A 53,759-nucleotide genomic window follows, 5' to 3' on the forward strand; every position below is an offset into this window, starting at 1 on the left:
GTAGGGGAGAGCTTGTCTGTATTCGGCGCCCGTAGGCGACGTCCGGTGGGTAGGAGTTGTTTCCAAGTGGAAACGCTGTCGTGGCCCGCGGCTGGGCCGCAGCCGCTTGTGACGCACGAACAGCAAGGGACCAGGCGTCTGGCAGCCCGGCTTCCTCAGGTGCGGACCGCGTGTCTGGCGTTCACGCTTGAGATCCTGGCCTCAGGCCGTGTGATGAGGGACAGTGCCGATCTGTCCGGCGACAATCTGCGCTCAGGCACGCCGCTGCTCCTTGCGCGGCAACTCGTCCATCCAGCGGTGCAGCTGACCGAGCAACTTGATGGCGGCTCCGCTCGCTTCTGGACTGAGGGGACGGCCGTGATTTCCGCGAGGGTGACGCGCCAGCGCCCCGGCCAGATCGGCAGCGGCGTACAATGCGTCATCAGCTCTTAAATGACGCGACTCGCGCTCTTGCAGAAGCTCGAGCCAGAGTGGATGGTTCTGGGCTTCGGGAGCGGCAGTCAGGGTGCAGGCCAGCACCACGGCATTGGCTACCCCACACTCCACTGGCGCAGGCCTGAACGTGCATCGGATGGCGTTCAGTGGGGGAGAGGTCGGCACCGGAAACGACGCCCATGAGACGGTAGGGCACACCTTAAGCATCAGCTGCGGCATGGCCTTCCTCCCTGAACCGAGGAACAGCTTACCCGGAGGCGGTCCGCCCACCCTGAACGCTACCCAAAGTTGGACGCCTGGCCCCCGGCGGCCCCCTAGACTCCGGCCATGTCCCTGCGCGCCTTACCGCTCCATCCCCCGCACGGTCCCATCGGCCGCTGGATTCCTCCCGAGAAGATGCCGTTGCGGGAAGCGGGCTTCACGGTGGAACTCCTCGGCGCGGGAAATGGCACGCTCTGAGCCTCCCCACTGCCCTCCAGGAGATGATGTCTCTCTTTCCAAAGACGGGAACTCTTGCGGCCGACGTGGACCGGGTTCTGGCTGCTTTTGGCCGGGAGGTCACCCGGCACCACGTACCGCGCGTGACCCAGAGGGCTGAGGAACTTGCCCTTCAGTTCGGTGTAGATGTGCACGCCGCCAGAACAGCGGCGCTGCTTCATGACCTCGGGGGCATCTTCCGGCGTGACGAAATGGTCGACCTGTGCACAGCGCTGGAGTTGCCTGTCGTGCCCGAGGAGCGGCGGGTTCCTCTGCTGCTCCACGCGAAGTTGAGCGTGGTCCTCGCGCGCGAGTGGCAGGGGGTCGACTCTCCTGAGATCTTGCAGGCCATCCGGTATCACACCACGCTGCACGCCAGCGCGACCGCCCTGGACCAGGTGGTGTTTCTGGCCGATAAGTTGGAATGGGATCAGGGTGGAGAGCCCCCTTATGCCCGCGCCCTATGTGCAGCGCTCGAAGGCGGGCTGGAAGCGGGAACACGCTGGATGCTGGGTTGGATGGCTCTTCCAGAGGCGAGGTTACTCATTCCACATCCAGACCTGCGTGAAGCCTGGCGCGCCTACGGCCTGACGGACCCATCGGCAGCAGCACGTGAATGGAGCGGCTGAGCCCACTGAGCAGGCAGGGAAATGTAGGCTCGGTCCCCTGACAACTTGCGCCATTCAACCCAACTGCTCCTCGAAGCAAGGAATGCTGCATGATGAGCCTCCTGCGAAGAATTCCTGTGCTGGTCGAGAGCCACTGGTCGCTGAGCAGGGGAGAGGCAGGCGCGGCCTTGTCGAGGCGTGGGCACTTTGGCCGATGCAGGAGGGGTGGCCCGGCGTCCAGAATCTGGAGTGCGAAAGTCTGACCGGAAAGGAGCTCAACCTCATGACCCATAACAACTGGCTCGAAACCATTTTTCCCGACAATGCGGAGCGTACCGTTCCCTGGCCGGAGACTGGCGAACGCGTGACGTTGTGGCGACCCGTGGGCCAACACGAACTGGCACGGATCGCTGCGTCAGATTTTCGCGCCTTTCCACCCCGCCTGCCCGATCAGCCCATTTTCTACCCGGTGCTGAACTTTGAGTATGCCGAGGAAATTGCCCAGGACTGGAATGCAAAGCGCAACACCCCACCCGTTGGCTTCGTGACCGAGTTCGAGGTGGATGCGCGCGTGGCACGGCAGTATCCCATCCAGGTGGTGGGAGCGAAGAAGAGGCATCAGGAATTGTGGGTTCCAGCGGAAGAACTGCCGGCATTCAATGGAGCCATTCAGGGACCGATTCGGGTCGTGGCCCATTATCCTGGCGTGGGCTACCCGGGTCAGATTGACCCAGCAACACACCTTCCCGAGAACCTCTGAACAAGCGGTGGTCCGGCGCGCCGTCAGTCTCGGGAGTACGTCGCGACGATCGGCGTATAGGCCTGGGCGCGGTCCACAATCTCCTCGGCAGTCTGTTCGCCATTAGATCCAAAAATGTAGTCCGTCACCTGCGGGTCCAGGAGATGGTCGCGGAGGAGATTGATCATCTCGTCGGCTTCGTCCTCAGTCTGGTAGTCACCGTCGAGTAAGCGCTGCACGAGGGCAACGAGCGCTGTGCGACCGAACGGTTGGATCATTTTCCCATTGTGCTTTGTCAGCGTGCGGGGAGTGCCAGGAGGCGGTGAAAGTCTTGGGCTGCTATGTCGCGACCCGGGTGCGCCACGGCGGGATGCGTCAGTTCACCACAGAGCATCAGGTGCAGCGCGCTGCGCCGGCGCGGCAACTTCACGACGTCTATGCGATTGGCCAGACCGCTGTCCCAGCGCGTGACGCCGGCATGGACTTCAGGGTCTGCGTCATCCAGAAGCTCCCAGTCGTACATGCCGTCGACCAGGTTATACAGGGCTCCGCCAGAGGCTGCGAACTGAAGGCTACGCAGCAGGTCAAGCGCCTGAGGCTGGGTGATCTCTCGTCCCACCCAGGCGGAGACGGTCGCCCCCAAAGGTTCTGACGGCAGGGGACCTTGCAAGTCAAGCGGAAGACGGTCACCAATCATGGGACTCCAGTTCAGTCTGTGGGCAAGATGGCGCTGGCCTGTAGGCCAGGGCTACGACTTAGGTCGTATGGGCCGCAGAATACTGCGCTTGAATTTGCCTGCGCGGTGCGCCCGGGTGCCTGGCGGCGCCTCGGGTGGCCGGAGATTAAGGGGCGCGTTACAGTTCGCATGCATGGTGAACTCCTTCCCCTGCGGCCTCAGCGTCCGGAAGCGGCGCTGCTGGTGCTCCTGCTCCTCAAAGGGAGAGTGCTGAGGCGCGAGCGGGTTCAAGATGCCCTGGACCTGCCGGGCAGCAACGAGAACACCCGGCGCAAGGCGCTCAGCCGCGTGGTCGGGGACCTGCGTGAAGTGTTGGGCTGGCCGGGTTCGGTCCTGACGGGCGACGGTCTCCTGCGCCTTTCCACTGAACTCAAGTGGGTGCTGCACACGCCGGGCCCAGAGCAGGCGGAGCGGTTCTGCGAAGGGCGCGTTGACCCCTGGGTAGAAGACTGGCGGCTTCAACACGCTCCGCTTTCCCCAATACGCTGATTGACTGCTCTCGGCAACCAGATCCCTGGAATGCCGTAGGTGCGCTGAGAAGCGCGCTACGCTGAACAAATGCAGTTGCGCGCCGTGGTTGAGCACGCTCTTGGGGATGAACAGCCGGGCCAGGCACTGCGCCGCCTGGTCCGCGAACTCCACACAGCGGGATGGCCCAAGCCTGAGCTGTACCGGGCCTTTCACGATCTGCTGAAGCCGCAGCAAGGATGGGAGCTCACGGGAGCTCAGGAGGACCTGCTGAGGGATGAGATCCTCGACGCTCTCACGGGTTGGTGTCTCCCTGAGAGGCGACTGCTTCCGGAGGAGCAAGATGTGGTGGGGTAACTCACGGGCCCTTTTTGTTCTCCTCCCCAACTCCCGATAACAGAGATTATCGGGAGTTGGGGAGATTTCATTCCGAGCAGGACAGGATTGCCTGGTCCAATTTCAAGCTCAAGCGTGTGCGAACTGCCGAGTAGATTGACTTGCGAAGCGATGCAGTGAATCTGAATCTGTAGCTTGATTCTCCCCTGCTTGTTGAGCAGATGATCGCGAGCTTCAATCCTTCATGACCACTAACCTGAGGCGTGGCTCTTCCCAGACGAATGCGTGGCGCCCGGCGCATTACCCACCATTCACGCGTGTACCGCTGGCGTTTTCGCCCGTCTGGAATAGAAAGTTCGCTCTCCATTGTGCGTGATGAGGGTGGCGCCTCACGCCTGGTCATTCGGATGCCAACGTTCTTGGACCCCTGGCTCCACTTTCCTGTGCTGGGCATGAACGTCCCTGAGGTGATGACGCCTGCATTTGTCGCCCGCGCACTTGGTGCAGCCGAAGCGCGAGGTTGGTGTCCGGACAGCCGCGATGGTGATTTCGTCCTCGTCTTTACAGGGAGTCATTTCCAGCTGCCAGTGGAATTCCAGGAGCTTGAAGCCCTGATGGTCTTCCTGAAACGTGAAGAAGGAGCACCGCAGTGCATTGACGTCATCCACCGACTGGACCTGATGAACATCGCGTGGAGACAAGCCAAAGCTGCTCTCGAGGACGGAAATCAAGTTCTGGCATTGTGGTGGGCTGAGAAGGGAATCAGGGTTGCCGAGAAGGATCCGGTGTGCATGGGGCCGGGGATGAACATGCGTGTGTGGTTCATTCGGGAATACGGCCATCAAGATGACCATCCGGTTCTCGATACCCGAGTGCTGGTGAATCGCTTCTTTGAAGATTTGCCTTGGTCACCAAAAGAGGCGGTGCAAGCCGCTCAATCTGCAAAGGAACGCCAGGAGCAGAACCTGCCCCCAGTGCAAGAAAGCAATGTGGTGCAGCGGCATATTTGGATGGCGCTTCGTCGACTGAAAAGAATTAAAGGACACCTGCCAAGCAACGAGTGGGACAAGTTACAACCCTGGTTCGACGTGTACCGTGATTTGAGCGCACCACTTTCCGCCTCTTGCAGCTCAGGACGTCAGTGATCCTGGCGGGCAATGGCATTCATGACGTCCTGAACCTATGGAGGATCATTGCCTCTGGTATAGGACTTTCTCAAGGAGAGTGGTGGCCGTGACGGGCTCCTACTGGCGCAGAGTCCAGCGGCTGGTTCCTGGCGGCGGCTGCGCCTGCAAGTCCAGAACCTCCCGTGTGGCCAGGAGCGGCTCTCCCATAACCGAGCAGCGAAAGGTGTACCGCCCTGGGGAGGCGTACGTATGGGTCACCGCGCACAGGGGCTCTGCCTCACGCTCTTCTTCTTCCCCATCGCCCTAGTCCAGGTGCAAGGCCGAGCCGGGTGAGGCGAAATCGAACAGGTGGAAGGTCATCGTCAGGGGCCGCGTGCCCTCACGGGTGAGGCGCAAGACGCGCCGGGGCCAGCGGTCTGCATTGGAGAGAAACCCCTCCCATGCAGCGTCGAGGAGCCGCTCCTCCCGCGAGGCTGGACGGGCGAGCAACGCTTCGAGTTCGCGGGCGTCCCGCAAGTTCATGCCGAACGCGTCCATGACCACCTGGTAGGCACGGAACTGGTCGAGCCCCTGCTCGCGCAGCAACCAGCGCGCCACACCCGTGCCGGAACGTCCACCCCTGGCCTGCTCGCGCACCCCCAAGATCCACTCGAAGTGCTGGGCGAACTCCATCTCGGGAAGTCTACGCTGCTGGTTTGTCCTTTTGCGGCCCACTAGGGCCCACCCATGGACCACGCCGAGGCCTGCGCGACAGAGGTGCTGTGCGCAGTGCTTGCCTGGCGCCCCTGAAAGACCTGATGTTCTGCGCACGTCCCTCCAGGGCAGCCGGCCCGTCTTCCGTACGTCTTTGCGTCCGGAGCCATCGTGCTCTCCCTGCTGCCGGGAGCCATGGATGACCAGGCGGAAGCGGCAGCTGTGGCTCTTCCTGAGTCATCCGGCGGAGGCGGGGATGCGCCACCCGCCGGATGTGCCGGGGGAGGGGAAAGGGCACCATAGGGACAACCGAGGGACGAGTGTGCCGACCGGTGAAAGGAACTCACCGTGAATCATTTCCTCTTCCAGAACCGTGCCCAGGAACTCCGCACAGAAGCCCAGCAACGCCGCGAAGCCAGAGCGGCCTGCATTCAGCAGCGACCCGCCCGCCTCACCGTCGCGTCCTTGCTGACCCTCTTCCGGCAGGCGCGGCTCGCGTGAGCATCGTCCATAACGTCCGCAGTGACTCACCCCCCTCCTGATCAGGAGGGGGGTTCGCTTTGGTCTATCGGTGGGGGCTCTGAACCAGGCCCTCAGCCCACAGCAGCCCCAGGTTCGCCCTGGCGGCCAGCAGCGCCCCACCACAAAGTCCAGTTGCGCGTGCAGGACGCCACGGCGTCTATCAGTCCCCACACCGCATACGGTTGAGGCCGCACCGCCGCGAAGACAGCGGCACCCACCAGTCCGGCAAGCGCGGTCCAGGGTGACGGACCCGACTACGTGAATTGCGGCCTTTGCGGATTTTGCGGTATTATAAGGCCAGAGGTGGAGGATGACTGCACAGCACGAACCGCGTGGCCTGCTGACCGTGCCCGAGGCGGCCCGGCTCCTGCACGTGAGCGACGACACCGTCCGGCGGCAGATCCGCGAGGGCGACCTGGGGGCGGTGAGAATCGGCACGACGCCGACTGGGCGTCCCCGCTACCGGATTCCCGCTGCGGTGGTCGAAGCGCGCCTGGGCCGCAGTACGCTGCAGGCACCCTCCGCGGCAGAGCGGCTGCAGGCCGCGTTCGCCGTGCTGACCGAAGACCAGCAGGAGGCGCTCCTGACGCAGGCGATTAACTGGGCCAGGGCACAGGCACCCGAGGTGGTTGTGGGCGAGCGGCAGCCCGAGCCCACGGCCGGCGACATCGCCGTGCGCTTTCCTGGGCTGGCACCGCGGCAGACGCGGACCGACTGAGTGCTGCCGGCTCCACGCCTGGTCCCCGACATCAATGTGCTGCTCAGCGGGCTGACCAGCCGGACTGGCCCTGCGCGCGAGCTGTTCCTCGCCGCCCAGCGGTTCGACGTTCTCTTCGTCCTGGCCGACGAGCATTTCGCGGAGTTGCAGCGGGTCCTCACCTACCCCCAGGTGCTGGCGCTGGGTGGCGGCATTTCCGCGGCGGAGGCCTTCGGTCTGGCCACGCACCTGTACCGCGTCGCGCAGGTGGTCAGTCCCTTGCAACGTCACGACTGGCCCTCGTGCCCGGACCCCAGGGACTGGTACCTGCTGGACCTGCTGATGACGTCTGGGGCGGACGCCATCGTGTCGAAGGATGCCCACTTGCTCCAGGTGAACAGGAAGCTGGGCGTGCCGGTCTACGAGCCGAAGGAACTGGTCCGGCTGGGCATCATCTGAACTTCCCTTTCCAGTCGGTCCTGTTCAGGACGAGACCGATGTTGCCCAATCGGTACTGGGATGCCGTCTGACTGGCAGACCGCGTCCACCAGCGGCTGATTTGAACCATAAGCTTCGTGACCGCTGGTTCATGCGGGGAGTGGTCTGCTCCCTCCCGTGTTCATTCCTGACGGCATGAGGGACCTGGAGGCACGCGGGCCAGATCGACGAGGTGTGAGTCGCGCAATGGAGGGCGGAGGCTGCCAGAGAGGTGTGGGCGAAGGTGCGCCGGTCCGGAGGGTGCGTGTGCGTCGCCGCGGGCGCGTTCCGCCGGGGTCGTCATGTCCGTGTGGCCCACTGCCGACCTGCTGAGTTACCGCGGAGCGCGCGCTTCTCTAGCCTGACCTACCGGATCCTCTCATTCTCCCGCCACAGCTCCAGCAGTCGCGCGCGCCCGGACGGAGCCACCCGCACCCGCGCCCGCAGTCCCGCCGCTCCCCGCCCTTCTTCGCTCCGGGCGGCTTCCTCGCTGAGATAAAAGCGCTCGATGCCGTAGTTCAGGGTGGCCTGACCAGCATTGATCCATTGCACGCGGCCCTGCAGAAAGACTCCACCTCCGGGACGGGTCGCCACGGCTCGCTCGCCGGTCCACACGCCCTTACTGCTTTTGCGCAGCGGCACGTAGGCCACCTGCCCGCCGTTCACGTCCGGCCCGGCCTGCACCCGGCTGACCCGGTACGCCAGCGTCAGGTACTGCCCGCGCAGCAGGTCGCGCGGGTCCACCGGGGCCGTCTCCAGCATGACCTCCTGGGCTCTGACGCTGTCCAGCAGGGCAGGGGAGAGGAGCCCGCCCACCAGCAGCAACTGTGCGGTCACGGCCAGTGCCAGGCGTTCCCGGGGGCCCACCGTCCGCCTCATTTCGCTCCCGGAGACAGGCGGCGCCGCGCCCGTTCCAGCCCCCAGCCCAGCGCCAGAAGCAGCAGGCCCGCACCCACCAGCGCGGCTCCCGTGGCGGCCAGGCTACCCAACACGCCGAAATACACCGTCAGCACGACCAGCCCCACGTTCAGCAGCCCCCAGTTGATCCAGGCCCGGCGGCCCTCGCGGTGTCCCAGCCAGGTGACACCCAGGGCCAGGGCCGTCAGCAGCAGCAACCACGCGCTCACGACCTCACCCCGCTGCAGATGCAGGGCGTAGACGCTCCCGAGCAGCAGGGGCGGTCCCCAGAACGCCCAGGGACTGGACAGGTCCCGCCTTCCCGGTTCGCGCCCATGCGCCTGGGCGGCGGCGAGCATGAGCAGGCCTGCGCTTCCCACAGTGGCCTCGGGATAGCCCAAGCTCCAGGCGGGCCACCCACCGTACACGCCGCTTAAAGGAATCACCGCGCCCAGCGGCAGCGCGAGGTGCAGGGCCGGGGGCAGGCGCACGGCGTAGGCGAGGACCAGCAGCCCGAGTCCCCAGAGGGCCAGCAGTGCGGTGACGCTCACGTCCAGTTGGAAGCCCTGCGAGACGAGGGCCAGCAAGGCCCCGTCCAACATGCCGCCCAGCAGGTACAGTGCCGCGCCTGCCCCGGGCAGTGAGGCGCCCTGCCGGTCACGCAGGTGGTACCCACCGGTGTATGCGCCGAGCATGGGCAGCAGCACAGAGAGCAGCTTGGCCCACCCGGGCAGGTCACGCCAGTTCGCTCCCACCAGCGCGATGATCCCAAGTCCGAGCACCAGGGCACCCAGGGCGGAGAGGGTGGCGGCCCAAGGGCTCATTGGACGGTCCGCAGGGTCAGCCAGCCCTTCGTGCGTCAGGATGGCCCGGACCTGGCGCCGGCTGAGCAGTCCCCCGGCCTGCCAGCGTTCCAGCACCTCAGGTAAGGTCTCCCGGAACCCTTCGCTTGGAGCATCTGCCATGGGGGCAGCGTATCCCTCCGGGCTGCTCCCGTCATGCCAGGTTGCGCCGTCCTCAAGGCCCTGGCGTGCTGCAAGGCGCTGAGCGCGTCAAAGGCTGCAAGGGAGCGTTCCACGATGCTGGGAGCGCTGGACGGCGCCCGAGGTCAGTCAGCAGCGCTCTGCTGGTGGTCCTGGAATGATCAGATCCCGGTACGTCCTTCCGTGACTGCTGGCCTGCGCGCCGTGTTCCGGCCCCATGCATGGGACCAAGGTACAGACCAGGGCTCCTGCCCCACGGCGCGGCTTCCCCTGCACCCGACCGCTTTTTTCTCGATCCGGCTCAAGTTCGGGACGTTCAGCGTGCCTCTCGGAGCACCTTGCCCAGAGCGGAGATCTCTTCAGACCCTCCACGTCCAGGCTGCGGTGAGGGCTGCCCCTTCGGGCGGCTCCTCCACGCCGCGCGCACGCTGCAGCGGCCAGCCCGCATCCTGACGGCAGGTCTGTGGCACATGCAGGGCGAGCAGTTCGCGCCGCCCGTGTCCTGCCCGCCAGAGGGCGAGCTCTCCAGGCGCGCCGCCCAGGGTGCCGGAGTGCCAGCGGTTCTCGTCCGCGCTGCGGCCTGCACTCAAGGCCTCAACGGCCGTTCGCCGCGCTTCAGATGCCGTTTCGGGCAACAGTCGGTCCAGCCAGCGTTCCAGGGCGTCCGGGGCAGGATGCACTGGACGCTGCTGGGCCACCGGGTGCGCGCTGCCTCAGGAGCTCACCGCGCCTCCAGGATGGCGCGGGCAGCTGCCACCCCTGTTGCCACATCCCGGAAGCCATCCGTACCGCGCCTACCACTCGCCGGTGATGGCCTCGACCTTCGTGCAGTCTTTTCCGATGCCCGGCACGCCTCCGCCCAAGGAGCTGAGCCCCCGCAGCCTCCAGGCCATGATCCGGCTGCTTACGCCCAGCCCTCAGCCCCTGACGCAGCTTGGCGCCCGGCTCGGCTGGCGCCTGGAGACCACCAGATCGGCAGCGCTCAACCTGGTCTGCCTGTGCCGGGCGTACCTGCACCTTCACCCCCGGCTGGGCATGGTCTTCTCTCTTCTGCCCTGGGCCGAGCGCTCCGCTCCAGCAAAGGCGCCCGCGTTCCCAGACCCAGAGGTGCAGTCCAGGCTCGCCGCCGAGAAAGCATATTGGGCGCTGCTGCGCGGTGTTCCCCTGATTCTGGCAGGCCGTGTGGGCGCCGGAATCAAGATGCTCGAAGGCTGGAACACCGCGGCGCGCAGGTGGGTGTGGTTCGACGTGCCTGTGGGGGCAGCGCAAGGCAGCCTGACCCAGGTGATGACCTTTGCCACCGGGACCCTGCACACCGCGGCGCAGGAAGATCCCCAAACCCTGGCGCTGCGTCAGCAGGTGCCCGTCAGCGCACTCGTGACAGCCGCCGCGATTGCTGTGGCCCTGCGGCGCGCGGTCGGCCCTGAAGTTCGCAACGCTCTGGGCGCCCTAGCGGCGCAGCCACCCGGTGTTCTGCAGGCCGTGCCGCGTTCAGTTTCCACAGCATCAGGACATCGGCGCGGTAAGAGGCGCCCCAGTGGAGTCGGCCGCTCCAGGCTCTGCAACATGCGTGGGCACCCATCGCATAAGGGGAATGAGCACCAGGCTGATGACCATCTTCAGCAGGATTTGGCCCAGCATGAGGTTGAGCAGGGGCGCGCCCGTGCCCGCGAAAGCCAGGGGACTTCATCAGGAGTCGAGGGCCATCCACGACAATTTCACCGCGGCATTGACAGGCTCGCCCCAGCCATGGACTTCGGAGGAACGACTCTCGAGGAACGGCTCAATGGGCGGCCTTGGGATGCCTTCCCCGTCCAGGACGCAAAGGGCAGCCCGCAGGTGTCGCCAGGGCGCCGGAGTGACGGCGCCGTAAAGGTCGGTGTAGCCGATCGACGTGACCTGATTCACCAGGTATAGGAACGTCGATAAGTTCGGCCACCCCACGACCTGCCAGAGCCGCTCCGGCAGGTCGTGGCCCATTCCGGCACGCACCAGCAGAGGCTGGTTTTGCTCCCACTCGCCAAGGTCCTGGCTGTCCGCCATGGCAAAACCGTGCTTCACGAACGCCTTCAGCTCCGGGTGCGATAGGCCGTGGTGCGCACAGTAGCGGCGAAAAGCCACCGTTCCCATGGCCTGGCAGGCCCGGATGGACAGCGCGTTCAGCCCCTGTTCCTCTTCAATGGGTTCAGAAGCCGATTCGACCCAGCAGCGCTCGGCATAACTCCACACCGGCAGTCCATCCGGCTCTAGCAAGTCACCGGTTGGTAGGCGGTACATCCCACTGTCTTCCACGACATGAACGTCACCCGGCTCCACACTCCACAGCGACACGTCGAACACATGGGTGGCTGAGATCCGGAGCCGGCACGTCAGGAACTCCAGGGCCTCGACCTCTCCGACCAGCGTGCTCTGGCCAAGATCGATGCGGACCGTCTGCTGACGCCGCTGCGAGCGCAGGAGGGAGGCAACAACCCGTCGACGGGCCAGAAGTCCAGCCAACCAGCCTGTCCGACTCAGGTCACAAACATCGTCCGGGAACTCCACATGCTCTGCGCCCCGTATGAACTCCACCCGTTCTACTCTGCAGCTCAGGAAGGCATTGATCTCCTCCAGAGAAGCCAGGCGGGTGCGTTCCAACCTCGTGACCATCAGCACGTTCAATGCCTCGAAGTCGGCTCCTTCTTCAGTCAGCCGCTGTACCTCCAGGTAGGAGTCGAACGTCACCTCCAGTTGCACACCCAGATAGGTCCAGCTTTGACCGGACAACGTTGGCACCAGTTCAGGAATGACAGCGATCCAACCCAACCGGTCACGCGCCGTAGCCTTGTCGTAGGCAGCGATGATGCCACTACAGAGGGTATTGATGAGCTGCTGAGGCAGCTGGAACCCTTCCTCCGTCACTCGTACCCCTTCCCTGCGAGCAGGAACCGTGCGAACGCTGGCCAGTCAGGCGTGGCTACTTCGTTCGCGTCGGAGCTCCACGCTGCCGCAGCTTCCAGAAAGCTCGACACGGTGAGGTTCGTCCATCCCAACGGGGGCTCTGAAAGTTCCTGGGGAAGCCTCTACGCCAGCCTGCAGTTCAGCCGCACGGCATTCCCTGGCCAGAACTGTCACAAAGTCGAGGAATGAAGCCTGATCACATACGCCCAAGAAGGCGTCCTGCAGCGCGTCTCCTGATGTCATGCAGAACGTACTGCGGTCGCCGCGCGCCGCAGGAGGAACACGCGGTCCTGGTGGGAGAGCACAACAAAGACGGTCGTGGAACTGAGGGAGCGCGGATGCGGCGGCACGGCGGATCTTACCGCGGTGAAGGTGAAGTGATGCGGACCTGAAATCTCGCTCCCTCGGGACGTCAAGATTCCTGACGAGCAATGGCGTTCATCACCGCCTGAACCTGCGAGTTCTCCCGCGGTTCTTCATCTGACATGTAGGACCAGCCCCGGAGCTTGATGGTGATGCTCCAGACGAGGTTCTCGAAGTCATGCTCTTCCAGGTTCACGCCGAGTGTTGGCGCACGGTCCAGCGCATGGTACAGGTGCCCGATCCAGACGTCGTCACTCCCCGGTCTGCGCTCTGACCAGTGGTCTTGCAGGCACCAGAGGTTTGCTGCAGCTGTGGCCCAGTTCTGGGCATATTCGTCGTGTCGCAGCACGTGCATCACAGCATCAAAGACCCCCTTCCATCCGTAGAGGTCGGCCATGTGGGTCAGGCCTGCCTCTTCCTCCTCCTGTTCCCCGTCAGGGAAAGCCGGGTCCTGCACGAGGAGAACGGCGTCGCCGGTCCCCTGGATGAACGGGATGGAACCCGGGTCCTGTTCCTGCCAGTGCCAGGACCGCTCCACGTCCTGTTCCAGCAGGACGGTGGCCGACTCATTTGGGTGGATCAGGCTTTCCCAGCGCGCGTACCACCCGCTGGGACCCTCGTCGTACAGCACAGTACGGTGCACCCCAGCAAAGCGCCATTCAAGCGCTTCCGCTTCTTCCTGGGTGCATTTCGGCCGGGTTTCGGGCAGCAGGGCAGCGGGAAAGTCAGGGGGAAGGTGGCGCTCACGAATCCAACTCCCGTCCAGGCCGAGCGCGCGCGTGGCCGCTGCCTTCAGCACCTGCATCCAGATGTTGGGATGGTCCCGAATGTCTGCGAGAATGACCGCTGGCCATGACACAGCCGTCTGAATGCAATCGATGAGTGCCTGCGCGACAGGAGCGGGGCCGTTGTTCTCAGCAGCGTCCGGCAGCACAGCGGCCAGAAAGGTGGCTTCTTCGTCTGAGAGGGGCCGCTCGATCTCGCCTATCAGCGTCAGCAGCGTGTGCACGTCCTGACCGGACGCCAGAGTCTGCTCAAGCCTCTGGACTTCCGGACGAAGACCGTCGAGAGATGGATCTGCCCTGCGTATCACTTTCTCCTGAACTGGCCCTGCCTCTGCAATCCAGACGCCATCAGCCTGACCATGCAGTTGGACGTCAACGGTCGCCCGGTAGAGGGTCCCTCGCCGTTCAAGCTCCTGGTAAGCCTCAAAGCGTGGCGAGTGCTGGTCCCAGGACCACACATGCCACGCCTGGTCAACGGACGTGACGTGGTGCGTGAGGGCTTCGCGCGCCTCGCTCACAGAAGCGTGAATGCCCAGGGATGAAGGCACAGGAAAAGAAAGAGTGGGTTCGCCGCTTCGCACGTTCAAGGAGCATAGGGATTCCGAGCGGGCGTTCCCATGCGGCTTCTGGCTTACGCCAGAGCGGGTCATCAGAACCGCAAAGGTCTGGGCCTGTGAGACGGCATCATGATTCCGATGACCGCTGCCCTTGACGCCGAACAACGCCTCCGGGCCGCCCTGCTGGAGAGCGAGTCTGCCGCTGAGGCCATCTGGCGCCTGCACGAGGCACGGGTCGGGCACATCTTGCTGAGCCGCGCGGTGGCGACCGTGTTCGGACTGACGCTGCTTGAAGCGAGGCAGGCGGTGGCCGGCGCGGTGGAGTGCCAGGGTATCCAGCACCCTGAACCCCAGGGCGAAGTGGGATTGTGCTGGCCGGACCGGGAAGCGGGCGTTCTGGACTACCTTGAGCGGAACAGTCCCCTGTGGCAACACCAGGCGGCGCAGCCAGCGGCATACCAAGCACATTTTCTGCCCAGTTGGGAAGCGCCGATGCTGCTGTCTGTGGAGTTGCAGCCCGTCCCCATCCTCAAGGTGCTGGTCGCCGAACCCTTTTCCGGCCCGGACTCGCAGGGACGTGTGCGTGTGCCTCGTTGGCCGGTCCCGATCTCCATGAACACGGCGTTGAAGTCGTGGTCGGCGCAGGCGCTGCTGACCGAGCGTGTCCTGCCGGCCTTGGAGCACCGGGCCATCGCAGCGGTCCAGGACGTAGACATACAGGCATCGGGCGTAGGAATCGACGGCATCACGATCTTGGCGAGCGTTCACCTGAAGGGGCAGGTCACACGCTTTCGCGTCTGGAGCCCCACCCCAGAACGGGACCCTGGGGCGCACGCCTTTCTGAGCCTGCTGCTGAACCTGACGCTAGACCACTTCCCTCAGGGCAAGATTCATGCGGCGGCGCGAGACGTTGCTGGGTACCTCTTTCCCAGGAGATAAGGTCTGGTGTCCTGATTTACCTCTCCAGGCCTGCTCGCGCCGCCTGTGTTGCAAGGCCCCAACCTGTGGTTGATCGACCTGCTCTCCCCTTGGCGCGCAGCCGGTCGTCGCTGAGGTACGTCTGTGCTGGACACAGGCGTGGCCGAGCGGGCAGATCTGCTGCTGCGTGCCCGCTGCGCTTTCCGGGTCGCTGAAGTCAGATCATTTGTACTCGGCGTTGACTGAGTTGGCGGATGTGTGCGGTCTGCGCTCTGGGTGGAGCCGGCGTGAACTTCTGAATCTGCCCAAGCGCTTCAGCGCCCAGCGGTGGTAGACCGTTCTCTGGAAGCACCCACAGGTCGCCTTCATGGCGGTACAGTTGCAGACCACCCGCCTGGCCCCGGCGCAGTGTCACGTCCATGGGGATCACGGTAAAGAACGCTCCCAGCAGCTTCACGGTATGTAGGACTTCATCGGCAGGCTCAGCGGGCGGCAGCCGCCACACGCCGCGCAACTGTTCCGGCACCCCCAACAAGGCCCAGACGTCCTCGTCGTTCCAGGCTGGCTCGAGCCTGTGAATCACGCCCAGGAGCTTGGCAACGTTACCGGAGCGACTTTGCAGCACCACGTCCAGTCCGGTCGGCCCTGTATCTGAACATGCCATGGTAGGCCGAGCGTTCCTCCCCAATGGGTAGATGAGGCGATTGACTTCATGGCAAGCGCAACTGCACCTGACCGGTTGACGCTTGCAGGACCATGTGTTGAACAGTAATCCCCATCCGCACATCCGGCGCCTGAAGAACCTGAAAGCACGCGTCCGCGTTCCTGGGAACATGATTCGCGAGGTGCTGTAGCGCACAAGCGTACCGACCCGAGGACGTGACGTGCAAGCCGTCTGGCCTCTCCACCTTTTCCGCGTTCGTTAAAGCGAGGTAGTCGTTCGCCACTGCGAGGATGCCTCTCTCGGGTCCCCGAACAGCGCTGCGCGTCGGGGAACGCTCAATGACCGTCATCTCTTCGTTCCGAACGCCCGTGACGAGCAGCAGGCAATCGGCAGCAATCGGGACAGACGCGAGAATGCGCACGGCCTCATCGTACGTCTCCACTTCGTCAAGCACCTGCCGCAGGAGAAGCACGACAGGACGTGCCAGCAGAGGAGGGTCCGCACTGCTGACGGCATTCAGCGTTACCGAGAATCTGCCCGGTGCAACGCCTGAAAGAGCGCCGAAGAAGCCTGGCCAGCCGACCGTGCTGAAGTGCGTTCTTCCACCCCGCGTGAAGTGCGTGATGACGGAACCTGTCGTCAGGAGGCCGCCTTCTGTCCACCAGTCCAGGTTGCGTGCATGAAGAGGACCGTCTGGTGTGGGCACGGCGAACGCTGTACACGCGAGGGCCGCTTTGATGGCGTCGTAGTACAACGTGCCAAACAGGAGGAACGGCACGGGCAAGCCAATCTGGGCGGCGAGGGAAGCGGCTTCGGCATGTTCATCCTCTGTCAGCGTTGATGCGAAGCTTTCAGCCACAAGGCCGGCCGTGGCCTCACCGCCGAAGTCCTGGATATAGGCGTGTGTGAGTGCACGCGCGTATACCACGTGCTCTGGGGGCAAGTGCCAGCGTCTGCTCGCCCGCTCTTCAAGATTCACGTATAGGTCGGGGAGCATGCCCGAGTGTACTTCGGCATCAACTTTTCAGATCTCGCTCCAACTGGAGACTGAGGTGGGAGCATTCAGGAAAGCCTGGAGTCGCGTTGATCCGCTCCATCAGAGCTCAGCCGTGCGCCACATGACCCGAATCCGCTGCAATTGACTCTCGGTGAGCTCCACGCTCCAGCCATCGTGGGGCAGATCCAGCAGTTCGCCGCCAATGGCATGCCCAGCGGGAATCTGCCCACCCCGTCCGTACACCAGAGTTCCTCCCAAGTCTCGGTACAGCTTAACGCGACACTCAAAGCGGTCCATGCGGGCCTCAATGTTCTCTATGAACAGCCCTTCCACCTCAAAGCGGCCTGTAGCCCCCACGTCGCCTTCAAGCCAAGTTCGAACAGAGGTGGGCTCGGTGGAGCCACACAGCAGGTACCACACAGCGAAGCCGCCCAGCGTGTTCAGGAACAGGCTCGACCGGACCATCTCGGCAAATTGAGGATCCTGATCTGCTCCGTCCCACGCTTCCAGATCGTATTCGAGGCATTCCTGGCGAAAGCGAACATAATCTTCGGGCGTCCTCAGGTCATTGTCGTAGCCGAACAGCCCGTGGTGCAGGTTGCCCAGTACTTCCAGGAACGCCAGATAGTCCCCGGGAACTGGCAAGCCAAGCAGGGGGCCAAGGCGCTGAGCATCATCGGGTGACCAGCCCAGCGGCGTGGGTACATAGTGACGGTCCAGCCAGGTCTGCACGTCCTCAGGGCTCATGCTGTAAAAGCGGTATGGACAGTGCCTCCGCAAGTCTTCCGCCCGCTGGGCCAGGGCTTTGAGCCGGGTCTCCAAATGATGTGGGTCCTGCGACATCAGGCTCCAGGGTACTGTGGTCTGGAAGTATCTGCTCAATCCGGCGCGGTGCGCTAGCGGTTGAGGGGACGGACATCACCGGTTCTGGTTTCGTACTGCTTGAGCGCCCATACAGGCTGCGTGGATTCCGTGTAGGGCCACCAGCGGGCAAGCATGACGCCCAGGCGAGTCTCGTTCTGCGCGAATGCTTCAAGGCTGAGCAGGGCGGCGAAGACTTCCTCTGATCTCTTCGAGCGCTGGTGGGCTCCGGCGACGACGGCCTCCTGGGTGATTTTGAGGGCCGATTGGAGCGCCCGGTCGTATCCTGCATGCACCTCCAGTGGGAGCTGGCTCCACCAGACCTCTTTGACGTTCAAAGCCGCCTGAGCAGCAGCGTCGGCCAGGTCAGCCAGGTAGGTACCGCGGTCTTGCGGGTCGAGTTGACCGACACCCTGCAGCAGGTAGGGAAATGCAGCGATCATGGCAGGGCTGAGCTCACGCTGGTAGAACAAGCTGGCCATCAGGTGGTCCCAGAGGGTCGGGCCCTCAGAGTCTCTCAAGACCAAATGGGGCGCATCCAGGAAAGCCTGGATTTGCGCCGGCGCATCTTCGAAATGAGCGTAGAGGGTAGCCCAGCGAGGATCGTCCAGCAGAAGCATCCCCTCAGGGTAGGTGACACCTTGAGCATCCGCTGTACCTGGGGTTGTTCATGCACCTCGGGATGACGTGGCCTGAACATCGAGGGTCAGCGAGGAAGAACTCAGGGACGTCCGTAGACAATGACCTCGCTACTCGTCGCGATGACCAGACTCCTCCCTGTAGGTGAAAAGCCGGCCGCTCGCAAGCTGCTATCTGCAGCAATTTTTGAGCAGCCCTTTTCTGCGTCCGGCCACTCGGCCCAGTCGGATCGCTTCAGGATGACGCAGCGCTCTGGATGGCTGAATGTCTCGATCTCGAGCCTCAAGCCGTCCGCTGTTCCCAGGGCAAGTCCACCACCTGCCAATCCTGCAATCCGAATGCGTTGGCCTTTCAGCGGTCCTATCCCCTCTGCGAGCAGTTCCCGTTCGTCAACCCAGTCATAAGGCACTTCTCTCTCTCGTGCCACAAGCTCGCCCGTGAGACAGTCCACGACGCCTCGTCCCTGAGACGACACCACCAGGAGAAGGTCTGAACCTGGGGCGAAGCCAACCTCCCGGAGACCGCCGACTGCCCGGCAGGCTTTCCTGATCCAGGGATCCGGCGGGGGAGCGACAGGCAAAAAGGGCAGCGTCTCGCTGATGACCTGCATGTTCAACCAGATGTCACGTGCCATATGCCTGGAAGCTTATCCGCCGGTTGCGCAGCAACCACGCCGAACTCACTCGTACAAGCTCCAAGGCCATCAGAAGTCTTGCCGCTTCCACCACTCGGTGAACATATCAGCGACCTCTGCTTGTGCGGTGTAAATACTCAGATGCATCCCGCCATAGCTGGGGATGTTGATGGTGAATCTCGTAAATTTATCAAGCCAGAGCACATTCGCCCCATCACTAGCATATGGATGGGCTGATAAGCGAAGAGATTTCGCCAAAGTGGCTGCTGATCGCATGATTCTGCTCAATTCCCTGCTACTCATGACCGTGAATTCAACATTCACGGGATTTTGGCCAAGGGTGTGGAAATAAAAATTCCGAAGAGCCACATACCATTCGACGAGCTTCTGAGTGTCCGAAAAAATATAGTCGTCGTCAAGAACTTTGCCTTGGGCATCTATAAAATGCTCGGGGCAACCGTTAGACTCCAGAGAGAGCTGAATGATGCCTTCATCGCGCAATGTCTCAGGATGAACCACGAGGCCAAAGTCAAGTGAGTGGTTGCGTCCATAGTCGATGCTGATTCCACCAAGCTCACGTTGCACCTCCAGTAGGGCAGGCGGCGCATGGCCAAGCACCTCCATCAGTTCCTGCTCAAGCTCCTCAGTCGGCGATTCCTGCTCCGGGGCGCGGTGGTATTTCGTCAGCGCTTGCCGAGCCTCTGGCGACCAATTCCACCTCAGTCTCCTGGCCATCTCGGCCTGCTGCGCTGAAGAGTTGAGCTCCATGTAATTCGTCGCCTGTTGTTCCATGCCTGTCCTTTCCTTCCTGAACCGCTGTCAGGTTTGCATATGCCTGGGCACTGTTCCTCGGCAACCTCTGTCGTCTCGCCCGCCCTGTAAGCTTCTATGGTCCGTGATCCCAGCATCGAGTTCTCGGGAGGCAGCCGGAGCCGCGTCCAGAAAGGGTCCCTTGCGCCTCAGAGGCGCGCGCCTGAGATAGGCTCAGGGCGTGTATGCCACCCGAACCTTTGAATGACGCCCCCCGCCTTGAGGACCGACAATGGGATGACGAGGACGGCCTGAGCAAAGAAGAGCAGCGGCATCAGGGGCAATCTGAGGCCAGGGATATGCAGATGTCCACCTGGCAATACCTGACATTCCCAACAGACTTACGCGACACCATTGAAGGTGATCCACGACGACATGAGAGGGCCCAGGCAGAACGGGACCAGGTATGCTTCATCCCCGATACGACATTCGCGTCCACCCTCGTCTTAACAGCGCAACTATTTGGTGAACTTCGGGTCGGCTTTGGAGCCGCACGGTTCCTCGTAAAATCAGAGCCCTACTTCGACTTGAACCTCGCTTCATCAGCCCCACGACTGCGTTATCTTACGGAAGACACCAGCACAGAAGCTGCCGCCTGGGAAGAACGTATTTTCTTGCTGTATGCACTCTACCAGCGTGGCCTGCGAGGCGAGTCGCTGCCACACATCTGGGGTAGGCGTGACGAATTCGATCTTGATCCAGAGGTCGACCATTTCGAGATCCGGAAATTTGAATCGATCATCGCCCATGAGATGCTAGCCGCGATTGTCGAAGACTACGCCAGTATTGGCCAGACCCGGCGCCAATACGATGATGACGCCCGTCCAGAGAAGTGCGCCCTTGAATTGCTCCAACTGCTCGCACCTTGCTGGTCAAAGGCAGATCGAACTCAAAGACTGGACAGTCCATACGAATTTTTCTTGGTTGATGGTGTGCTCTTTCCTTGGCTGTCTTGCTACGCAGATATGACCACAATAGACCTCTTGCGAAAGTCACGATCGGCAGGCTTGGGTGAGGTTGCACAGCGCTGCGATGAGCTGAACCCGGAGTGCAAACCGACGCCGCCGATGTCGGTACACGCCCTTCAGCACACGGAAGATCTTCATGCGACGGATCATATGCTCGATTGCCTGCCTGGTATGCGCGAGGACACGGTTGTCCTGGCGCTGCTCCGCGGACAGAGGCGACGCCTGCGTCGCCTTATGGGGGGTAAGGGCGTGCCTGTGGCTTCTCCACAGGCCCTGATACCCTGCATCTCCAATAAGCGCCGTTTGGTGAGGAAAACGAACGCCTGACTGACGAAACAGCTTTAGGTCATGAACCGCCCCAGCGCTCGTGGCGGTGCCCAGGATGCGCTGCGTCACTGTGCACATCAGCACCTGAAATTTCAGGGTGTGCCGCTTTTTCTTGCCGCTGTACCACGCGCGCTGCTTTTTTTGGGCCGTTCACAGGGCACTTCGGAAGCATCGACCGCGACGATGCTGTACACGAGTTGTGCTTCCTGAAACACGCGTTTCTTGGGCAGCTGGAACCGTGCACTGGCAATCAGAGCCGCTTCCACGCGTTCCACCGTGCGATGCACGGTGGCTTCGTGCACACCCCAGTCGTCACCCAGGTGGGCGAAGGTCCGGTACTCGCGCCAGAATTCCAGGGTCATCAGCAGTTGTTCCGCCACGCTGAGCGCGGCGGGGCGGCCTGATTTCTTTTTCTGTCCTTCGCGTAGGGTCAGCACCTCTTCCATCTCAGCAAACGTTTCCGGGTAGACCCCGGTGCGTCGACGGAACTGCTTGCGATTCATCTTCAGCGTGCGTGTCAGACGGTCTCGCTCCACCCTCCCAGCTTAGCCTACGACTTTCGCAAGAGGTCTAATCTTTGTCTTCGACAAAGCTCAAAAAGCCATAGTTGTTGTGACGTTCGCGCAAGGCGGTTACTGAAGTCCCTTCACTCTGGGCTGATAGGAAGGAAACGCCGGAGTGAAGTCTGGAAGCGGACGCGCGCAGCAGGGGAGAGCAACCTTCACTGGCCCAGAGCGGCTGTCAATCTCTCTTCGCAGTTATAACTACTATAACCCTCTCTTCTTCCGCTAACTACTCGGCATCGATCAATTATGTTGGCATATAACGGCAAGATATATAGTTGTGGAAGAGCCATTTATTCCATACTTCAGATCAATAGACCTCTTGCGAAAGTCATGATGGACAGGCATGTGTGAGGTTACACAGTGCCGCGATGAGCTGAACTCGGAGCGTGTACCGACGCCGCCGATGTCGGTACACGCCCTTCAACACGCGGAAGATCTTCATGCGACGGCTCACATGTAGTGTGAGATTATACGCCAGTGGAAGAATATCCCAGCTCGGTTGTATGTTCCCATCAGGGATATGAAACTTTCCGGACCGTAACAGTTCAGTACGAGAACGAGAGTTGAGGAGAAAGGATGTCGTTGCTGAAGATTCTGACCAACCCGTTATAGACAGAGTGAGGCAGATTAGGTCCGAGATTCCCTCACCTTCCGTCATCCCGTTGCCGTGCTCGAGGGCCGCTAAGTAGTCACGCTTCCGGCTTATCGCCGATGCCATATGGGTGCAGGAGCGATTGGAGCGCTATGATGCGCGTGCACACCTCTCCCTGCGCCGCCGCTGCTCACCATTGCTTGTTGCCTCCAATCATTTTTAATGTCTATCCCCGCAATCCAAGTATAAGCTCGCGGAGGGTTTCTATACGAATGCGTGTCGTTGGATCGTTCCTGGCCGCATCATTCCAGATCCTTGGGAACCACCGATTCATTTCGCTCGTGAGTCGGTCATAGAGTGAGATATTTCGTCCTAATTGTCTGGCAAAGACTTCTGCTTCCAAATAACCTGCCATTATAAGATCGTAGCTGTATATTAAGGAATGGAATGGCGATCTCCAATTAGAACTATCGAGCCTATAATCTTTGGTATTGGGTTCAATGCTTTCAAGGAGGGTAGATGCAACAAGTACGCCATGTTGCGGGAAGCGAGCAAGCAAATCGGAAAGACGTTCTGGGTGATGAATAAAAATAAGCCAGATAAGTCCTATGAGGTCGCCCTGAATAGATTCGGCGAGGATGGCATCTAACAATATTTTATTGGCACCTGGACTCCCTGATGCTTCAAATGTAATTAAATTTGCTAGTGCAATAGGGTCACTTCGATGAAGTCTCTCACTCAATTCACTTAAGAAATCCTGCCCTTCGACGACCGCTAGGCGATCGTCGACCGATGACTCGGTCTTCCGCGTGAGCAGATAATAGGGGCGTACATCGATTGTGAGAAGGGAATCCGGCCCAGACAGTGGGCCTTCAGCAGATTCCTGTAGGAGCGGTTGATTGCTTTCGACGATCTCCACAAGAGTTTTGAATACATCCAAGGGCTCGGCGCGAAAGAACTCGCGACGCTCCTGAACGCGCGAAGATCGGAATGCATGGTGCATTTTGCCTTCGATTAAGCGGGGATGGTCAACGCGTAAAGCGGCGGAGACTTGAAAGGGTGTCGGCACCCCTGTCGAACTGAGTTCGGCTGCTCGTCGGAAGGGATCTCTGTTCGTTAAGCCTATTTTAACCAAGCTAGGCAAACTGGGATTCGTGAGGATGTAGATATACCCGCCGTCCATTCTTGCCTCCTGCCAGCTCAGACGTTCGCCCTCAGGCACCTAGGTGTGGAATTGGAAGGGCGCGCGCTGCACTGCAGGCGGTGTGTCCTTCCTTCATTGCCCGTGGCGCTTGCCGTACTGGTGGATTCAGTGAATTCAACGGTTGCTCCTCATTCCCGCGTGCATGTGACTCAGCATAGGTCCGCGCGAGGGCAGATCGCGACGCAGTTGTGCCAGGCGTTGGGGGCATTAATGGGGGCAGGATATAGCCAGGTGAGCACTGCCGTTCCTCTGGTGCTTGAGGCTGTATGTGCCGTCGCTGCCCCACCTTCCTGGTGGGCTTTGTAGAGTCTGATTGGTCAAAGTTGTTGAATCAGAGCTTCGCGTTGCTTCAACAAGCCCTCGAGTTGGGCCCTGGTCTGCTGGTACTCGCTTTCCTCATGGGTGCGCGCAACCTGAAGCGCTGAGAGCCCATGCAGCAGGTTCTGATAGAGCTGGTTCTGCTCGGCCGTTACGGTCACCTGCACCGCAGCTCTGAGAGAGGCGGGCAGGGTGCTGGTCTGAGGGGGCATGCTCTGTGCAAGGCGGTTGCGCCAGTTGACCAGATCGCTGGCGATTTTGGTGCTGATGCCTGGTACAGCGACGACGCGGTCGTACTGCACGTCGTACGCGGTATGGACGCCATAGCGCTTGAGCGATTCCACGCGTTTTTCGGCCACGCCGGAAATGACTCCAGGACTGATTGTGTGGCGCAGCAGGAACTTTGCTTCCAGGTAGGCGTTGTATTTTCGCCGTGCATCCGCTTCCCGCTGCTGCGTGAGCTTCTGGGGGTTGCGGAGCTGGTCGTAGATCACCTGGAGTTCCTGCGTCAGGCTCTGTGAGCGGGTGAGTCCCGCACTGCTCTGCTGCTGCTTCATCACGAGCTGCTGCACCTGGGTATCAAGCGCCTTAATCTCCGCCAGGGTGGTGGGATTCCCAAGGGAGTGACGTCCGTTGAACAGCGCCATAGCCAGCACCCAGCACAGTGCAGTCAGGACCACGGGGAAATGAATGAGCAGCACCGCAAGGCCAGCAAGCGCCGCGACCGTGGCGCCTATCACCGCGCGGCGGCGCCTGCCGATCACCGCGGGTGTCACCGGAATGGCCAGCGCCGGCAGCGTCAGCGTCCCCGCTGGCACCACCGCCAGACTGCTGACTTGCTGCCAGGCCCGTTCGACCTCTGTGGTCGAGGGGGGCTTGCTGGGAATCGCGGTGGGGACCTGCACTGCAGGGGGCGTGGTCCTTGCACTGAAGTACACCCTTTTGGACTGACGTTCCAAGGCGCACCACGGACAGATCTCCCCACGAACGCGCGCGTGGGTGGAGTTCCGCTCACAGGGAACGAGCGAGGCGTGCAGGTCCTGAAGAGCGTGGGTCCACTGCGCAGCGGTGGGACGCTGACGTTGCGGGCCGAACGCCGCTTCGAACATGTCTGCTATGGCGTTCGGCACAATGCTCAGGGCTGGTCGCCGCGGTGGGGGCTCCAGGCCGATGGCGTGCGCCCGGCGGCTCCAGGCGAAGTGATGCTGGCGGATGGCGTCGCCCATGCTGAAATCCTGGCCGTTGCGGTAGACCCCCGCGTACGGGTAGGCGCCCATGCCGACGATAAGCTGGAAAATGAACGTCGCTAGGCCAAAGTTGTCGTGGTTCTGGGTGCGCACGACGGACGTGAGGGCCTGTCCCTGCAGTTCCGGCGGGGTGAATTCCAGCATGCCGACGCCACACAAGAAGGATTCACCTTTGTGCGTGATCTGGAAGGAGTCCACGTCGATAATCTGCACGGTTGCTTTGCGGGTGACGTAGATGTTGTTGGGGTTGACGTCACCAATGACGTGGTTGTGCTCGTGGATGGTCGCGAATGAGGCCGCGAGGTTGCGTGCGGCGAGCGTCAGGAACTTCCAATCGGCGTCCGGGTAGTGCTTGCGGCGTGAATCCTCGCCGGTCAACTCGTGAATCTGGTGGGCGCCGCTGAGTTCCACGCGCGGCATGGTGAAGCCAATCACGTCCCCACCTGGGATCGTAATCGGCGCGATGGGCCAAGCGCTGACCTTGCGCAGTGGCCCTGTCGCGAGTTGCGGGAGCAACTTGATCTTGCGTTGCTGCTGCCGGTCAGGTGGGGCGTTGTAGATCTTGGCGACCACCTGCGGCTGATGGGGGACCGCGAACACTTTCCCCTGCCCACCCTGTCCCATGGGCTTGTGGTCCAGTGCCAGTGGCCGTCCCTGGGGGTCTAGGTACGTTGTCACGCGCGCAGGGCGAGCACCAGGGTCTTGTCGTCGTCGGTGCTGGCGTTGATGCGTTCGTTATTAAGCGTGCGCGCGAGGGCCCCCTCGAACAGTTCCCGGTCCGAACTGGCCTCAAGCGCCTGGAAGAAGCGAGCAAAGAAGGCAGGATGGACGCGCTGCTCCTGCAGACGCAAGCAGACCATCTGCAGGCCGTCGCTGACCATGGCAAGCTTTCTGACGGTGCCTGAGATGCGTCTGGTGTGCACCTGCTCCGGGCGGGCGGCATACACGAAGTCAGTCTGGTTGGCGTACTCGCCCCCTGATGGCCAGGCAGCCACGTCGAGGTCCTCGTCGCCGTAGATGAGGGCCCCGTCACCCACCTGGAAGAACAGCGCGGCCTGCGGGAAGACCACGGCGCACAGCAGCGTGCATGCAAGGTCCCGGGGTTCGCACTCCATGGCGTCCGCGAGCGCTTCAAGATGCGCACGCGCCTCGCTGATCAGGCTGTCGGGATTCAGGTCTTCCAGGCTCAGGCCGGAGCTGCACAGCAGGTGTTCCACGCGGGTACTGATGAAATCGCACGCGGCGCGGCTGCCATACTCGGCGTGACGGGCGCTGCCAGCGCCGTCGCTCACCACAGCGATGAGTACGCCCTCCTCACCGGATGTCTGGCACGCACGTATGGTGTGCGCGTCCTGGCATGGCGTGCCGCTGGCAATATGACTGGTGCCCCGAACGGACGCGCCCGCCAGAAGCCAGTCCGGTGTGGACCCGGATGAGGCCTGCTCAAAGGTGGGGTCCACAGGTGGTTGTGGCTCCTCCAGCGCAGGCGAGTCTGCATGCCTGACCTCTTCAGCGACCTGGTCCTCAGCGACTTGGTCTTCAGCGCGCTCGGTGGGCTCTTCGGCCATACGTTCGTTCATGCCAGGCTCTAGATGGTCCATTCGTCGCTCGGCTTTTGCAAGCTGATGGCCATGCCTGGCGTGGAGCGCGAGACGCTTTTGAGGCTGGATGACAACCACAAGAACATCTCGCGGAAGTTGTTGCCGCGCAATTTTTGTGGGGGACGCTTGCTGGAGAACTGCTGCAGGGTGTCCATGTTGGCGCCTTCAACAGCGAAGGCAAAGAAAGCGAACTGGCTCTTCTCCTCGCCTTCGCGGGCCCGGCGAGCGGCGTCCTCCCAGCGGTCCGTGGGCTGGCCGTCAGTGAGCAGGAAGATCCATGGGCGATAGTACTTCAGGCCAGCATTGCGGTATTGCGCTTTGCGGGCGTCGAGCATGTCGATGGCCTTGTGTACGGCGCCCCCCATGGGTGTCTGTCCGTTCGGAATGATGGTGAGGTGCCGGAAGGCCTCGGCGCTGGCGAAGTCGCTGACGACCTCGACGCGCTCACCGAACGTGACGGTCGCGATCTCGCAGCGCTTCATGGCCAGGCTATCGTCGCGCAGGTCATCCCCGAACGTGCGCAGCGCCTGGTTGAGCAGGTTGATGCGCTCTCCACTCATGCTGCCGCTGCTGTCAAGGAGGAGCACGACCGGGCAGCGTGGTTCGGGGTTGGAGTAGAGGGTGTCGTCGTCAAGTGGGATTTGATCGAACATGTTGATGTAGGGTACGGCCTTTTGGGAGCAGGGGCGGCGATCTGTAGGGTCGGGCGCCGCCTTACGGCCTGGAAGTCAGATTGAAATGCACGGTGTAGGTGTGCCCGAGACTTTTCAGGCGCTCCTGAAGGAATCCCACATACAGGCGTGCGAGGGCAACATGCGCTTCGTAACTCGCGGGGTAGGTTATTTCGAGGCGGCGTTCTGCGGCCCGCGTATGAATTCTGGCGGGCTCGAGCAGTTCTTGCACGTCGTGTTCAAGCACCCGGCGTAGCGCGCGCCAGACCTCTGGAGCGTCACCGGTGACGGTGTTATCCGCGACGGGCGGCGCCCTGTATGGAGGTGCAGGACTGGCCCTTTGCGGAGGAGGACTTGGCTGCGCAGGGGAAGTCTGGTGCATGACTGGGTTGATGAGATCGGCCAGGACCATGCCCCACAGGGCATCCGGTGGAACCCGGCCGAAATCGACTGAGCCGCTCTGAATGCGTTTCCGGACCTCCTGGGAACCCAGGTAGCGAAATGACTTGATGTACTGCTCTAAAGCGTCACGAGCAACGTGGGGAGATGGTTGAGGTGTGGAGATGACGACGCGGGGCTTAGTCATGACGATCTAGGTTGCTGCCGTTCACGCCGCGAGGCTACCATCCAGTGCAATGCTCCTGGCAGAGCGACCTGGTTGTACGTGTTCAAATAGGTCATGGCTGGCCGGCATGACTCCGCCCTGAAGGGCCACTGCGGGATTCCAGCCCGACTTTCCCGTCTCGCGCGAGCGGCTGTTCCACGTCCAGCAGGCCTACTGTGACTGAAGGTCAGGCCCTGCTGGCCAGCCTGCTGCGCCACGAGGCGAAGACCAACAGCTACAAGTTCGCCCTGATTCGCACCCTGAACGACCTGGCCCTGTCAGACAGCCGCCCTTCGATCGGCACCACGGCGTTGGGAGGGTACGTTCCAGAACGGGTGGTGTCCAACGCCGAATACGAGGCGCAGTTGGACACCACCGCCGAGTGGCGCGCGTACCACCGCTGCGTCCTACCTGCTGTACGTCGCAGACCCCACCCGCTTCCCCTTCTATATGCCCAAGTACCGGGGGAAAGCGATTGAGCACCTGTACGGCAAGAGCCGGCGTGAGCGCCTCGACGATGGATCACCGGGGAGGTTGATGCTCGCCTATACGCAGCGGTGCACGTACCTGCTCCGGGTATTTCAGGACACGGGCGTCGGGCTGGAAGACATGATGGACCTGCACAGCGGCCTGCACCTGCTCGCCCGCGACCTGCTGGACGGTGGCAAAGCCTGAGGGCTCAGCGCTCGCCCATCAGCCGTCTCAAGCCCGCGCTCAATCTCCCCGAGACGGTTACGTTCGATCGGCAGTGCGTTCCCAGTCATACTCCAGAGTACGGTCGCCGTCAGGCACAGTGAGCGTGCTTTCGTCGAAATCTTCGGGAAGCAGATCCAGCAGGGTAAAAATCCCTGGCTGATCAAATGTGGCCCGCGAGAACGCGCCGCGGTAGGCGGGGGTGTCCCGGAGCTCGGGCAGGGGCTGCAAGCTCAGCTCCGAGATGACCTCAGTCAGCAGCGTGACGGTTGCGGGGTTGAGTGCACTCAGGTCAGGCGCCTCGGGGATGGGCACTTCGTCGCGAATCGCCAGCGCCACCGCAGCGGTGAGCATCCGCCCTTTGTGGTTCACAAGCCCCCATCGCGCGCCAGGACCTGCGAGACCCCCGGCCAGGGTGGTGGCACCATGGCCGAGCAGGGGCTCTCCCCGGCGCGTGAGGCTGCGCACCTCGGCGTGCATCAGCAGGGTGCTGAGCGCCTGAGCCACCCCATTGTCGTTCAGCCCCCGTCCCTGCAGGGCTGGGAGCAGGGAGAGCATCAGACTCAGGACGCTTTGCAGTCTGAGCCTCCCTTGGGAGCTGAGGTTGTGGTGCTGCAAGGCACCAACTTCACCGTCCAGAAGGATGGTCGGTGCGCCCTCAGGAAGCTGATCCAGGGGCTCCGTGGCCTGGATCCCGGAGGTTCCGTCCACCGCCCGGTTCACGAGTTCCAGGACGGGTGGAGTGGGGTAGAGCGCTGCTTCCACCAGGCCTGGACTGTGGGCGCCTCGCCACATCATGCGGTGATTGCCCAATACCATGAGGCGTGCGTTCAGATGCGCAACTGCGTCCCACGTCACCGAAGAGTCAAGAAGTGCCTTCAGGGCGCGTACGCTGCCGACCTCCACACCAGTCTGGTCCTTGCCTCCTGGGATATGGGTCCACCCAGTGACGAAGTTTTCGCCGACTTCTACCCAGCGCTTCCAGTCCTCTCCGAAGCGTTCAACTAGAGGACTCACGGCCATATAGATGAGGCAGCTCACCCCTTCAGCGTCCCCCTGAACCGAGAAGACTTCTTGTCCCCGGATATTGACCCGCAGGTAGGTGACGACTCCCGGAAGATTGTTGTTGTCCTTCGGCAGGCAGGTGACCGTCCAGGAAATCAACTCTGTCCGGTTCGGCAAAGGAAAGGCCCTCAACAAGTAAAGGTGCAAAAGCGCCAGCGCCTCCTGGGCATAAGGCAACGAATTGAAGAGCTTCATCTTGTGATAGTCGGGGACCACCAACCACGGGTGCGGGGTTCGGCGTTCGGAGTCCTGGACTTCAAGATATCCGCCCACCCAAGCTTCCAGTTGAGCTGCAGAGAGCCTGGCTGTCACATCGAGCGTCGCCTTAATGTCCGAATTGTCTGGGGCGTTGCGTAATTCAAAGCCCTCCCGACGTAGTAACCGGATGTATTCCTTTTCCAGGACGCTCAGGTCCTGTTCAGGAAAAGCCTGAAAGGTGATGGCTTTGAGGTCAGTCCATTTCTGGCTGTGATCGCGAAAGCGGTCCGCAACGTCGACCGACCTTCCAACGTAGTAGTGGTTATTTTCAAAGCGTAGGACGTAAATGCCGTACCGTTCCCTGGGCAGGTAGTCGTCGACGACCGACGCGCGTCCAGTCACGTCCACCCACTCGGGAAATCCCTCGTTCCGGAGAAATGCATCTTTGTCCATGGTTCAATCCCGTCCTTTTTTGGTCCATACGCCGTCTTTGATCAGGCGCATCTTGGCGGTGGATCTGGCGATCAGGTAGACCCAGCAGGGAACCGCCAGGTCGGCCTGGTCATCCCTCGGATCGCTGGTGATAGCCACGGTCTGGTGGCGCGTGAAGAGCGGCGGGGTGTCATCCACGCCCTCAATGACGTCAAAGACTTTCAGGGCCTTGCCCATGGTCTGAGGCGTATAGCGGTAGATAAAGCCGTCCACCAAGTCAGTTGCTTTGCGGGTGCGGACCAGGCCGGGATAGCCCCAGTTGGTGTCGTACATTGCAAAGCCTGCGAGGAGCGCTCGCTGGTATCCCAGCGGATTGGTGGCGGCGACCACACCCGCGCGGGAGAACCCAGGCTTCATGGTGCCGTAGGTGAAGAAGTGCAGGGGAGAGTCGGACTCGCTGGGTTCCGAGAAGCGGATGCCCAGGCCAACCGCTTCGGTGATGCGTTGCACGCCCGCCGGGATCAGTTGCACCTTGTTGTTCTCCACCGAGGAGACGTACTGGCGCGTAACGCCTGCGAGCTGAGCGACTTGATCGAGCGTCTTCTTCTGCTCCTCGCGCCTTTCTTTAAGCACCTGGCCGTCGAGAAAGGCGCTCATGCGGCGCCTTCCAGCCACCAGCGGAAGACGGCCAGCCAGCGCGGGTCATCCTTGACGAGGCTCTCGGGGTGGAACTGAACGCCGATCGCGCCAGGGGTGTGCCAGGCCTCGGGAAGACCGTCGGGGGCCGAGCCGATCAGGGTGAGGCCGGACGCCAGGGTTTTTACGCCCTGGTGGTGATTGGAGTTGACCAGCGCCTCTTTGCCCATGTAGCGGCTTCCCAGGCCGCTGAACTGGACTTGGTGCACCTGATGCCCGTCGTGAATGGCCTCACCCCCCTGCTGCTTTTCAACGTCTTGATAGAGCGTGCCGCCGAGCAGCACGTTGAGCAGCTGTGCGCCGCGGCACAGACCCAGAAAGGGAATGCCCTTTTCCAGGGCCTGGTCGAGCAACTGGTATTCCCGCAGGTCCCGATCCGGCGAGAAGCGCTTGCAGTGCTCGTCTGCCTCTCCATACAGCGCCGGGTTGAGGTCAGGTCCGCCTCCGCCCAGGAGCACATCGATGTCCCGCAGGCCCGTGGGGGTTGCGACCTCGACGGCCTTGATTCCGGGATCGAGGGAACGGAGGGCAAACTCAATTTCCTGCATGCGGCTGCTTCTAAAGTATCCAACTTTGAATGTCATGCTGGATATCCTGGACTAGTCTTCTATGCTCTGTCAACAGAAGATAGGGGCAATACCCCCGGCGATATCCCCCATGTGGACGATAAATCTTCTGGCGGGCTTTGCAGCTGCAGGTGAGAAATTAAGAGCTATGTCCAGTGACACTTGACACTAATGTGCTGATTTATCTGTTGTGCAGGTAAATGGAGTAGGCTGCGGTACAGCTGGCAGGGGAAGCCCAGGTCTGATCCGGTCCAAATGCAAGGGGGCGGAACCTCGGCGCCTACCGGGTTCCGCCTCCTTGCAGCTCACGCGCACCAGATGCAGCCGTGGGGTGCCCCTGACTTGAGGCATGTGGATGAACACGGCCCTGGGTCGTTCCCAGCTGTAATCATCATTTCTTTGCCTCAGTGCGAGATTCTTCCAACTGCCCGGTCCAGTTCAAGGCATGCGGGTTCGTCTGCGTTCCGGTGCGTTCCGGCCCGTATGCCAGAGCGGGATGCCCCCGACCAGTTCAGCCAGTTCCTCCGCGTCCTTCCAGCCGACGTGGGCCGCCGCTGAATTCGGTGGGTGTCCCCGGAACCGTCCGAAGAACGTCCTCAAGGCTTCAAGGTGCTGAGGGTGGAAGAGGGGAACCGCAATGGCGCCCGCAGGTGCATGCCCAGATTCTCCAGGAACTCACGTGTTGCCTGGGTGCCTGAGAAAGAAAGACGTCTTGGGCCCAGACGGCCATGCCCAGGGCCGCCAGGTCCTCAAGCGTCTTTGCCCTCCCCTTTGCAGCAGGCGCGCTTGGCTGTGGACCCGCCACTGCCTTTGCCGGGCGCTCAGGTTCGGGCGCCTGTCTGGGTTTCCCTTCCAGGAGAGGCACTTCGTCGGGACTCATCTCCGAGGCACTCAGCTCGATCACGTGCATGGGGAGGAACCACGCGGTAACCACCCCCCCTTCTCCGGCCGCGTCGGGCGAGTGCCTCAGGACTTCGCCCGCAGGCGTACGGACGATGACGCCCGCAAAGCTTTGACGCTCGCCGTCAGGACGAAAGGCAAAGACCACTTGGTCCAGCACCGGGCGCGCATGCGGGTTGGGTTGATGGATCTCGGCAGACAGTTGCGCCAGGCGGTCGATGGTGGACGCCGCCTCCGGGGAGGACATCAGCGACCGCGCGCGTGGCTGCACCTCCACTCGCCTTCACGCTCCTGCACATCATCCGACCGGCGAAGCGGAACAATCTCAAGCGGCGCAATCATGTTCTGAGCGTATTAGGCGCGCCGCAGGCCGGGCCCGGGTCCAGCCGATCCAAAGCTGCCTATCCTCCGGCCATAACGCGGCTGGTTAAGTGCAGTAAAAGCCGCCTGTTGAACATCCGTGGGATGTGTGCAATGATTCCTGTAGCCCGCTCTGTTGGGTCAGGCACTCATTCTTGCCAGGGCGTCTTTATTTCTATTGCTTGTCAAGATAAAAAGATAAAGACGCCTCTTAAGTAAATAAAAAAATAACGTAAGTAGAACTGCGAATAATTGCAGTTCTACTTACGTTATTTACCCATTATACGAGGGAGAAAAAAGATGAATCAAAGATAGAAAAAATGTTATTCGGTAGATCGCGCTTAAGTAAAAGGTTGATATGCCACGCATAACAGAGCGGTATAGAAGGAGAAAGAACATGACGAAGTGGGATAAATTCGTTCTTGCAAAATTCATACAGATTCTCCGCTGCCTGATCGAGGAGGCGCACAGCAGGGAGATGGGCTTCAACACGGTTCTGGCTTTCCGTTACGCGATCACCGTCGTCATTGACGACTACTGCGGCGGCTCCCTGATGAACGTCTCCAAGGCTCTCTTTTGCGGACTTCTCCGGGTTCTGCGCCGGCTTCAACCCGAGGTGTCCAAGGCTGAATTCGGGCGTCTTCTGAACCGCAGCGCGAGCTACGTGTACTGCCTCACCTCGCGTCAACCTGAGCACCAGGCGCGCTGCGCCCCTGGAACTACGAACGGGTCTTGCTGGCCTTTATGTATCCGCACGACGCAGAGCGTCGTCAGAAAGGAGTGTGGCGCCTGTGACCTTTGAGTGGCTTTGCCCCGGCGTGATTGTCGAGCTGCCCCTTCCCCCGGTGCTGGGGGGGTGGGGCCTGGCGGGCAACCATCCGGTGGTGGTGATGGGGACTGACCCCGAGAAGCGCGAAATTTACGGCCTTGGGTGCACCAGCCGCCCGCGCCGCGAAGCCGACTACCTGCTGCCCCGGGGCGTGCTTGCCCTGACGCGCGACACCTTCGTGGTGACGTCAATGGTCCGCGAGCTTGACGAGTCCATCTGGCAACAAGGGCGGGTGCTGGACAGGCTTCCGGAGCCTTATATGCGTGAGCTCAGGCAGCGGGCGCGGCGGGCGCTGCGCGGCAAGGGTCTGGCACGGTAGAAGGGCAGCCAGACCTTCCTGAACGCCCGCCTTTAAAGGCGCACTCGAGTTGTGCTCCAGCAGAACGGGACTTGTTCATTCAAGGCACCTGGATATATACGAAAAAGAATTTCTTTTTCTACGCTCCGTGTTCCCGGAGTATTTACTTTGCTGCTGCAGCCGCCAGGCTGGCGCCCCCGCCCACTACTTCATGGTGCACGCGGCCCAGCTCAGGCCTCTGCTAAAGGCAACGAGGAGGAGCTGTTGACCCTCTTCCACGCGCCCGTCGTCGACAGCTTCCATCAGCGCCAGGGGCACCGTGGCGCTCGACGTATTGCCGTAGCGGTCCAGGTTGACCACTGCCTTGGCCAGCGGCATCTCAAAGCGCTCGCAGGCAGCCTGGATGATGCGGATATTGGCCTGATGGAGAATGATCCAGTTCACATCTCCTGTGCTCAGGCCGCTTTTTCTCAGGACCTCTGCGCCACTCTCCTCTTCCTGGCCGGCACCAGATCCCAACGGCGCAGGCTGGCCTGGGGATAGACCTCGAAGACACCCTGCGCTCCGCTGCGGTCGGTGACGCCCAGCGCCTGGAGCAGACCGGCGCAGCGCATGGTGGGCAGGGCGATCTTGTCGCTGGAGGCCGAGAGGGGCTGTAGACCCTGAGCCTTCATGTGGCGCTCAGTGTGCCGGTACATCAGTTCGTCGCGCAGGGTGTTGGGCCAGCCCGGAGGGTGAGGCCAGGCGAAGGCAAAAGCGCCCTGCACCGCTTCCAGAAATGCGCTGGGCCAGCCGAAGGGCGCGTCAATGGCCACCACCTGCGCCTGGGCGGCAAGCTCCAGCAGCGCCGCGTCGGTCATGCCGGCCTTCAGGAGGTGAAGTTCGGCTCCCTCCTCGCTCCACTCCACAAGGGCAGCGCCCGTATTTCGAGGCTGCGAGGCGAGGTCCACGCCAAGGCTGATCAGGGGAGTCACCCCACCAGCTTAAAGTCGCTGCCACCCGCTCGGGAGGCCAGTGGAGCTGTGACGGTGGGTCTCTTGGCCAGGGTAGTCCCGCGCCATGGTCCTGAAATCCTGCTACGCCACCCCGCGGTTCTCGCTCATTCAGATGGATTCATCATGGTTGTACAGGCTGCCCTCCCGCAGAGAGGATCGTCCAGGTACATGAAGGCATGGTTGCTGTTGTCGTCAGTGAAAAAGACCCTGGCCCCGGGTGGCAGATCGAAAAAGTGATGCGCTTCTCTACGCGCTTCCTCCACTTCTGCGGTGGCCACGCCAGGGCCTCCAGCTGGCCCGGCCTCAGTTCTTCCCCGGGTTGCGCTCCTCTAAGGCGCTGATGGCGCGGCGCGCGGCATCGGCGATGGTATACGCGTACCCCATGCCTCCGCCGCCCTCATCGCGAAAAGGCCGCTCCTCCTGCGAGAGCAGCGCCTCGAGCGCCGGGCGGGCGCGTTCATCCCCGATCTTTCCCAGGGCTTCAGCGGCTTCCAGCCGCAGGACCGGGTCATCGCCCTGGGTCTGCTGAATCAGGAGCGTCACGGCCTGACTGGCCCGGTGCTCGGCCAGCCTGCGGGTCAGGGCGGAGCGCACGGTCCCGCTCTTCTCCCGTTCCAGGAACGCGGTCAGGGCCGCTGTCACCGCGGGTTCCTGGAACTGGCCGAGCTTGAGGGCCCAGCCCTGCCGGACGTGGTCGCTGCCCTCCCGGTCCCACAGGTCCAGGAGGAGCGGGACCTTGGAACGAAGAACATCATCTGGCTGGTACTCGGCGGCAGACCGGCGGACAGAGGGGTCAGAATGGTTGAAGAGCGCGTCGGGCACGGGAAGCGGATCGCTGAACTTGCTGTTGACGTACAGGCCGGTGGAGACGACGTGCCTTGAGGCAAAGGCCAGCTCGATGGCGCGGCGCGTGAGGGCGTCTTCCCGTTTCAGCATGAACAGGACGCTCTGGGAGGCGTCCTGATCCGCATCCTGCTCGAGCGCCCACAGGGCCGCGTCCTTCCAGTCCAGCAGGCCAGCGGTCTTCATGGCGTTCACGATGCGGTAGATCTGACGCCCCTGGGCCTGACGCAGGAGGGCCCAGCTGATGTTCCCGAGTCCCCCGGCTCCGTTGGACGCGAGGACCGTGAGCAGGTCGGTGGCGAGTTCAACGTCCGGCTCGTTCATCAGCGCCCCTTGAAGTGGGGCCAGCAGCTCAGGACCGAGGGTGGGCGCCCGCATGAGGTTGTTCAGCGCGGCCTCGCGCCGCCGGAACGGTTCGCCCGCGTCGCTGGCGACGGCCACGGACGCTTCCGGATCCAGCGGCAGGCCGTACCCGAACCAGGTCATGTCGTATCCGGCGAGGCTCTCGCGCAACCACGTCTCGTACCAGGTCAGGAAGTCGGGGAACTGCGAGAAGTGCGGGGCGCGTGCCATGTCCCAGTCCACGTACACGATCTGGCCCCGGTAGGGTCCACTGACCATGAGCAGGACGTCGTAGGTGCAGCCCTGCGTCAGGAGCGTCAGCGCGCCGTCGTAGGCGGCCTCGCTGTCCTCATCCAGGCCAAGCACCTCGTACCAGTCACCCACCTTCGGCATGTCCGGATGAAGCGGGGACGGATTGTTCAACACACCGCCTGTGCGTGTCTTGTCCAGGGGATAGAGGCCGTACGCCTGGCCCGCTCCTCCGTTGCCCACCTGCACAAGGAAGTCCCTGTACGCCTCTGGAAGGCGGACTCCGTGCTGGGCCTCGAATGCCTCCACGGCCTCCACGGGCAAGGGCGGGTTCAGCTTGAAGTTGTGCTTCTGCGCGCCGAAGGCGTCGGGTCTACGGCGGCGGAGTTCGGCGAGCTGCTGCAGAATGCGTTCAATTCGTGTCGTCTCTATACCTCAGGAAGATAGCAGAGGGAAAGCGGCGTAGGCATCTGGTGCCTCTCCGCACCGAGTACCATCTCCTGCACCAGCTGAGGAATGTTCGTGCGCGCTTCCGAACGCTTTGCCCGGCGTATTCGGACTTTTTTTCTGGGCGCTGGTGCCGGAAGGGCAGGCGCGGGGCTCAGCATCCTTGATCAGGGCAGCGACCAGGTAATCGCTGCCCGTCAGCAACTCGCCCTGCTCATGACGGGCTTGCCCGGCGCGTTCACCGGCCGCGACCTCTAGGGCCTGCAGCGTGAACTACAGCAGCGCCCGCGTGAACGGTACTCTCCAGCCCGGCGCCTCGGTGCTGGTCAGCGCTCTGGCAGGAATCGAAGGAACGCTCCAGGCCACGGGTGTCACTGTGCGCTGAAGGCTGGGATAGGGAGCGAGGATCCTCGCTCCAGGAAGAACCTAAGAGAAGCTGCCGTGCTCCTAGGGGCATGGCAGCTTCTCTTGGCAAAGTAGGGCCAGCGGTATCATGCCTACTTTTTGCTCGATTTCTTCACTTGGCTAAGTGCGCTTCCCGCCGCAGTCTTCGACGCTTTGCTCGTGCGGCCATCACGTAGAACTTTGGATGCAGCAGTTGCAGCTTTGGGGCTGGTTGTCTTGCCTTTAGGCATATACACCTCCTTCATACGCTCTATACGTGTTCGCCCGCCGGAAGTTCCGTTGACTCCAACGTAGGTCACTTGAGAACAAAGAGGAAGCCTATTACGACAGCGCCTTCTCCAGGAGCCACTCGGCCAGCGTGAGCAGCCAGCAATCCCTGACATCGCCGCTCAGCAGCGCGCGTTCCCCCACACCTTCGTCTGCCCTGCTCCCGTCAGTCCTGGTAGTAGAACAGCAACTTATGGAGGGGAAGAACCTTGTCACGCCCGAAAAAGTAGATCTTCAGGCCGGGGAACAGCACTCTCCTCATCTGCTCTTCCAGAAAAGTCCAGCCCACGGACTGCAGGGCTCGTTGGATGCGGGGCAACCACAACTCCGTCGATTCATCCTCGGGATCGGGTATCAGCGCATAGCGCGTCAGGTCGCTGAGCCAGATTCGGGCGTTCTCCACCTCGACGACGGAGTACGTTCCCCAGCCCTGCTCATTCCAGGTTCCTGCATCCACCGGCTCACCCGCCGTCAAGCCCTCGCGCCTCAGGGCGGCCATCACGGTAGCGTGCTCATCGGTGACATCCGGCCGCTCGCCCTCGCGCAGAAGTCCCTCGATCAACCACCGCACGTCGGTGCCAGGCTGCGCCTGGTGCGCGCAGCGGACCCAGAACCTCACCACCACGTCACGCAGAGCCTCAGGGATTCCGGGAGACAGGTCCACCCTCAACGCCTCAATAGTGTTCAGATCGGGTTGTTCACCCAGAAGGAGCAGGCTCCGCGCGGCCCACAAGTGTGCCGTCCGGTCCCCTTCAGCATGGCCCATGAAGGCTCTCAGTTCAGCGGCAGGTGGAGGTCGCAGGGTGGCCAGCGTGTCGCTCACGTTCTGCCGTGTCTGCCAGTCCGGCCGCTTCAATGCCGCACACGGCGAACTGAACTGGAAAGGGTTGGCCCGTCAGCTCCTCGAGGCGACCACCTGGGAGACCCTGCTGGCTCTTCCCAGCGGTGGTTGAGCGGCCAACCGGGTTCTACGGCAGATGGCCGATGCTGGGCCGGTGGGTCCGCCTGTAGAACGGTGCCATGGATGTCCTGCCCCTTCAGTACTTTGCCCAGCAGGTTCTACAGGAGGCGGTGCTGGACCTGAAGGTGCTGACGGACCGCTCCAGTCGCCTCGTGGTCCACGTGCAGACCCACGCGGGTGTCTGGGTGGTGAAGGCAGACGCTCAGGCAGGAACCTTCGCCCCGGAGATTGAGGCCCTGAAGCGGCTCGAACAGCACGGCTTTCCCGTGCAGCGTCCGGTCGCTTGGCAGGACGGACCGCCGGCCCTCCTGCTCCTGCCCTGGACCCAGGGCACCGAACCGGAGGTGGGGCCAGCAGCGCAGAGCATCGGGGCGCTTCTCGCGCACCTGCACCAACTCCCCGGGCATCTTCCGCCCCCTGAGGGTCTGACCTGGGCGCAGTGGATGCGGGGCTGGTTGCAGCACGCGCTGACGTACTGGCTGGCGACGGGCTTGGCACCCGCTGGTGCACCCACACGGCTCAGCCGCTGGTTCAGCCGTCTTGAATCCCTCCTCGAGAAGCGTGGCACGCAACTGATCCTGTTCGATGGACGGCCCGAGCATTTCATCGTGGCGCCTTCGGGGGATGTTGGGCTGATAGACGTCGCGGAGCTGCGGGCGGGCGACGGCCTGATGGACCTGGCTGTGATCGGGATTAATGGTCCGGGGCTTCTTCCAGGTGTGCTGCGTGGCTACGGCCCACTGACGCCAGGGGAGCAGGCCCTGCTTAAGTTCTACAGCTTGCTGCGCGCCCTCGCCGCTGCAGAATGGAATGAACGGGAGCTCGGAGGCGCCGACTGGCAACGCTTTCTGGAGGCTGCTGCCCTTCTGCTGCCCGGGGAGGGCTGCGTTGGACAGCAGCAAGATCAGGAGCACGCCGCCTTCACAGCGTGGTGACGATGGATCTGCGCCCTCTCACTTCAGCTCGCTTCCCTGCCGCCGAGGCGTTCGTCATGACCTTCAACGCGTCTCCCTGGAATGAGGCGTGGTCACGCGAGTCTGCCCTGGCGCGTTTGCAGGACCTGTTGTCTCTCTTGCGTTTGCTGCCTGGGAGGGGGAGGCGTCCTGGGGCAGGACAGCGTCAAGGATCACGGCTTGACCCACGAAGTCAAAGAACTGTTCGTCCGGATACGCAAAGACGTGGGGTAGGAAAAGCACTCATGACCGTGGATCTCCAGAAACTCGGAGAAAATGGCATCAACAATGTGCACCTTCTGACGGCACGCGACTCGGACGCTGAGGCGTTCTATGCACACCTGGGGTTTCGGGGAGCGCCGGCAGCTTGTGCTGGTGCGCCCCTAAGGAAAACCATGCAGCGCACACCCGCGCTATCGAGATCTGCCTAATCCATCCCCGCACCTCCCCACATACCCGCAGCCATCGGCAACCACTTGGCCGGTCACCACCTCCTGAGCACATGCCACCCGCGCTTCCAGGACACCCCAGCCTCCGAAAGCGTGGTACTGCGCGGGATCCGGCACGACGAGGGTGAGGACTGGTCAACGGTTGAGGAGAATGACTCCAGCCGCCAGTTCAGGGCGTAAACAGCCTCCAATGTCCCTCCGAAATCACTTCGACGGCGCCATCCTGAACCTTGATGGCCGTCTCGTCGTCAATCCCGTAGGTTCTCACGGGGACCTCGGTGGCCATTCTCTCCACCTTGGCCGTGGAGCTCTCCGGGTGATCCTCGTGATCGAGGTGCGGAAGCAGCGCAAAATCCACCAACCCCATGCCCTCATTGATGACAAAGGGTGCCTCTGGGTCGTCGTACGTCTCTCCGAACACGGGGGCTGTCACCATGCTGCCCGCACTGATGCCCACATAGACCGTCTCCTGCAGTGACGACATGAGGTCTGCCAGCCCAGACTCCCGCATCCAGCGGCTCAGATACACGACATCACCGCCGTACACCAGCAGGGCGTCCGCCTCCTGAACAGCAGCGGTCCAAATCTCTTTTTTGATGCTGGGAAGGGCTGTGAGTTCCAGCACGCCCAACGACTTCCAACCCAGTTCGCACATGGGGTTGTTGGTCGATCCGCTGAGGAACCTGTAGGCCATGGAAGGGCCAACAGAGAAGGGATAGATCGCCGTGGGAATGCACAGGGCACTGGCCTCGGCAATTGGCTTGCCCAGAAGGTCAACAAGCGCGGCGTGGATACTGGGGTTCTTGATACCGGCGGAAGTGAGCAGAAGTTTCATGGTTCCTCCCCGTAGAATGCGGTCCCAACAGAACCATATAGCCTGACTTAGCGAAAAGCTCATCTCTGTTCTTCCCTCCGGTGAAGCCAGACCTGGGCCATCGCCTGGCTCAACCGGGATGTGCGCTGCTCCGCGCAGGCCTTCCGCTGGTCACTGGCAATCAACCGACGGAGAAGGGCGCAAAATTCCTCCGCGGTCCAGGGCATGGAGAAAAGCGAGGTCATCCAATGGAGGCAGTCTCAGGCCAGGGGCGTCAAAGGGCTGCCCATGGTCTCGTTCACCGACGCTCCGTTCGCCAGATATGGAGAGCACTGTGGCTGTGGGAAAAGATCCAACGCGGAACTCTTGACGTAGGCACAGTTCTTGCCATGTTTTTCCCACCAGGCCGGGTTCATTTGTCTTTCTTAATCTTCTTCCCCTCCCCAGTGACTCTGGTGTGGCTGATGCGGAAGATCGTGCACGTGGATGCGGACGCGTTTTTCGCGGGCGTGGAACTCCGCGACAACCCGGGCAAACAGAACTCTCGGCGTGAAATTGCCTGCTACACGAGATGAGCGCGGCGGTCAAGATGCACTGAGGAGCTGGGATTGGCGTGCCGGATGGAACGGTATAGATCATTTGTCAAAAAGAATACTTCCTTTGACCGAGCAGGGTGAAATTTAATAAGCGCTGAAAAGAATAAGAGATACTATGGATGCCCTTGCGCTCACGACATAATTCAGACAAATGCTCTAAATCAGGGAGGGCATTTTTCTTTCCCCCATCCCGTCCCCTTTGCCCTCTCACCGCACCTCCCGTCACCACCTGCCTTCTTCTGGCCTGGGCCACCCCCGTCATCCAAGCCTTGCGGCCGACTTCATGACAAAATCGCGGACGTGACGCTGGCCCAAGCGGTAGAAGAGCTGTACCAGGCTTTCGCGGACTTGCCCAGGCCCCAGCACATCGTCCACGAGCCGTACGAGCTCCATCCCCATGAAATCCAGCAACTGCTGGGCTGTCCGCTGCGCGAGCTGCCGCCGGAGCTGATGCGCTCGTACCTGTTTGACGCGCTATTCACGGTCGGAACCTGGGACGACTTCCGGTACTTCCTGCCACGCCTTCTGGAATTGGTGCCCGCCGAGGAGATCGAGGAGGAGAAAGTAGCCTATCGCCTGAAATACGCCCAGGAGCAGGGGTTTTTGCTGAGTGGCGGGCAGCAGGCCGCTCTACACGCCTACGCGCTGGCCTATTGGGACGAAGTGATCCCGCGCTGGCCCTGGTACGCCAGCATGCTGCTTGATGGGTGCACGCTGGAAGCGTTCGGCGTGCAGCGTGCCGAGTTGCTGGACCGCTGGTGGGTTCACCCGAAAGGGGCGCTGGCCCTGGCCCAGGACCTGCACCTGAATGGCCAACTTCCTCCAGAATGGTCAACTGCCCAGGTCACGGCCTGGGTCCAGGCCGCCTTCCTGGCCGCACCGAACGACGAAGAAGCCCAGCTGCTCAGCGGAGTCCTCCTCATGCTGAAGCATTCCCCGCGCCAACCAGACGACTGAAGGCCACTTCGTGACCAGAGCGGACCGACTGGTGCGTAGGGACGTAATTTCCAATCAGGGTGTTCTTTGACGATCCCTGGCGTGCACGGCCCGGCACTGGTCACCCACGGGGCTTCCTGACAGAGCCCTGCGCACAAACGCACCCAGATCCACATCGAAAGGGCATGATCTCTCACCCAGCATCTCGGGCGTTGCAGGTGATCAGGCCCTTCGCCGTCAAATGCTCGGGCGTTTCAGGAGCGCTCGTGCATGGATCACGCCGGATATGGGAGAAGAAATGGGTCCCCAGCTTGCCAGGGCCCCCTGATCACACAGCACACGCAAGCTGCACGACGTTGCAGCCGTCACACTCGGCACCAACGATGGGCTAAAGGGGAGACCGGCAACCCTCCTGAATGTGGTTTCCTCCTCCTGCATTCCCGGCGTTACCTGCCCGCCTTCTTGATTTTTGACCCTACTGCGCTCGCTGCATACCTCTTCTGGTGAGTTGCACGGTGATTGAGCAGGAGCGCGAGGGAACAGGTGCAGCGCGAGGGTGGGAACTCCGGGGGTAGGGACGGGGGAGGGGTCTTCAGCGCATTTTGATCGTATATATTATCGGACCCAGACCATGAGGAGAACGTCCTCCCCGCACTCGAGTTCTGCCGCTCACCTTCCTGCCGGGAACCAGTTCGTCCAGGGCCGCTGCCCCTGACTGCCCGAATGGGGTCGTGTTCGCTTTGGCCTACTTGCTGGTAGAGATTTGTTATCGAGGAATAGGTCACGTCTCGTATGCACAGGGATGACGCGAAGCCGATTCATGAGACCATGACCTATCAAGGCCTACGGGCCGGACTGACTCCAGAAGCCAGAAGATGCTCCGTCCACGCGTTGCCACTTCCCGCACGAGTAGACTGGGCGACTTGGTTGTACGTGTTCAAATAGGTCATGGCTGGCCAGCATGACTCCGCGCTGAAGGGCCGACTCCCGCGGCTTCCTCCTCGTCTCGCGCGAGCGGCCGCTGTTTCACGCGGAGCAGAGGCCTACTGTGACTGAAGGTCAGGCCCTGCTGGCACGCCTGCTGCGCCACGAGGCGAAGACCAACAGCTACAAATTCGCTCTGATTCGCGCCCTGAACGACCTGGCCCTGGAGTATCCGCTGGAGGTGGTGGAGGACGTGGCGGTTCCCCTGCGCCGGGTGGCGGAGCGGTGGCTGGTCTTCTACTGGGGTTTTGTCGGCGACTCGCCCGTGTACCAGGGCGCCAGGGCACAGCGGGACGGCACGGTGCGGCAGGACGTCAGCTTCCGCGCCGAACTGACCGGGCTGCGTGAAGCGTGGGAAGCGCTGCCCTATACCCGCCCGGACGCAGCGGGCGGCGCGCTGCTGCTGGCGGCCTACCGTGCAGGAAGGGAGCAGCTTCCCCCTGACCTGCAGGTCCAGACGGCGCAAACCCTGACTGCCATCTCCCGTGCGGTGCGGCAACCGGTGCGGTATGCCGGCGGTGGAGATCAGCACCGAATCTTTGGTCCACCTGCGCCTGCAGCCACCCTCAGCGGCACGCTCCTGCCCGGAACTCAACCGCACGGCACCGCTTTCCTGGTCCCCGCTTCCTTATGGCGGACCCTGCAGGACACGTCCCTGTGGGTCGAGGCGCTGTGCGTGCACGAATGGAGCCTGTTCGTCGAGCGGGCGTCGCGCGACTCCCCCGTCTCGCGGGGAGACGTCTTCGCACGTCTGAGCGCCTCGCCAGAGTCCCGCACGCCCCTCACGTGGGAACGCCATCAGGTCCGGCTCCTGATGCTGAAGGGACAGCCCTTTGCCTGCCCCTGGACGGGCAGGCGCCTCGTGCCGGAGGCTTTTGATCTCGACCACATCATCCCGGTCTCGGTGCACCCTATTCAGGAGTTGTGGAACCTGGTACCCAGCGACCCTGCGCACAACATGCACGTCAAGCGCGCGCGCATTCCGGAGCAGGCGAGGTTCAGCGAAGCTGCGCCGAGACTGACCGAGATCTACGCTGCCTACGGGCGCTGGCCTGCCACTCGGCCGGTACTCGCCGTTGATGTCGCCCACCGCTTTGGCCAGGCCCTGTCCCCCGCTGTACTGACCCAGGCGGTGACCCAGCTGAGCGAGGCCGTAGCGCAGTCGCGGAATGTGCCCCGGTACTGAGCCCCGGTACTGAGGCCGAGGCGCCTTGGTCCAAGCAGGTCTTCGCGTAAGGAAAATCGCCTCTTTGTTTAGTTCGCCCAACCCGGCGTGTAGCCGGTAGGAGCGGAGGTAAACACGGGTGCCCCACCTTCCAGCTGATAGCCATACGTAGAGTGGAAGCGTGAACAAGGTGGCGCACCGCAAAGGCGTAGTTGATGGCCGCTGATGCGCACGGCAGAGCGGGAGCCGCCCAGCGTTCGCTCGTCTCCCTGATCGACGCGGCGCTGGTGGGGATTGTGGTCGCGTGCGTGCTGGGAAAGATGGGCTTTTACACGAGCAGCCGCACCCCGCCCTGGGCCTATTACGGTGAGTTCACGGTTCGCTGGAAGCAGACCTTCGTCGGGATCTTCACGCAATACCTCGTGATGTGCCTGCTCCGCGTCCATCTCAACAAGGCCCGTTCCACGATTTCACCCATCAGCGTGACCGTCCACGGGGTTCTCACCGCTGTGGCTTCCGGGTTCTGGGCCGCGCTTCTCCCTGCGGTTGGAGACGTTGTGTCCGGGACCCGCCCGGTAGACCCGCTGGACTTTCTGGTCGGCCCGCTCTTCGGGTGTTTTATCAGCCTGGTGGCCTGCGCCACGTCACTGATGTTCGTCGTCACGGGCTTCCTCTATGGACGAACGCGTGCCGCTGAGGCGGTTGCCCTGATCCTCGGCCGATGACGATGGCCAGTTCGCGTCGGCTGAGTTGGGCCAGACGGCCTTGGCGCACATCTTGCTTCTAAATCCGGATATACGTAATATTGGAAATATGGAAAAAGAACTGGCCCACCGAGTTCACCTGCTCGAAGAGCGGATGGCGGCCCTGGAGCGGCAGGCCCGTCCCTCACCGGTGCCTTCTGGCGACACCTTGTGGGCACTTCAGCATCTTCAGGAGCAGGGCTTCGACGGCGTTCTTTTTACTGGTCAGGTCAACGTCCCTGAAGGCGGCACGGTTGCCTGGCAGTACGGCCTGCCAACCCAGACCTTTCTCGTCCAGGACTGGGACGCGGCCTCTCCCATCCTGGCGGCCCTGGGTTCGCCCCCCCGCCTGCGGCTCCTTCGGGCCATTCTGGGGGGGCAGACCCGGAATGCCGACCTCGCTCAACTCGGAGAACTGGGCTCGACCGGACAGCTGTACCACCACCTGCGCGAACTGGTCTCCACAGGGTGGCTCAAGCCCGCTGGCAGGGGCATACACCGCGTTCCAGCCGAGCGCGTGGTCCCTCTCCTGGTGATCCTTGCGGCGACAGAAGCCCTTCACCCGCAACCGGAGGAAGGCGCGTGAGTCAGGCTGCGCGGCTCCGAACCCTCCTGGAAGCCCCGAGCCCCGAAGACTTCGCGCCCAGCTTCCTGGAACAGGTGAAGTTCGAACAGGTTCAGCAGGGGCTCGCCGGGTTGCGCCGGCAGCACGGTGCCGTCCAGGACGTCCGCGAAAGTCACGATGAGGCCATCTGGACCGTCGAAGCCGAGCGGGGTCAGTACCAGGTGTTGGCACGGCTCAACGGTCAACTGCAGGTCACCGCGCTGCGCATTCCCACTCCATCCATGACGCCCCTCCAGGCCAGGGTGGCCTTCGGTGCCCTGTGGCTGCTCCCCCTGATCCTGATCCAGAGTGTGGCCCGCGGCTGGGCCGCTCCAACCCAGCTCGACTGGTTGACCACCGTCATTCCAAGCGTGATCTTCGGCGGTGCGCTCCTCGCCACGACCGTCTGGGCGCAGTCCTCGACCCTCCTGCGCCCTGTGTTCTGGTTGTGCATGTCGGCCCTCCTCAGCTCGGCGGTGCGGCTCCCGGCCCTCTCTACCGGCACCATCAACCCCTGGGAAGGCCTGTTTGCCCTCGCCATGAGCCTGCTGTTCGGACGTCTCCTCCTCGGAGGCCTCAAAGGGCGGCGCATTCCCTCCTCCCTGGTGCCCCTGGGACCTGTGTTGGCGGGCGGAACCTTCATGGTGGGCCAGGGCGGAAGCACACCAACCGTGAATTACCACGTGGACCACCCTGCCATGCGCTACGCCGTGGACTTCATCGGTGTGGGAGCGCTGGGAAGACACGCTCGGGGGCACCTTCCCGCCGACCCTTCCCGGTACGCCATCTTCGGAGCGCAGGTGCTCGCCCCACTGGACGGAGAAGTGCTGAGGACCCAGGAGGCGCGCCCGGACCTCCAGATTCCCCGCGCGGACGCCCTGCATCCTGCGGGCAACTTCATCGTGCTCCGCTCGACCGTTCCTGACGGGCGTACAGTTCACGTCCTGCTCGCCCACCTGCAGCAGGGGAGCGTGAGGGTGCGGCCGGGCGACAGGGTGCGGGCCGGGCAGGTGCTGGCGACGGTGGGCAACAGCGGCAACACCACCGAGCCACACCTGCATCTCGGCGTGAACATCGGAGCGACAGAAGAAGATCCCTTCAGCGGTGAGGGTGTTCCCTTCAGCGTCCAGGGCCGCTTTCCTGTACGTGGCATGACTTTCCGCCTGCCAGATGTTCGGGCCGCGGACCTTCTGGGGCCATCCCCCGGCGCACGGGCTTCCTTTACGGGCGGACGCTCGCCCTTCTAGAACGCGTGCCGCTGAGTCCGCTGCCTTGATCCCCCCCCTGCTCCCAGGTGTCAGGCTCAGGGTGAAGACCGCGCCCTCCTCCGGCGCTCCGAGCGGTCCCCCTCCGCGCGAGCGGCGCAACTTGGGGGCGTATTTCAAGCGGAGCGGTCCACTACGGCGCTCTGCCGCCTGGCCTCAGGAAGACCCGCAGGTCCTCATTGACGTCCAGGCTCGCCTCCTGTGCCAGCCATTCCGGAAGGCAAGCTTGTTCTCACAGCAGCCTCACCAGATCCGCCCGGCACAGGGAGCAGGGCGGAGGCACATCACTGTCCGCCAGAAGTCCAAGCTGTTCGGCCGCCAGTTGCGCCCCGGCAAGGTCAACGAAGGTACTGACCAGCCGATGCAACTCTCTATACCGCTCCGCCGCTTCCAGCTCAGACATCACGGTCCGCAGAAGAACCTCGTCTCCCGGCTCAACGCGGCCGACCAGCAGGTCCGCCGCTTCACAGATGTGCCGGCGTTGCTTCAGAAACCTCAGGGCCAGCGTACCGATGTCAGGGTGGTCCACCTGCAGGAGGGCCGGCAGGGCACGCACGGCGACTTCCTCACCAGGATGCGCTGACAGCGCAAGTCGCCGTGCCGGGTCCCAAGCCCAGCAGGATGCACAACCGCGCGGGATCCTCCTCACTCAACAGGTCGTCCGCCAGGCGGCGCGCCGCCTGGCCGCCACGAACAATGGCAGGCGTGGACCCGACTCCTGAGCCACAAGCGGGCGCACTGCGGCGTACTCGAGATTCCCCTGGGGCCGGTGACCTCGGGGCGCTTCTTCCTGCGCCCGCACCTGCTTCTGAAAGGTGGCAATGGCCGGGTCTTCGGCCGCCCAGACCGGAATGAGCTGGAGAATGTCCGGACCCAGTTGATCTTCTGCACTCCACAGAACAGAGCGCACCTCCACGTCCAAAGTTCCAGAGGCGAGGGGGCCAGACCCACTTCGCGCAGCACGGAGCGAACGCCCTGCTCCTGCCGGGAGCGTATCAGGGTGGACGTCAGCACCTCCGCCCGCGTGTCGTCAGCTGGCCACCGATGAAGGTCTGGTCGCGCATCTCCCGAAGAAGAGGGTGGCTGGCCAGTCCATTCCTGCCCCTGGTGATCCACAACGTCACCCACCACGGCGCTGGGTGGTCGAGGTGGGCCACAGTTGGTTCAATGGTTTCCGCCGCATCCAGACGCGCTGGGAGAAACGTCAGGACCTGTCTCTGGGCTTTGTCGAGTCGACCGCTTGCCTCATCATCTGGCGCAACCTCGCCCCTGTTGCTCCTCTCAAAACGAGATGGGCTTTAAGGGGTGAAGCGGGGCCCATCATGGGCCAAACAGCGGAGGTGGTGGGGCCTTCGTTCATCCCCCCAGCAGCGCAGGAGGTAGGGTCCACTCAGGACAGGCTGGAGGGCATGGCAGCTGAGGCCTGCGCAATGGTGCCGCCGGCGGTGACGTAACCGCAGGGCGTCTGCTCAATCTGGAACCACTTCAAGGTGGCGGGGAAGGACGTGACACTGCCTCCTCTGGCTTCCTATACTCCCCTCGTGCGACTCCTGATGACCGGGTTGAATGGAACACTGGGACCAAAGGTCGCCCGCGTATTCGAGCAGCATGGTGCCACTTGCATCGGTTGGAACCGCCTGCAGACCCCACCCGATGATGAAGCGGCCGGACAGGCCTACCTCCACGGCCTTTCCCCAGACGCCATTGTTCACCTCGCCATGGGCAGCGAAGCTTGGGCAGCAAGGCTCGCTCGGTACGCTGCCACCTCTCGAATCCCGTTCGCATTTACGAGCAGCGTGATGGTGTTCGAAGAAAATCCTGACGGTCCCCATCAACTGGCGGACGCACCGACGCCCTCCGGCGAGTACGGCCAGTACAAGATGCGGTGTGAGCAGGCGATTTTGAGTGCAAATCCCCAGGCAACGGTGGCGCGGATCGGCTGGCAGATCGACCCAGAGGCCACGGGGAACAACATGCTCGCGCAACTTGATGGATGGCAACGGGACAAAGGCGAGGTCAGTGCCAGTCGGCTGTGGCGACCCGCCTGCTCATTCATGGAAGACACCGCGGCAGCACTCTGGACCCTGATCCATTCGCCTCAGGCGGGCGTGGTGCATCTCGACAGCAATGCACGGCATGGATATACCTTCGACCAGGTGGCACTTGCGCTCGCAGCTCGATTTGAGCGGGACTGGAACGTCGTCCCCACAGAGGCATTTCGACGGGACCAGCGGTTGATCGGCAGCGAAGAGCTCATGCTGGACCTGGCCGTCCAGTTGCCAACCCTGAGCGCGTGATTCCTCTGAGAAAACGCTGGACGCCCCCTCCATTTCACCTGCACGCCGTTCCCGACTCCGCGATGAATTGCTGAACCTGGAGGTCTTCCGCTCCCCTCGGCACGCTCAGGTCCTCCTGGACGGCTGGAGAACGTTCTACAACAGCGCCAGGCCCCTTTCTTCCCTGACGTCCGACGAGTTCGCCCAGCGGTGGGGTGGCCCCACCGCTCCACCTCGTGGCGTACACTCACCCTGAGCCGAGTCTCCAGTCCGCTTCGTCCACAGAACGCGGCCAGTCCAGGGGGAAGCCCGTCGCCGCGTACAAAGGTCCCCGCAGCGAGGTCACAGCGGCCACGTACGAGGCGAGGCAGTGCGGCGTGAAGAGTGCCTTGCCGCGGCGTACAGCGAACGCGGTATGTGCCTTGCAGGGCGCGCTGTACTCAGCCTTGATGCGGCCCGCCGATCGTTCAGGAACGCTTGACCCTGACCGGGGGCAAATGCCTGAGCGTGGAGGACTTCTACGACCGCGTGGATCTCACACGAGACGCCCCCGAAACGCTCGTCAAGTCTGGGGCATTGGATCGGGTCGCCCGCTTGAGAAACCGCCGGGAAGGCGTCTACGTCCTACAAGGCATCACCACCGCCCGGAACGAAGGCTTTGCTCGGACTGCCCCCCACTCCCCCTGGCCCACCTGAGGCTTCCACCTTCACCCCTTCCTCCATCAAGGCAGCCTTGCTCAAGAACTGACCACGCCGGTACGCCAGGACCAGCAACGCCGCGCTGGACAACGTGAACACCACCAGGGTAACCACCGAGGCCTCAATACCGTACGCTCCGCCTGCCAACCAGTCCGGACCGCTGAGGTGTCCCTGCAAAAAGCCCTTGGCCACATGACCCGAGGTGGGCACCGAGAAGATGGCGCCAGACATGGTGTTCCAGGCGAAGTGCATCCCCACCGCCAGCCACAGGCGGCGCGTGACCAGATACGCCGCGCTGAACGTCAGGCCCGCAACGACGGTCGCACCGATGGCGATGGGTCCAGCATGGGCGTTGGGAAGATGTGCCAGGCCGAACAGGAGGGCCGAGACGGGGAGCGCTGCCCAACTGCCCAGCGCCCGCTCGAGATTCCTGAAGAGGATGCCCCGGAACAAAATCTCTTCGAACAAGGCCACCAGGACCATGCCGCAGAGAGGGGCGAGCACCGTGCCCAGACCACCCGTTCCGGTCACGTGATACGCCCCCGCCGCCGCCAGCACACCCATGACGGCGAGGAACAGGCCACCACCCACCAGGGTGCCCGTGCCGAGCTCGCGGCCCGCATGCGCTGTGGAAAAGGCGTGCATGGGGCGCTGCTCAACCCAGCGCATGTACAGCCGGTACCCAGCGACGCAGAGAAAGGCCGCGAGGAGTGAAGGCCAATAGGCGCGTAGGGACTGGGGAATGAAGTGCTGGGCGAGGAACATGGTCAGGACCACAGGGAGGGTGACGATCAGGGTACCCAGCAGGACGCGCAGCAGCGAGAAGCGGCGCCAGGTGTGGGGAACTGCGGGCGTGTTCGTGGGTGAAACGGTCAGGGTCTGCATAGGGCCTCCGTGAGGTGTTCGGGGAATACGACCGGGGAAAGCAGCATCAGCTCGGCTTGGCGCCGTGAACTTCTGCTGCCTCCCTCAGGGGACAGCGGCATCTGGGGCACCAGGGAACACACTGTTGGAAGAGGCGGGCCGGCGAAGGACGCCCGAGGTCACTCAACGGAAGGTGAAACGGTCAACTTCGAAATGGCGCTCGGGAGACGCTGTGTGAACCATTGGGGACGCCAGGCGACAACGCGAGACCACCACGGCACTGAACGGTGTTTCCTCAGGAGCTGCTGGACCTGCGCCTCCCTCAGCAGGCTGGCATGCTGGTGCAGGGCGGCCTGATGGCGTGCCTCGTAGGTGAGGTGCAGGGGCGCTTGAGGTTGTGCGGGCATCCTCATCTGGCCGGGAGCAGCGTGCGCAGTGGTCATACCCAGAGTGTGCAGTTATCAAATTTCAATTGAAACCTGAGTTTTTGAAAACCCTCCGGCTCGTCGCCCTCGCCTGTCCCTTCCGGACTTCACTGGTCACGGTTCAGCAACAGAACGGTCCTCGTGCAGAGCCCGTCACTTCAGATCATCCCTCAGCCCTTCCATGTCCACGCTGCCGCGAAGGCTGCCCCTCAGGAGGCACACCGATCCCACGCGCGTTTCGTACCAGCCAGGCCGTTTCATGACGGCAGTCGTGAGGAACGTGGAGGGTCAGCAGTCGAGGCTGCCCGTGTCCCACCCTCCACACGGCGCCCAGGGTCACCGCGCAGGGTTCCGGTCTGCCAGTGACCCTCACCTGCGTCACGGTCGGCACTCAGGGCTTCGGCAGCTGTTCGCCGCGCCTCTGGCGCCACCCCGGGCAGCAGCCGAGTCAGCCAGTGTTTCACTTCCGTCGAGGCCGCGGTCTGGGCATCTGGCGTGGATAACCCAGCGCCCAGGGCACTCCAGGCCACCGCCAACGACCACTGGTCTGGCTCCAGCCGCAGCGACCCCCTCCGCAGCGTCATCAGGTCGCCCAACTCCTGTTCCAGCGGCAGGTCACGTGTCCACAAGTCGCGCGCTTCCCGTGAGCGTAGTGGGGTCGTGATTACTCAGCAGACCCCTACATCCAGGAAGGTCTGCGCTCCATCCCCTGAGAGACGTAAGGCGTTGTGCCAGGAGTACAGCGTCCATTTCTCGCAACCACTTCAGTACGGCCGCGATTGTCCTGCTGGAGAGTTACCCTTCAGCAACTGCTGGTGCACCACTTCGCATACTCCTTGCTCTGCGCCTGACTCCAGGCGATCAACCCGGCCTGGACACAAGAGGAAGAGCAGAGGGCAGGCTTCCCCTCTTACCTCGTCATGCTGAAGATCAACGTGTCACGGAGTTGCATGGGATCGTCTGCTGCCACGTCGTCATTCTTCAGCACGGCGTCCAGGGTGTAGCCCAGTCTGGCGGGAATGCGGGCACTCCGGTCGTTGCGGGCGTCACAGCGAATCTCGAGGCGGCGAAAGCCAAGGCCGCCTTCCACCTGCGGCCACAAGGCCAGTTCGGTGAGGGCCCGCGCCACCTCGGTCGCGTATCCCTGCCCGGCGTGCGCGGTGGCGATCCAGTAGCCGATCTCCCCTTTGGGGACCCGCCAGTCAAGGGCGTGGTAACCGCTGCTGCCCACCAGCTTGGTGCCCGCCGCGTTCCAGACGAGGTAGCGGAGGTTCTCGCCCGCTGTGAACGCCTCGGCAGCCCGCGTCAGGTTCTCGGCGGTGCCCGGCAGGTCCAGCGGGTCCTGGGCCCAGACCATCCACGGGCGCAACTCGGGCAGCGAGGCGTGGACGGCAGCGTGAACCGACTGGGCATCCTCGGAGCGGGGGGCGCGCAGCAGCAGCCGGCTCGTGCGGACCTCGCGGGGAATGGCAGGCAGGGCGGAGGACATCGACTGGACTCTACCGCCCGCCTACGACTTCTTCAGCTGCCTGTCGCCCGGATGTACTCCATACACCGCGCCTCAGTCGTCGTCTCCTTGTCCCGTGCCACAAGTTCCCCTGTGAGGCAATCAAGGACACCTCGTCCCTGGGACGACACAATCAGGAGTAGATCTGACGCTGGAACAAAGCCAACCCCTCTTAGGCCACCGACAATGCGGTGGGCCTTTTCCATCCACGGGGAGGTGGGCTACTCAGGGGGTGGCGGAGTAGTCACGTGGGGCCGCTGTGACAGGGCAGTGGTGCCGGAGGGTGGTGACCCGCGTGCGCTCGCGCAATCCGGGGGCGAGCAGTAGCGCGAAGTCGCGCGGCACGTCTGTATCCACGGCGTTGAACGCGGCCTCAAGGCCCGTGTCGGGCAGGTTTATCGCCACGTGTTCGCGCTAAGGAGAGTGGCGGATGGGGCGCACGCAAGGCCGTCATGGCGCGGAGGGCCGTGAGTGTGCTCCCCGAAGTCAAGACCGGTGGGCGGGAGAGCGCCAGCAGTGGCCAGGCCGGATGCTCTCCTTCCAGCAGGGGCACCTCAAGCAGCACCTCGCCTGAACACGCGAGGTCGGGAACTCGGCGGTGGGGGAGACCCGCCAGGCCTCGCCCGGCGTTCCAGCGCTCCAACGTTCGGTGGGCTTCCCCGCCTACGTCGTGGACGACCGCCCGGAACCGTTCGGCCAGGCCCGCGCGAGCTGAGGCAGGGCGGCCTGGGGAATGGGCGTGGAGCGGCCGAGCTGCGCGGTCAATTCCACACGGTCCAGGGTCAGGCGGGGAAGCACAGGCTGAAAGAGGAGTGTGCGGGGGGAGGGGGAGGTGTCACGTCCTCCCCTTGATGCCGGGCGGTCCCTAAAGATGCAGGAGACCGCGCCTCTGCCTCGGTCCTGTAGCTGACATGGAGCGTGTTCGGCGTTCCCCCTGGAACACAGCCCTCTCACCACATGAAAGTCCAGAGCGCTTTTGCCGAACAACCGACGCTCGCCATGTAGCCCCTGCTGAAGAGTCACGTCGGGAGGAGCTTGGGAAGATCGGGGGATCGAGGAAAGGCGGACGGCCACTGTCCCGCGTTCCAGCCGCCTGGGCTTCAAGTGGGGGAAGGGAAGTTGGGGATGCGGCTGAACGCCGTTATGCCGTTCATTTTCGAAGGGAGCTTTCTTGTGTGGTTCGGTGTGCAGGCCGCAGTACCTGTTGTCTGGCGTGTGCGAGACGTAAAGACGTACGGCCTCGCCGCTTAAGGAGCGGGGCGCCAACGTCCCTCGGGTTGGTATGAATAACGAGAGATTACTGGACTGGGTCCAACAAAATCCTGTCACGGCAGCCACTCCTCCTGAAGGAAACCGGAGGGCAGGCCGAACCAAGGGAGCCCTGGCCCTCGCTGGACGACCAGTGGAGTAAGAACCTGAGGACAAAACGAGGGTCAAGGGGCATGGGAATGGCAGACTGAGGCATGCCGCGC

General features: G+C 62.7%; 67 protein-coding genes and 1 pseudogene (1 of these 68 only partly in view). 29 read left to right on the plus strand and 39 right to left on the minus strand.

Annotated elements, in window-relative coordinates:
* The first annotated feature begins 213 nt into the window (after nt 1–213).
* From B9A95_RS31590 to B9A95_RS05120, 4 genes are all read left to right on the plus strand, one after another.
* The gene (locus tag B9A95_RS31590; protein WP_170928429.1) at nt 214–432 is read left to right on the plus strand and encodes a hypothetical protein; all 219 of its coding nucleotides are present in this window, start codon (nt 214–216) and stop codon (nt 430–432) included.
* Nucleotides 433–762: 330 nt separating this feature from the next.
* Nucleotides 763–894, plus strand: a complete 132-nt coding sequence (locus B9A95_RS36075) for a hypothetical protein (protein WP_281255815.1) — start codon at nt 763–765, stop codon at nt 892–894.
* 23 nt (nt 895–917) lie between these two features.
* Entirely contained in the window at nt 918–1,541 is a 624-nt protein-coding gene (gene yqeK, locus B9A95_RS05115; RefSeq protein ID WP_084045877.1) for a bis(5'-nucleosyl)-tetraphosphatase (symmetrical) YqeK, read from the plus strand.
* A gap of 262 nt (nt 1,542–1,803) precedes the next feature.
* Nucleotides 1,804–2,280, plus strand: coding sequence for a hypothetical protein (locus tag B9A95_RS05120; protein ID WP_084046178.1), 477 nt, complete (start codon nt 1,804–1,806; stop codon nt 2,278–2,280).
* Nucleotides 2,281–2,303: 23 nt separating this feature from the next.
* On the opposite strand, the gene B9A95_RS05125 is transcribed toward B9A95_RS05120, so the two are convergent.
* Nucleotides 2,304–2,537 carry a hypothetical protein gene (locus tag B9A95_RS05125; RefSeq protein ID WP_084045878.1) on the minus strand — a complete coding sequence of 78 codons (234 nt, stop codon included), beginning with the start codon at nt 2,535–2,537 and terminating at the stop codon, nt 2,304–2,306.
* Nucleotides 2,538–2,554: 17 nt separating this feature from the next.
* The gene (locus B9A95_RS05130) at nt 2,555–2,956 is read right to left on the minus strand and encodes a hypothetical protein (protein WP_084045879.1); all 402 of its coding nucleotides are present in this window, start codon (nt 2,954–2,956) and stop codon (nt 2,555–2,557) included.
* A gap of 168 nt (nt 2,957–3,124) precedes the next feature.
* On the opposite strand from B9A95_RS05130, the gene B9A95_RS05135 reads away from it, so the two are divergent.
* The 3 genes from B9A95_RS05135 to B9A95_RS05145 all read left to right on the plus strand — a co-directional run bounded on the left by B9A95_RS05135 (nt 3,125) and on the right by B9A95_RS05145 (nt 4,944).
* Nucleotides 3,125–3,484 carry a hypothetical protein gene (locus B9A95_RS05135; RefSeq protein WP_084045880.1) on the plus strand — a complete coding sequence of 120 codons (360 nt, stop codon included), beginning with the start codon at nt 3,125–3,127 and terminating at the stop codon, nt 3,482–3,484.
* A gap of 69 nt (nt 3,485–3,553) precedes the next feature.
* Nucleotides 3,554–3,820 carry a hypothetical protein gene (locus tag B9A95_RS05140; protein ID WP_084045881.1) on the plus strand — a complete coding sequence of 89 codons (267 nt, stop codon included), beginning with the start codon at nt 3,554–3,556 and terminating at the stop codon, nt 3,818–3,820.
* A 422-nt stretch (nt 3,821–4,242) separates the two neighbouring features.
* Entirely contained in the window at nt 4,243–4,944 is a 702-nt protein-coding gene (locus tag B9A95_RS05145; RefSeq protein WP_139806474.1) for a hypothetical protein, read from the plus strand.
* Nucleotides 4,945–5,229: 285 nt separating this feature from the next.
* On the opposite strand, the gene B9A95_RS05150 is transcribed toward B9A95_RS05145, so the two are convergent.
* Nucleotides 5,230–5,598, minus strand: a complete 369-nt coding sequence (locus B9A95_RS05150; RefSeq protein WP_084045883.1) for a hypothetical protein — start codon at nt 5,596–5,598, stop codon at nt 5,230–5,232.
* A gap of 369 nt (nt 5,599–5,967) precedes the next feature.
* Here B9A95_RS05150 and B9A95_RS33240 point away from each other — a divergent pair, with 369 nt between their 5' ends.
* The 3 genes from B9A95_RS33240 (at nt 5,968) to B9A95_RS05160 (ending at nt 7,297) form a co-directional block, all read left to right on the plus strand.
* Nucleotides 5,968–6,120 carry a hypothetical protein gene (locus B9A95_RS33240; RefSeq protein WP_170928430.1) on the plus strand — a complete coding sequence of 51 codons (153 nt, stop codon included), beginning with the start codon at nt 5,968–5,970 and terminating at the stop codon, nt 6,118–6,120.
* A gap of 331 nt (nt 6,121–6,451) precedes the next feature.
* Nucleotides 6,452–6,859: a helix-turn-helix domain-containing protein gene (locus tag B9A95_RS05155; RefSeq protein ID WP_084045884.1), complete on the plus strand. Its 408-nt coding sequence runs from the start codon at nt 6,452–6,454 to the stop codon at nt 6,857–6,859.
* Nucleotides 6,860–7,297, plus strand: coding sequence for a putative toxin-antitoxin system toxin component, PIN family (locus B9A95_RS05160; protein WP_245808148.1), 438 nt, complete (start codon nt 6,860–6,862; stop codon nt 7,295–7,297).
* Between the two features lie 384 nt (nt 7,298–7,681).
* On the opposite strand, the gene B9A95_RS05165 is transcribed toward B9A95_RS05160, so the two are convergent.
* The 6 genes from B9A95_RS05165 to B9A95_RS05185 all read right to left on the minus strand — a co-directional run bounded on the left by B9A95_RS05165 (nt 7,682) and on the right by B9A95_RS05185 (nt 13,507).
* Nucleotides 7,682–8,194 (minus strand): GDYXXLXY domain-containing protein, encoded by a 513-nt coding sequence (locus B9A95_RS05165; RefSeq protein WP_084045885.1) that lies wholly within the window; start codon nt 8,192–8,194, stop codon nt 7,682–7,684.
* Nucleotides 8,191–9,177 (minus strand): DUF2157 domain-containing protein, encoded by a 987-nt coding sequence (locus tag B9A95_RS05170; RefSeq protein WP_084045886.1) that lies wholly within the window; start codon nt 9,175–9,177, stop codon nt 8,191–8,193. The genes B9A95_RS05165 and B9A95_RS05170 overlap by 4 nt, the downstream gene beginning before the upstream one ends.
* Before the next feature lie 377 nt (nt 9,178–9,554).
* The gene (locus B9A95_RS05175) at nt 9,555–9,875 is read right to left on the minus strand and encodes a hypothetical protein (RefSeq protein ID WP_139806475.1); all 321 of its coding nucleotides are present in this window, start codon (nt 9,873–9,875) and stop codon (nt 9,555–9,557) included.
* A 1,009-nt stretch (nt 9,876–10,884) separates the two neighbouring features.
* Nucleotides 10,885–12,096 carry a hypothetical protein gene (locus B9A95_RS05180; RefSeq protein WP_084045888.1) on the minus strand — a complete coding sequence of 404 codons (1,212 nt, stop codon included), beginning with the start codon at nt 12,094–12,096 and terminating at the stop codon, nt 10,885–10,887.
* Nucleotides 12,093–12,206: a hypothetical protein gene (locus tag B9A95_RS36760; RefSeq protein WP_425429911.1), complete on the minus strand. Its 114-nt coding sequence runs from the start codon at nt 12,204–12,206 to the stop codon at nt 12,093–12,095. Before B9A95_RS36760 ends, B9A95_RS05180 begins: the two co-directional genes overlap by 4 nt.
* A gap of 341 nt (nt 12,207–12,547) precedes the next feature.
* On the minus strand, nt 12,548–13,507 hold the full coding sequence (locus tag B9A95_RS05185) for a hypothetical protein (RefSeq protein WP_084045889.1): 960 nt from the start codon (nt 13,505–13,507) through the stop codon (nt 12,548–12,550).
* Between the two features lie 471 nt (nt 13,508–13,978).
* Here B9A95_RS05185 and B9A95_RS05195 point away from each other — a divergent pair, with 471 nt between their 5' ends.
* Nucleotides 13,979–14,779, plus strand: coding sequence for a hypothetical protein (locus B9A95_RS05195; RefSeq protein ID WP_139806476.1), 801 nt, complete (start codon nt 13,979–13,981; stop codon nt 14,777–14,779).
* Between the two features lie 196 nt (nt 14,780–14,975).
* Here the strand turns inward: B9A95_RS05195 and B9A95_RS05200 are convergent, their stop codons facing one another.
* From B9A95_RS05200 to B9A95_RS31595, 14 genes are all read right to left on the minus strand, one after another.
* Nucleotides 14,976–15,422: a hypothetical protein gene (locus tag B9A95_RS05200; RefSeq protein WP_139806477.1), complete on the minus strand. Its 447-nt coding sequence runs from the start codon at nt 15,420–15,422 to the stop codon at nt 14,976–14,978.
* A gap of 46 nt (nt 15,423–15,468) precedes the next feature.
* The gene (locus tag B9A95_RS05205; protein ID WP_084045893.1) at nt 15,469–16,419 is read right to left on the minus strand and encodes a C45 family autoproteolytic acyltransferase/hydrolase; all 951 of its coding nucleotides are present in this window, start codon (nt 16,417–16,419) and stop codon (nt 15,469–15,471) included.
* Nucleotides 16,420–16,518: 99 nt separating this feature from the next.
* A complete protein-coding gene (locus B9A95_RS05210) occupies nt 16,519–17,262 on the minus strand; it encodes a hypothetical protein (RefSeq protein WP_084045894.1) in 744 nt (247 codons plus the stop codon).
* A gap of 53 nt (nt 17,263–17,315) precedes the next feature.
* Nucleotides 17,316–17,801, minus strand: a complete 486-nt coding sequence (locus B9A95_RS05215; RefSeq protein ID WP_139806478.1) for a hypothetical protein — start codon at nt 17,799–17,801, stop codon at nt 17,316–17,318.
* Between the two features lie 200 nt (nt 17,802–18,001).
* A complete protein-coding gene (locus B9A95_RS05220) occupies nt 18,002–18,553 on the minus strand; it encodes a hypothetical protein (RefSeq protein WP_084045896.1) in 552 nt (183 codons plus the stop codon).
* Between the two features lie 69 nt (nt 18,554–18,622).
* Entirely contained in the window at nt 18,623–19,345 is a 723-nt protein-coding gene (locus B9A95_RS05225) for a hypothetical protein (RefSeq protein WP_084045897.1), read from the minus strand.
* 560 nt (nt 19,346–19,905) lie between these two features.
* On the minus strand, nt 19,906–20,112 hold the full coding sequence (locus tag B9A95_RS35055; protein ID WP_084045898.1) for a hypothetical protein: 207 nt from the start codon (nt 20,110–20,112) through the stop codon (nt 19,906–19,908).
* 243 nt (nt 20,113–20,355) lie between these two features.
* Nucleotides 20,356–20,742 (minus strand): transposase family protein, encoded by a 387-nt coding sequence (locus tag B9A95_RS05235; protein ID WP_245808063.1) that lies wholly within the window; start codon nt 20,740–20,742, stop codon nt 20,356–20,358.
* An 8-nt stretch (nt 20,743–20,750) separates the two neighbouring features.
* Nucleotides 20,751–21,161, minus strand: a complete 411-nt coding sequence (locus B9A95_RS05240) for a transposase family protein (RefSeq protein ID WP_084045069.1) — start codon at nt 21,159–21,161, stop codon at nt 20,751–20,753.
* Nucleotides 21,162–22,042: 881 nt separating this feature from the next.
* Entirely contained in the window at nt 22,043–23,038 is a 996-nt protein-coding gene (locus B9A95_RS05250; RefSeq protein WP_139806480.1) for a GIY-YIG nuclease family protein, read from the minus strand.
* A gap of 299 nt (nt 23,039–23,337) precedes the next feature.
* Nucleotides 23,338–25,263, minus strand: a complete 1,926-nt coding sequence (locus B9A95_RS05255) for a hypothetical protein (RefSeq protein WP_139806481.1) — start codon at nt 25,261–25,263, stop codon at nt 23,338–23,340.
* The gene (locus B9A95_RS05260; RefSeq protein ID WP_170928431.1) at nt 25,260–26,165 is read right to left on the minus strand and encodes a PP2C family serine/threonine-protein phosphatase; all 906 of its coding nucleotides are present in this window, start codon (nt 26,163–26,165) and stop codon (nt 25,260–25,262) included. The genes B9A95_RS05255 and B9A95_RS05260 overlap by 4 nt, the downstream gene beginning before the upstream one ends.
* A gap of 8 nt (nt 26,166–26,173) precedes the next feature.
* Nucleotides 26,174–26,839, minus strand: a complete 666-nt coding sequence (locus B9A95_RS05265) for a vWA domain-containing protein (RefSeq protein ID WP_084045903.1) — start codon at nt 26,837–26,839, stop codon at nt 26,174–26,176.
* Nucleotides 26,840–26,900: 61 nt separating this feature from the next.
* Nucleotides 26,901–27,443: a hypothetical protein gene (locus B9A95_RS31595; protein WP_139806482.1), complete on the minus strand. Its 543-nt coding sequence runs from the start codon at nt 27,441–27,443 to the stop codon at nt 26,901–26,903.
* A 194-nt stretch (nt 27,444–27,637) separates the two neighbouring features.
* Here B9A95_RS31595 and B9A95_RS34480 point away from each other — a divergent pair, with 194 nt between their 5' ends.
* Both B9A95_RS34480 and B9A95_RS31605 read left to right on the plus strand, forming a co-directional pair.
* Nucleotides 27,638–27,940, plus strand: coding sequence for a hypothetical protein (locus B9A95_RS34480; RefSeq protein ID WP_084045905.1), 303 nt, complete (start codon nt 27,638–27,640; stop codon nt 27,938–27,940).
* Nucleotides 27,912–28,136, plus strand: coding sequence for a hypothetical protein (locus B9A95_RS31605; RefSeq protein ID WP_139806483.1), 225 nt, complete (start codon nt 27,912–27,914; stop codon nt 28,134–28,136). Before B9A95_RS34480 ends, B9A95_RS31605 begins: the two co-directional genes overlap by 29 nt.
* 57 nt (nt 28,137–28,193) lie before the next feature.
* On the opposite strand, the gene B9A95_RS05280 is transcribed toward B9A95_RS31605, so the two are convergent.
* Genes B9A95_RS05280 through B9A95_RS05290 form a run of 3 tightly spaced genes read right to left on the minus strand, consistent with a single transcriptional unit; the run spans nt 28,194 to nt 31,129 of the window.
* Nucleotides 28,194–29,870, minus strand: coding sequence for a GIY-YIG nuclease family protein (locus tag B9A95_RS05280; RefSeq protein ID WP_084045906.1), 1,677 nt, complete (start codon nt 29,868–29,870; stop codon nt 28,194–28,196).
* A gap of 3 nt (nt 29,871–29,873) precedes the next feature.
* Nucleotides 29,874–30,506, minus strand: coding sequence for a gamma-glutamylcyclotransferase (locus tag B9A95_RS05285; protein ID WP_084045907.1), 633 nt, complete (start codon nt 30,504–30,506; stop codon nt 29,874–29,876).
* Nucleotides 30,503–31,129: a gamma-glutamyl-gamma-aminobutyrate hydrolase family protein gene (locus B9A95_RS05290; protein ID WP_084045908.1), complete on the minus strand. Its 627-nt coding sequence runs from the start codon at nt 31,127–31,129 to the stop codon at nt 30,503–30,505. Before B9A95_RS05290 ends, B9A95_RS05285 begins: the two co-directional genes overlap by 4 nt.
* Nucleotides 31,130–32,768: 1,639 nt before the next feature.
* On the opposite strand from B9A95_RS05290, the gene B9A95_RS05300 reads away from it, so the two are divergent.
* On the plus strand, nt 32,769–33,173 hold the full coding sequence (locus tag B9A95_RS05300; protein ID WP_084045910.1) for a hypothetical protein: 405 nt from the start codon (nt 32,769–32,771) through the stop codon (nt 33,171–33,173).
* The gene (locus B9A95_RS05305; protein ID WP_139806484.1) at nt 33,163–33,519 is read left to right on the plus strand and encodes a hypothetical protein; all 357 of its coding nucleotides are present in this window, start codon (nt 33,163–33,165) and stop codon (nt 33,517–33,519) included. The genes B9A95_RS05300 and B9A95_RS05305 overlap by 11 nt, the downstream gene beginning before the upstream one ends.
* Nucleotides 33,520–33,702: 183 nt before the next feature.
* Here B9A95_RS05305 and B9A95_RS05310 read toward each other — a convergent pair whose 3' ends face one another.
* The 3 genes from B9A95_RS05310 to B9A95_RS05320 form a co-directional block, all read right to left on the minus strand.
* On the minus strand, nt 33,703–33,942 hold the full coding sequence (locus B9A95_RS05310) for a 3-oxoacyl-[acyl-carrier-protein] synthase III C-terminal domain-containing protein (RefSeq protein ID WP_425429912.1): 240 nt from the start codon (nt 33,940–33,942) through the stop codon (nt 33,703–33,705).
* Between the two features lie 26 nt (nt 33,943–33,968).
* Complete coding sequence (locus B9A95_RS35060) at nt 33,969–34,472, minus strand: DUF429 domain-containing protein (protein ID WP_084045913.1); 504 nt, start codon at nt 34,470–34,472, stop codon at nt 33,969–33,971.
* 324 nt (nt 34,473–34,796) lie between these two features.
* Entirely contained in the window at nt 34,797–36,236 is a 1,440-nt protein-coding gene (locus tag B9A95_RS05320; protein ID WP_084045914.1) for a HEAT repeat domain-containing protein, read from the minus strand.
* A 213-nt stretch (nt 36,237–36,449) separates the two neighbouring features.
* Here B9A95_RS05320 and B9A95_RS05325 point away from each other — a divergent pair, with 213 nt between their 5' ends.
* Nucleotides 36,450–36,632 carry a hypothetical protein gene (locus B9A95_RS05325; RefSeq protein WP_139806485.1) on the plus strand — a complete coding sequence of 61 codons (183 nt, stop codon included), beginning with the start codon at nt 36,450–36,452 and terminating at the stop codon, nt 36,630–36,632.
* Between the two features lie 580 nt (nt 36,633–37,212).
* On the opposite strand, the gene B9A95_RS05330 is transcribed toward B9A95_RS05325, so the two are convergent.
* Nucleotides 37,213–37,812 (minus strand): hypothetical protein, encoded by a 600-nt coding sequence (locus B9A95_RS05330; protein ID WP_084045916.1) that lies wholly within the window; start codon nt 37,810–37,812, stop codon nt 37,213–37,215.
* Nucleotides 37,813–37,849: 37 nt separating this feature from the next.
* Between B9A95_RS05330 and B9A95_RS33245 the strand changes: the two genes are divergently transcribed.
* From B9A95_RS33245 to B9A95_RS36765, 3 genes are all read left to right on the plus strand, one after another.
* Complete coding sequence (locus B9A95_RS33245) at nt 37,850–37,999, plus strand: hypothetical protein (protein WP_170928432.1); 150 nt, start codon at nt 37,850–37,852, stop codon at nt 37,997–37,999.
* Between the two features lie 67 nt (nt 38,000–38,066).
* Nucleotides 38,067–38,942, plus strand: a complete 876-nt coding sequence (locus B9A95_RS05335) for an aminoglycoside phosphotransferase/kinase family protein (RefSeq protein WP_084045917.1) — start codon at nt 38,067–38,069, stop codon at nt 38,940–38,942.
* Nucleotides 38,943–38,998: 56 nt separating this feature from the next.
* Nucleotides 38,999–39,391, plus strand: coding sequence for a GNAT family N-acetyltransferase (locus B9A95_RS36765; RefSeq protein WP_170928433.1), 393 nt, complete (start codon nt 38,999–39,001; stop codon nt 39,389–39,391).
* A gap of 187 nt (nt 39,392–39,578) precedes the next feature.
* Here the strand turns inward: B9A95_RS36765 and B9A95_RS05345 are convergent, their stop codons facing one another.
* Nucleotides 39,579–40,244 (minus strand): Type 1 glutamine amidotransferase-like domain-containing protein, encoded by a 666-nt coding sequence (locus tag B9A95_RS05345; protein WP_084045919.1) that lies wholly within the window; start codon nt 40,242–40,244, stop codon nt 39,579–39,581.
* 875 nt (nt 40,245–41,119) lie between these two features.
* Between B9A95_RS05345 and B9A95_RS05355 the strand changes: the two genes are divergently transcribed.
* From B9A95_RS05355 to B9A95_RS34485, 5 genes are all read left to right on the plus strand, one after another.
* On the plus strand, nt 41,120–41,776 hold the full coding sequence (locus tag B9A95_RS05355) for a hypothetical protein (RefSeq protein WP_084045921.1): 657 nt from the start codon (nt 41,120–41,122) through the stop codon (nt 41,774–41,776).
* Between the two features lie 1,027 nt (nt 41,777–42,803).
* The gene (locus B9A95_RS05360; protein ID WP_084045922.1) at nt 42,804–43,925 is read left to right on the plus strand and encodes an HNH endonuclease; all 1,122 of its coding nucleotides are present in this window, start codon (nt 42,804–42,806) and stop codon (nt 43,923–43,925) included.
* A gap of 194 nt (nt 43,926–44,119) precedes the next feature.
* On the plus strand, nt 44,120–44,629 hold the full coding sequence (locus tag B9A95_RS05365) for a hypothetical protein (RefSeq protein WP_084045923.1): 510 nt from the start codon (nt 44,120–44,122) through the stop codon (nt 44,627–44,629).
* Between the two features lie 88 nt (nt 44,630–44,717).
* Nucleotides 44,718–45,233, plus strand: a complete 516-nt coding sequence (locus tag B9A95_RS05370; RefSeq protein ID WP_084045924.1) for a winged helix-turn-helix domain-containing protein — start codon at nt 44,718–44,720, stop codon at nt 45,231–45,233.
* Nucleotides 45,230–46,498 carry a M23 family metallopeptidase gene (locus tag B9A95_RS34485; protein WP_084045925.1) on the plus strand — a complete coding sequence of 423 codons (1,269 nt, stop codon included), beginning with the start codon at nt 45,230–45,232 and terminating at the stop codon, nt 46,496–46,498. Before B9A95_RS05370 ends, B9A95_RS34485 begins: the two co-directional genes overlap by 4 nt.
* A gap of 250 nt (nt 46,499–46,748) precedes the next feature.
* Here the strand turns inward: B9A95_RS34485 and B9A95_RS05380 are convergent, their stop codons facing one another.
* Nucleotides 46,749–47,072 (minus strand): hypothetical protein, encoded by a 324-nt coding sequence (locus B9A95_RS05380; RefSeq protein ID WP_084045926.1) that lies wholly within the window; start codon nt 47,070–47,072, stop codon nt 46,749–46,751.
* A 93-nt stretch (nt 47,073–47,165) separates the two neighbouring features.
* Complete coding sequence (locus B9A95_RS05385) at nt 47,166–47,426, minus strand: hypothetical protein (protein ID WP_139806487.1); 261 nt, start codon at nt 47,424–47,426, stop codon at nt 47,166–47,168.
* A 631-nt stretch (nt 47,427–48,057) separates the two neighbouring features.
* Here B9A95_RS05385 and B9A95_RS05395 point away from each other — a divergent pair.
* From B9A95_RS05395 to B9A95_RS36775, 4 genes and pseudogenes are all read left to right on the plus strand, one after another.
* Nucleotides 48,058–48,813 carry a sugar nucleotide-binding protein gene (locus B9A95_RS05395; protein ID WP_139806488.1) on the plus strand — a complete coding sequence of 252 codons (756 nt, stop codon included), beginning with the start codon at nt 48,058–48,060 and terminating at the stop codon, nt 48,811–48,813.
* A gap of 31 nt (nt 48,814–48,844) precedes the next feature.
* Nucleotides 48,845–49,048: an integrase core domain-containing protein gene (locus B9A95_RS36770; RefSeq protein ID WP_425429914.1), complete on the plus strand. Its 204-nt coding sequence runs from the start codon at nt 48,845–48,847 to the stop codon at nt 49,046–49,048.
* Nucleotides 49,029–49,202: pseudogene (locus B9A95_RS35065) on the plus strand (Y-family DNA polymerase); the annotation flags it as partial. The gene B9A95_RS36770 and the pseudogene B9A95_RS35065, both read left to right, overlap by 20 nt.
* Before the next feature lie 52 nt (nt 49,203–49,254).
* Nucleotides 49,255–49,488: a helix-hairpin-helix domain-containing protein gene (locus tag B9A95_RS36775; RefSeq protein ID WP_139806542.1), complete on the plus strand. Its 234-nt coding sequence runs from the start codon at nt 49,255–49,257 to the stop codon at nt 49,486–49,488.
* Here the strand turns inward: B9A95_RS36775 and B9A95_RS05410 are convergent.
* The 6 genes from B9A95_RS05410 to B9A95_RS36080 form a co-directional block, all read right to left on the minus strand.
* A complete protein-coding gene (locus B9A95_RS05410) occupies nt 49,417–50,376 on the minus strand; it encodes a CPBP family intramembrane glutamic endopeptidase (protein WP_084045931.1) in 960 nt (319 codons plus the stop codon). The two genes, B9A95_RS36775 and B9A95_RS05410, sit on opposite strands and share 72 nt — an antisense overlap.
* A gap of 158 nt (nt 50,377–50,534) precedes the next feature.
* Entirely contained in the window at nt 50,535–50,798 is a 264-nt protein-coding gene (locus B9A95_RS31620) for a hypothetical protein (RefSeq protein ID WP_139806489.1), read from the minus strand.
* Between the two features lie 239 nt (nt 50,799–51,037).
* Nucleotides 51,038–51,409 carry a hypothetical protein gene (locus B9A95_RS05420; protein ID WP_084045933.1) on the minus strand — a complete coding sequence of 124 codons (372 nt, stop codon included), beginning with the start codon at nt 51,407–51,409 and terminating at the stop codon, nt 51,038–51,040.
* A gap of 281 nt (nt 51,410–51,690) precedes the next feature.
* Nucleotides 51,691–52,269: a GNAT family N-acetyltransferase gene (locus B9A95_RS05425; RefSeq protein WP_084045934.1), complete on the minus strand. Its 579-nt coding sequence runs from the start codon at nt 52,267–52,269 to the stop codon at nt 51,691–51,693.
* A gap of 243 nt (nt 52,270–52,512) precedes the next feature.
* Entirely contained in the window at nt 52,513–52,692 is a 180-nt protein-coding gene (locus tag B9A95_RS31625; protein WP_139806490.1) for a hypothetical protein, read from the minus strand.
* Nucleotides 52,693–52,950: 258 nt separating this feature from the next.
* Complete coding sequence (locus B9A95_RS36080) at nt 52,951–53,085, minus strand: hypothetical protein (RefSeq protein WP_281255816.1); 135 nt, start codon at nt 53,083–53,085, stop codon at nt 52,951–52,953.
* A gap of 665 nt (nt 53,086–53,750) precedes the next feature.
* Between B9A95_RS36080 and B9A95_RS05435 the strand changes: the two genes are divergently transcribed.
* A protein-coding gene (locus B9A95_RS05435; protein ID WP_245808149.1) for a hypothetical protein crosses the window boundary here: on the plus strand, nt 53,751–53,759 show its beginning. 282 nt of this gene lie beyond the right edge of the window; the window shows 9 of its 291 coding nt (coding positions 1–9); it begins with the start codon at nt 53,751–53,753; its stop codon lies beyond the right edge, outside the window.

This window comes from Deinococcus hopiensis KR-140 (assembly GCF_900176165.1).
In the GTDB taxonomy this organism is placed as follows: domain Bacteria; phylum Deinococcota; class Deinococci; order Deinococcales; family Deinococcaceae; genus Deinococcus; species Deinococcus hopiensis.

Bases quoted from the DNA above. Each gene is read 5' to 3' on its own strand.
- B9A95_RS05210 (WP_084045894.1), bottom strand. From the start codon at position 17,262: ATGTCGCAGGACCCACATCATTTGGAGACCCGGCTCAAAGCCCTGGCC.
- B9A95_RS05335 (WP_084045917.1), top strand. From the start codon at position 38,067: ATGGATGTCCTGCCCCTTCAGTACTTTGCCCAGCAGGTTCTACAGGAG.
- B9A95_RS05205 (WP_084045893.1), bottom strand. From the start codon at position 16,419: ATGCTCCCCGACCTATACGTGAATCTTGAAGAGCGGGCGAGCAGACGC.
- B9A95_RS05345 (WP_084045919.1), bottom strand. From the start codon at position 40,244: ATGAAACTTCTGCTCACTTCCGCCGGTATCAAGAACCCCAGTATCCAC.
- B9A95_RS35055 (WP_084045898.1), bottom strand. From the start codon at position 20,112: ATGGGCGATGATCGATTCAAATTTCCGGATCTCGAAATGGTCGACCTC.
- B9A95_RS05150 (WP_084045883.1), bottom strand. From the start codon at position 5,598: ATGGAGTTCGCCCAGCACTTCGAGTGGATCTTGGGGGTGCGCGAGCAG.
- B9A95_RS05260 (WP_170928431.1), bottom strand. From the start codon at position 26,165: ATGAACGAACGTATGGCCGAAGAGCCCACCGAGCGCGCTGAAGACCAA.
- B9A95_RS31605 (WP_139806483.1), top strand. From the start codon at position 27,912: ATGCCCAAGTACCGGGGGAAAGCGATTGAGCACCTGTACGGCAAGAGC.
- B9A95_RS05240 (WP_084045069.1), bottom strand. From the start codon at position 21,161: ATGAATCGCAAGCAGTTCCGTCGACGCACCGGGGTCTACCCGGAAACG.
- B9A95_RS05165 (WP_084045885.1), bottom strand. From the start codon at position 8,194: ATGAGGCGGACGGTGGGCCCCCGGGAACGCCTGGCACTGGCCGTGACC.
- B9A95_RS05170 (WP_084045886.1), bottom strand. From the start codon at position 9,177: ATGGCAGATGCTCCAAGCGAAGGGTTCCGGGAGACCTTACCTGAGGTG.
- B9A95_RS05365 (WP_084045923.1), top strand. From the start codon at position 44,120: ATGGCCGCTGATGCGCACGGCAGAGCGGGAGCCGCCCAGCGTTCGCTC.
- B9A95_RS05370 (WP_084045924.1), top strand. From the start codon at position 44,718: ATGGAAAAAGAACTGGCCCACCGAGTTCACCTGCTCGAAGAGCGGATG.
- B9A95_RS31590 (WP_170928429.1), top strand. From the start codon at position 214: ATGAGGGACAGTGCCGATCTGTCCGGCGACAATCTGCGCTCAGGCACG.
- B9A95_RS05125 (WP_084045878.1), bottom strand. From the start codon at position 2,537: ATGATCCAACCGTTCGGTCGCACAGCGCTCGTTGCCCTCGTGCAGCGC.
- B9A95_RS05280 (WP_084045906.1), bottom strand. From the start codon at position 29,870: ATGGACAAAGATGCATTTCTCCGGAACGAGGGATTTCCCGAGTGGGTG.
- B9A95_RS05120 (WP_084046178.1), top strand. From the start codon at position 1,804: ATGACCCATAACAACTGGCTCGAAACCATTTTTCCCGACAATGCGGAG.
- B9A95_RS05290 (WP_084045908.1), bottom strand. From the start codon at position 31,129: ATGACATTCAAAGTTGGATACTTTAGAAGCAGCCGCATGCAGGAAATT.
- B9A95_RS05225 (WP_084045897.1), bottom strand. From the start codon at position 19,345: ATGGAACAACAGGCGACGAATTACATGGAGCTCAACTCTTCAGCGCAG.
- B9A95_RS36075 (WP_281255815.1), top strand. From the start codon at position 763: ATGTCCCTGCGCGCCTTACCGCTCCATCCCCCGCACGGTCCCATCGGC.
- B9A95_RS05140 (WP_084045881.1), top strand. From the start codon at position 3,554: ATGCAGTTGCGCGCCGTGGTTGAGCACGCTCTTGGGGATGAACAGCCG.
- B9A95_RS05135 (WP_084045880.1), top strand. From the start codon at position 3,125: ATGCATGGTGAACTCCTTCCCCTGCGGCCTCAGCGTCCGGAAGCGGCG.
- B9A95_RS05130 (WP_084045879.1), bottom strand. From the start codon at position 2,956: ATGATTGGTGACCGTCTTCCGCTTGACTTGCAAGGTCCCCTGCCGTCA.
- B9A95_RS05195 (WP_139806476.1), top strand. From the start codon at position 13,979: ATGACCGCTGCCCTTGACGCCGAACAACGCCTCCGGGCCGCCCTGCTG.
- B9A95_RS36765 (WP_170928433.1), top strand. From the start codon at position 38,999: ATGACCTTCAACGCGTCTCCCTGGAATGAGGCGTGGTCACGCGAGTCT.
- B9A95_RS31620 (WP_139806489.1), bottom strand. From the start codon at position 50,798: ATGACCACTGCGCACGCTGCTCCCGGCCAGATGAGGATGCCCGCACAA.
- B9A95_RS05410 (WP_084045931.1), bottom strand. From the start codon at position 50,376: ATGCAGACCCTGACCGTTTCACCCACGAACACGCCCGCAGTTCCCCAC.
- B9A95_RS05425 (WP_084045934.1), bottom strand. From the start codon at position 52,269: ATGTCCTCCGCCCTGCCTGCCATTCCCCGCGAGGTCCGCACGAGCCGG.
- B9A95_RS05155 (WP_084045884.1), top strand. From the start codon at position 6,452: ATGACTGCACAGCACGAACCGCGTGGCCTGCTGACCGTGCCCGAGGCG.
- B9A95_RS05200 (WP_139806477.1), bottom strand. From the start codon at position 15,422: ATGGCATGTTCAGATACAGGGCCGACCGGACTGGACGTGGTGCTGCAA.
- yqeK (WP_084045877.1), top strand. From the start codon at position 918: ATGATGTCTCTCTTTCCAAAGACGGGAACTCTTGCGGCCGACGTGGAC.
- B9A95_RS05220 (WP_084045896.1), bottom strand. From the start codon at position 18,553: ATGGCACGTGACATCTGGTTGAACATGCAGGTCATCAGCGAGACGCTG.
- B9A95_RS05300 (WP_084045910.1), top strand. From the start codon at position 32,769: ATGACGAAGTGGGATAAATTCGTTCTTGCAAAATTCATACAGATTCTC.
- B9A95_RS05265 (WP_084045903.1), bottom strand. From the start codon at position 26,839: ATGTTCGATCAAATCCCACTTGACGACGACACCCTCTACTCCAACCCC.
- B9A95_RS05330 (WP_084045916.1), bottom strand. From the start codon at position 37,812: ATGGGCCATGCTGAAGGGGACCGGACGGCACACTTGTGGGCCGCGCGG.
- B9A95_RS05285 (WP_084045907.1), bottom strand. From the start codon at position 30,506: ATGAGCGCCTTTCTCGACGGCCAGGTGCTTAAAGAAAGGCGCGAGGAG.
- B9A95_RS31595 (WP_139806482.1), bottom strand. From the start codon at position 27,443: ATGACTAAGCCCCGCGTCGTCATCTCCACACCTCAACCATCTCCCCAC.